46 protein-coding genes and 1 pseudogene (1 of these 47 cut by a window edge) are annotated in these 57,671 nt (G+C 70.6%); 31 read left to right on the top strand and 16 right to left on the bottom strand.

Annotation, left to right across the window (positions count from 1 at the left end):
- From J2Y70_RS02540 to pmbA, 4 genes are all read right to left on the bottom strand, one after another.
- On the bottom strand, positions 1 to 693 hold the 5' portion of the coding sequence (locus J2Y70_RS02540) for a DUF1501 domain-containing protein (protein ID WP_309912861.1). 447 nt of this gene lie to the left of the window's left edge; only the first 693 of its 1,140 coding nucleotides appear in the window; the start codon lies at positions 691 to 693; the stop codon falls past the left edge of the window.
- Between the two features lie 34 nt (positions 694 to 727).
- Positions 728 to 2,149 (bottom strand): DUF1800 domain-containing protein, encoded by a 1,422-nt coding sequence (locus J2Y70_RS02535; protein WP_309912859.1) that lies wholly within the window; start codon positions 2,147 to 2,149, stop codon positions 728 to 730.
- Positions 2,150 to 2,385: 236 nt separating this feature from the next.
- The gene (locus J2Y70_RS02530) at positions 2,386 to 2,763 is read right to left on the bottom strand and encodes a DUF4870 domain-containing protein (RefSeq protein ID WP_263397815.1); all 378 of its coding nucleotides are present in this window, start codon (positions 2,761 to 2,763) and stop codon (positions 2,386 to 2,388) included.
- A gap of 247 nt (positions 2,764 to 3,010) precedes the next feature.
- Positions 3,011 to 4,375, bottom strand: coding sequence for a metalloprotease PmbA (gene pmbA / locus J2Y70_RS02525; protein ID WP_309912855.1), 1,365 nt, complete (start codon positions 4,373 to 4,375; stop codon positions 3,011 to 3,013).
- A 65-nt stretch (positions 4,376 to 4,440) separates the two neighbouring features.
- Between pmbA and yjgA the strand changes: the two genes are divergently transcribed.
- Positions 4,441 to 5,046, top strand: coding sequence for a ribosome biogenesis factor YjgA (yjgA, locus tag J2Y70_RS02520; RefSeq protein ID WP_309912852.1), 606 nt, complete (start codon positions 4,441 to 4,443; stop codon positions 5,044 to 5,046).
- A 147-nt stretch (positions 5,047 to 5,193) separates the two neighbouring features.
- Here the strand turns inward: yjgA and tldD are convergent, their stop codons facing one another.
- The 4 genes from tldD to J2Y70_RS02500 all read right to left on the bottom strand — a co-directional run bounded on the left by tldD (position 5,194) and on the right by J2Y70_RS02500 (position 12,783).
- Positions 5,194 to 6,636: a metalloprotease TldD gene (gene tldD / locus J2Y70_RS02515; protein ID WP_309912850.1), complete on the bottom strand. Its 1,443-nt coding sequence runs from the start codon at positions 6,634 to 6,636 to the stop codon at positions 5,194 to 5,196.
- A 63-nt stretch (positions 6,637 to 6,699) separates the two neighbouring features.
- Positions 6,700 to 10,602 carry a YhdP family protein gene (locus J2Y70_RS02510; RefSeq protein ID WP_309912847.1) on the bottom strand — a complete coding sequence of 1,301 codons (3,903 nt, stop codon included), beginning with the start codon at positions 10,600 to 10,602 and terminating at the stop codon, positions 6,700 to 6,702.
- Positions 10,603 to 10,726: 124 nt separating this feature from the next.
- Positions 10,727 to 12,217 (bottom strand): ribonuclease G, encoded by a 1,491-nt coding sequence (gene rng / locus J2Y70_RS02505; protein ID WP_309912844.1) that lies wholly within the window; start codon positions 12,215 to 12,217, stop codon positions 10,727 to 10,729.
- Positions 12,217 to 12,783, bottom strand: a complete 567-nt coding sequence (locus tag J2Y70_RS02500; protein WP_309912840.1) for a Maf family nucleotide pyrophosphatase — start codon at positions 12,781 to 12,783, stop codon at positions 12,217 to 12,219. The genes rng and J2Y70_RS02500 overlap by 1 nt, the downstream gene beginning before the upstream one ends.
- Positions 12,784 to 12,914: 131 nt before the next feature.
- Here J2Y70_RS02500 and J2Y70_RS02495 point away from each other — a divergent pair, with 131 nt between their 5' ends.
- The 3 genes from J2Y70_RS02495 to J2Y70_RS02485 all read left to right on the top strand — a co-directional run bounded on the left by J2Y70_RS02495 (position 12,915) and on the right by J2Y70_RS02485 (position 17,541).
- On the top strand, positions 12,915 to 13,652 hold the full coding sequence (locus J2Y70_RS02495) for an SIMPL domain-containing protein (protein ID WP_309912837.1): 738 nt from the start codon (positions 12,915 to 12,917) through the stop codon (positions 13,650 to 13,652).
- 283 nt (positions 13,653 to 13,935) lie between these two features.
- Complete coding sequence (locus J2Y70_RS02490; protein ID WP_263397807.1) at positions 13,936 to 14,607, top strand: energy transducer TonB; 672 nt, start codon at positions 13,936 to 13,938, stop codon at positions 14,605 to 14,607.
- 216 nt (positions 14,608 to 14,823) lie between these two features.
- Positions 14,824 to 17,541, top strand: coding sequence for a TonB-dependent receptor (locus J2Y70_RS02485; RefSeq protein WP_309912834.1), 2,718 nt, complete (start codon positions 14,824 to 14,826; stop codon positions 17,539 to 17,541).
- A 246-nt stretch (positions 17,542 to 17,787) separates the two neighbouring features.
- Here the strand turns inward: J2Y70_RS02485 and rlmH are convergent, their stop codons facing one another.
- Entirely contained in the window at positions 17,788 to 18,258 is a 471-nt protein-coding gene (rlmH, locus tag J2Y70_RS02480) for a 23S rRNA (pseudouridine(1915)-N(3))-methyltransferase RlmH (RefSeq protein WP_263110001.1), read from the bottom strand.
- Between the two features lie 204 nt (positions 18,259 to 18,462).
- Between rlmH and J2Y70_RS02475 the strand changes: the two genes are divergently transcribed.
- Positions 18,463 to 20,004 carry an alkaline phosphatase PhoX gene (locus J2Y70_RS02475; RefSeq protein ID WP_309913257.1) on the top strand — a complete coding sequence of 514 codons (1,542 nt, stop codon included), beginning with the start codon at positions 18,463 to 18,465 and terminating at the stop codon, positions 20,002 to 20,004.
- Between the two features lie 352 nt (positions 20,005 to 20,356).
- On the opposite strand, the gene J2Y70_RS02470 is transcribed toward J2Y70_RS02475, so the two are convergent.
- The 7 genes from J2Y70_RS02470 to J2Y70_RS02440 form a co-directional block, all read right to left on the bottom strand.
- Positions 20,357 to 21,523, bottom strand: coding sequence for a J domain-containing protein (locus J2Y70_RS02470; RefSeq protein ID WP_309912832.1), 1,167 nt, complete (start codon positions 21,521 to 21,523; stop codon positions 20,357 to 20,359).
- Complete coding sequence (rsfS, locus tag J2Y70_RS02465; protein WP_263397804.1) at positions 21,516 to 21,932, bottom strand: ribosome silencing factor; 417 nt, start codon at positions 21,930 to 21,932, stop codon at positions 21,516 to 21,518. Before rsfS ends, J2Y70_RS02470 begins: the two co-directional genes overlap by 8 nt.
- A 56-nt stretch (positions 21,933 to 21,988) precedes the next feature.
- The gene (gene nadD, locus J2Y70_RS02460) at positions 21,989 to 22,726 is read right to left on the bottom strand and encodes a nicotinate-nucleotide adenylyltransferase (RefSeq protein ID WP_309912830.1); all 738 of its coding nucleotides are present in this window, start codon (positions 22,724 to 22,726) and stop codon (positions 21,989 to 21,991) included.
- Between the two features lie 50 nt (positions 22,727 to 22,776).
- The gene (gene holA, locus J2Y70_RS02455) at positions 22,777 to 23,811 is read right to left on the bottom strand and encodes a DNA polymerase III subunit delta (protein ID WP_309912828.1); all 1,035 of its coding nucleotides are present in this window, start codon (positions 23,809 to 23,811) and stop codon (positions 22,777 to 22,779) included.
- A 185-nt stretch (positions 23,812 to 23,996) separates the two neighbouring features.
- Positions 23,997 to 24,581 (bottom strand): LPS assembly lipoprotein LptE, encoded by a 585-nt coding sequence (gene lptE / locus J2Y70_RS02450; RefSeq protein WP_309912826.1) that lies wholly within the window; start codon positions 24,579 to 24,581, stop codon positions 23,997 to 23,999.
- Between the two features lie 151 nt (positions 24,582 to 24,732).
- Positions 24,733 to 27,375, bottom strand: coding sequence for a leucine--tRNA ligase (leuS, locus tag J2Y70_RS02445; protein WP_309912824.1), 2,643 nt, complete (start codon positions 27,373 to 27,375; stop codon positions 24,733 to 24,735).
- Positions 27,376 to 27,642: 267 nt separating this feature from the next.
- Positions 27,643 to 28,215, bottom strand: coding sequence for a DUF998 domain-containing protein (locus J2Y70_RS02440; protein ID WP_309913254.1), 573 nt, complete (start codon positions 28,213 to 28,215; stop codon positions 27,643 to 27,645).
- A gap of 289 nt (positions 28,216 to 28,504) precedes the next feature.
- On the opposite strand from J2Y70_RS02440, the gene trxA reads away from it, so the two are divergent.
- The 26 genes and pseudogenes from trxA (at position 28,505) to J2Y70_RS02310 (ending at position 57,617) form a co-directional block, all read left to right on the top strand.
- Complete coding sequence (trxA, locus tag J2Y70_RS02435; protein ID WP_309912823.1) at positions 28,505 to 29,368, top strand: thioredoxin; 864 nt, start codon at positions 28,505 to 28,507, stop codon at positions 29,366 to 29,368.
- Between the two features lie 160 nt (positions 29,369 to 29,528).
- Positions 29,529 to 31,208, top strand: coding sequence for a FecR domain-containing protein (locus tag J2Y70_RS02430; protein WP_309912821.1), 1,680 nt, complete (start codon positions 29,529 to 29,531; stop codon positions 31,206 to 31,208).
- Positions 31,205 to 32,857 (top strand): CHASE2 domain-containing protein, encoded by a 1,653-nt coding sequence (locus J2Y70_RS02425; RefSeq protein ID WP_309912818.1) that lies wholly within the window; start codon positions 31,205 to 31,207, stop codon positions 32,855 to 32,857. The genes J2Y70_RS02430 and J2Y70_RS02425 overlap by 4 nt, the downstream gene beginning before the upstream one ends.
- 198 nt (positions 32,858 to 33,055) lie before the next feature.
- Positions 33,056 to 33,505: a DUF4442 domain-containing protein gene (locus J2Y70_RS02420; RefSeq protein ID WP_309912816.1), complete on the top strand. Its 450-nt coding sequence runs from the start codon at positions 33,056 to 33,058 to the stop codon at positions 33,503 to 33,505.
- Between the two features lie 314 nt (positions 33,506 to 33,819).
- Positions 33,820 to 34,497: a DUF502 domain-containing protein gene (locus tag J2Y70_RS02415; RefSeq protein WP_309912814.1), complete on the top strand. Its 678-nt coding sequence runs from the start codon at positions 33,820 to 33,822 to the stop codon at positions 34,495 to 34,497.
- Between the two features lie 10 nt (positions 34,498 to 34,507).
- On the top strand, positions 34,508 to 35,281 hold the full coding sequence (locus J2Y70_RS02410; protein ID WP_309912812.1) for a queuosine precursor transporter: 774 nt from the start codon (positions 34,508 to 34,510) through the stop codon (positions 35,279 to 35,281).
- Between the two features lie 295 nt (positions 35,282 to 35,576).
- A complete protein-coding gene (locus J2Y70_RS02405; RefSeq protein WP_309912810.1) occupies positions 35,577 to 37,454 on the top strand; it encodes a DUF885 family protein in 1,878 nt (625 codons plus the stop codon).
- A 236-nt stretch (positions 37,455 to 37,690) separates the two neighbouring features.
- Positions 37,691 to 38,056, top strand: coding sequence for a VOC family protein (locus J2Y70_RS02400; RefSeq protein WP_309912808.1), 366 nt, complete (start codon positions 37,691 to 37,693; stop codon positions 38,054 to 38,056).
- Complete coding sequence (locus J2Y70_RS02395) at positions 38,053 to 38,448, top strand: VOC family protein (protein WP_309912806.1); 396 nt, start codon at positions 38,053 to 38,055, stop codon at positions 38,446 to 38,448. The genes J2Y70_RS02400 and J2Y70_RS02395 overlap by 4 nt, the downstream gene beginning before the upstream one ends.
- A gap of 152 nt (positions 38,449 to 38,600) precedes the next feature.
- Positions 38,601 to 39,494, top strand: a complete 894-nt coding sequence (locus tag J2Y70_RS02390; protein WP_263397791.1) for an ABC transporter ATP-binding protein — start codon at positions 38,601 to 38,603, stop codon at positions 39,492 to 39,494.
- Positions 39,495 to 39,507: 13 nt separating this feature from the next.
- Complete coding sequence (locus J2Y70_RS02385) at positions 39,508 to 43,113, top strand: ABC transporter permease subunit (RefSeq protein WP_309912804.1); 3,606 nt, start codon at positions 39,508 to 39,510, stop codon at positions 43,111 to 43,113.
- 198 nt (positions 43,114 to 43,311) lie between these two features.
- Positions 43,312 to 43,764 carry a DUF2147 domain-containing protein gene (locus J2Y70_RS02380; protein WP_263397789.1) on the top strand — a complete coding sequence of 151 codons (453 nt, stop codon included), beginning with the start codon at positions 43,312 to 43,314 and terminating at the stop codon, positions 43,762 to 43,764.
- A gap of 205 nt (positions 43,765 to 43,969) precedes the next feature.
- On the top strand, positions 43,970 to 46,039 hold the full coding sequence (gene metG, locus J2Y70_RS02375) for a methionine--tRNA ligase (protein WP_309912801.1): 2,070 nt from the start codon (positions 43,970 to 43,972) through the stop codon (positions 46,037 to 46,039).
- Between the two features lie 95 nt (positions 46,040 to 46,134).
- Positions 46,135 to 46,737, top strand: a complete 603-nt coding sequence (locus J2Y70_RS02370; RefSeq protein WP_309912800.1) for an HAD family hydrolase — start codon at positions 46,135 to 46,137, stop codon at positions 46,735 to 46,737.
- Between the two features lie 49 nt (positions 46,738 to 46,786).
- The gene (rnfB, locus tag J2Y70_RS02365; RefSeq protein ID WP_309912798.1) at positions 46,787 to 47,197 is read left to right on the top strand and encodes an Rnf electron transport complex subunit RnfB; all 411 of its coding nucleotides are present in this window, start codon (positions 46,787 to 46,789) and stop codon (positions 47,195 to 47,197) included.
- 92 nt (positions 47,198 to 47,289) lie between these two features.
- Positions 47,290 to 48,075 (top strand): hypothetical protein, encoded by a 786-nt coding sequence (locus J2Y70_RS02360; protein ID WP_309912797.1) that lies wholly within the window; start codon positions 47,290 to 47,292, stop codon positions 48,073 to 48,075.
- 72 nt (positions 48,076 to 48,147) lie between these two features.
- The gene (locus J2Y70_RS02355; RefSeq protein ID WP_309912795.1) at positions 48,148 to 48,519 is read left to right on the top strand and encodes a DUF4345 domain-containing protein; all 372 of its coding nucleotides are present in this window, start codon (positions 48,148 to 48,150) and stop codon (positions 48,517 to 48,519) included.
- Between the two features lie 58 nt (positions 48,520 to 48,577).
- On the top strand, positions 48,578 to 49,135 hold the full coding sequence (locus tag J2Y70_RS02350; RefSeq protein WP_309912793.1) for a sigma-70 family RNA polymerase sigma factor: 558 nt from the start codon (positions 48,578 to 48,580) through the stop codon (positions 49,133 to 49,135).
- Positions 49,132 to 49,914 carry an anti-sigma factor gene (locus J2Y70_RS02345; RefSeq protein WP_263397782.1) on the top strand — a complete coding sequence of 261 codons (783 nt, stop codon included), beginning with the start codon at positions 49,132 to 49,134 and terminating at the stop codon, positions 49,912 to 49,914. The genes J2Y70_RS02350 and J2Y70_RS02345 overlap by 4 nt, the downstream gene beginning before the upstream one ends.
- 914 nt (positions 49,915 to 50,828) lie before the next feature.
- Complete coding sequence (locus tag J2Y70_RS02340; protein WP_309912791.1) at positions 50,829 to 51,770, top strand: fatty acid desaturase; 942 nt, start codon at positions 50,829 to 50,831, stop codon at positions 51,768 to 51,770.
- A complete protein-coding gene (locus tag J2Y70_RS02335) occupies positions 51,767 to 53,017 on the top strand; it encodes an FAD-dependent oxidoreductase (protein ID WP_309912789.1) in 1,251 nt (416 codons plus the stop codon). Before J2Y70_RS02340 ends, J2Y70_RS02335 begins: the two co-directional genes overlap by 4 nt.
- A 92-nt stretch (positions 53,018 to 53,109) precedes the next feature.
- Positions 53,110 to 53,877, top strand: a pseudogene (locus J2Y70_RS02330) (DUF1365 domain-containing protein); the annotation flags it as partial.
- Positions 53,874 to 55,190: a cyclopropane-fatty-acyl-phospholipid synthase family protein gene (locus J2Y70_RS02325; protein ID WP_309912787.1), complete on the top strand. Its 1,317-nt coding sequence runs from the start codon at positions 53,874 to 53,876 to the stop codon at positions 55,188 to 55,190. The pseudogene J2Y70_RS02330 and the gene J2Y70_RS02325, both read left to right, overlap by 4 nt.
- The gene (locus J2Y70_RS02320; RefSeq protein WP_309912785.1) at positions 55,187 to 55,738 is read left to right on the top strand and encodes a DUF2878 domain-containing protein; all 552 of its coding nucleotides are present in this window, start codon (positions 55,187 to 55,189) and stop codon (positions 55,736 to 55,738) included. The genes J2Y70_RS02325 and J2Y70_RS02320 overlap by 4 nt, the downstream gene beginning before the upstream one ends.
- The gene (locus tag J2Y70_RS02315) at positions 55,735 to 56,517 is read left to right on the top strand and encodes a DUF1295 domain-containing protein (RefSeq protein ID WP_309912783.1); all 783 of its coding nucleotides are present in this window, start codon (positions 55,735 to 55,737) and stop codon (positions 56,515 to 56,517) included. The genes J2Y70_RS02320 and J2Y70_RS02315 overlap by 4 nt, the downstream gene beginning before the upstream one ends.
- Before the next feature lie 23 nt (positions 56,518 to 56,540).
- Positions 56,541 to 57,617, top strand: coding sequence for a cyclopropane-fatty-acyl-phospholipid synthase family protein (locus tag J2Y70_RS02310; RefSeq protein ID WP_309912781.1), 1,077 nt, complete (start codon positions 56,541 to 56,543; stop codon positions 57,615 to 57,617).
- Positions 57,618 to 57,671: the final 54 nt, after the last annotated feature.

Genomic DNA, 57,671 nt, shown 5'->3' with positions numbered 1-57,671 from the left:
GCGTGGGCCATCGGCCGTGGCCATGAAGCTGGCGGCGGCGCGCATCGCCTGCGGCAGCTGCCCGCCCTTGACGCTGTCCACCTGCATGCCCTGCCCGCGCACTGCGCGCGCGAAGCCGTCGGCCAACTGCGCGTCGGCGGCGTACAGCGGCTGCAACCGCTGCAGCAGGATCGGATTGACCGCGCTCGGCAGCGGCGGCGACCAGCTGCTGACCGCGCCAGGGCCGCGCATGATCAGCGGCGTCACCGCGCTCACCGACAGCGCCTCGGCCCCGTGCAGCGCCGCCGCACAGCGGTTGAGCCAGCCGCTGGAGGCGCCGCTGGGCCGCGCGGTGCCGTTCTCCAGGCAGTCCTGCGCTTCGAAATGCGAGCGTTCGCGATACGGCGGCGCCACCGCCACCACCGGCAGCCACTGCTTGCGCGCATACAGTTCATGGGCGAAGCCCAGTGCCGGATGCAACGCAAAGCTGCCGTCCAGGGCCAAGGTCTGCTGCGGCGCCAGCGCGCCGCGCAGCCGCGCGTAGTCGGCATCGCCCTGCGGCACCAGCGCATGCAGGCCGTCCAGCGCGCCGCGCAGCAACACCACCAGCAGCCGGGTGTCCGCGACCGGCGCGGCCGGGCCGGGACCGGACCACAGGCTCAACAACGTGGCCGCACCGCTGGCGGCGAGGAAACGGCGGCGTGTCAGCTGCATCGGACGTTCTCCGCGATCGGTTGCGACGCGCCGCTCAGGCGCGCCATTGGAAGGCCGGGCTGGCCAGCAGCAAGGCCACGCCGTCGCGCGGCGATTCGGCGCGGCGCAGGGCACCGGTGGTGTCCTGGTCAAGACTGGTGGCGAACACGCTGCCGGCCAGGGCCAGCGGATCGGTCGGCGGTGCGAGGCCGGCCAACGCCTCGGCCGCCTGCACCCGTTTCCACAATGCATCCGGCCCGCTCCACTCGGCAGCCGCGTCGGCATAGCCGGCCGGCGAGCGCGGCGTGAACGGCGGTTGCCCCATCCGCGCCAGCAATGCGAGCACCTGCTTCTGCTGCGCCGGCGCCTGCGGCCATTCGCCGCCGGCGCGCAGCGCCGACAGCACGAAATCCTGCGGCTGCTTGAACTTGCGCGCATCCGCGCTCCACGCCTGCGCGCTGTCGATCAGCGCGCGGTACACACTGGGCAAGTGGCCGTCGCTGCGCAGCCAGGCGTCGGCCATGCGCTGCACCAGCGCCGGCGGCGGATCGTCGCGGACGAAATGCCGCGCCAGTTTCAGCGACACGTGGCGTGCGGTGGCCGGGTGCCGGGCCAGTGCGCCCAGGATCGCCTCGCCCTGTTCCAGCCCGCCTTCGGCGTAGCGCCGGCCCAGCAGGTGGCGGCTGCCGGCGGCATGCGCCGCCGCGCGGAACACGAAGGCGTGCTCGGGTACGCCCTGCTCGAAATCGCGCGGCGCCGGCACACCCCAGCCGGTGATCGCGCGCGCCAGTTCGGTGACGTCGGCCTGCGTGTAGCCGCCGTCCACGCCCAGCGTGTGCAATTCCAGGATCTCGCGCGCCAGGTTCTCGTTGAGGCCGGGACGGCGCGGCGGCGCCTCCAGGCCCTGCCGCGCCGCACGGCGCTGCGCGCGTTGCGCCAGCACCGAGTCGGGACCGATCGAGTTGGCGTTATCCAGGTAGCGCAGCATCGCCGGATGCCGCTCCACCGCCAGCAACAGGTCGGCGAAGCGGCCCATGCAATGCAGGCGGATCGCCTCGCGTTCCATCGGCGCGGCGTACAGCGCGGCCGCGCGCTTGTCGACCGACACCGCGAAATGGTTGGACCAGAAATGCACAAGGCGCTCGGCGAAGCCATCCGCGCTGGCCACCGCGACGGCGTAACGCGCCGCCAGTTCCTGCGCCTGCGCCTGCCGGTACAGGCCGCGCGCGGCCTGCTGCGCGGGCTTGGCATCGGCTGGCGCCTGCCTCCGCGCCAGACGCCGCTCGCGCTGGTAGGCGGCTTCGCGACGCAGGTACTCCAGGCTGTCGGGCAGGTCCCGCATCGCCGGGACGGCGGCAGGCAGCGGGCGCAACTGCGCGATCAGCCACGCGCGCGGATCGTCGATGGTCGCCAGTTCGCCGGGGCGTGCGCCCAGGCCGAAGCGGTTCGCGGCGCTCAGGGTTTCACGACGGATCATGCGGCGCTCCCGGTCGGTGTCGTCAATGCAAACGCGCGACGCCAGGCCAGGTTGACCTGCCGCCGCACATCTGCGGCAACGCCATGCACGGCCTTTACCGGTGCGTGCGGTGATGGACTTCGTGGCCGCCGTCGTCGCAGCCACGCCTGGACTCGGCCTGGAACCCTCGGCGCAGTTGCAGACGCCATAAAAAAGCCCGGCGAACGCCGGGCTTTTTTTGCGAAGCGGTGCCGCGCTTACTTGATCAGGCGCAGCGCGAACGGGTAGCGGTAGGCCACGCCTTCGTTGGCCTTGATCCCGGCCAGGATGCAGAACACCAGGTTCACCACCCACACCACCGGCATCAGCAGCCCGCCGATCACGATGATGCTGAGCACCACGCAGATCACGTAGCCGATGGCGACGGTGATCTGGAAGTTCAGGGCTTCCTTGGCCTGGTCGTTGAGGAACGACTTGGCCGGGTTGTCCTTGTTGATGAGCCAGATGATCAGCGGCACGATGAAGCCGGCGATGATGCCCGACAGATGGGTGATCAGTGCGACCGTGCGGTCTTCCTGCGGGCCAGCGGCGGCCGGCGGCGGCGGCGGGGCGGTCACATTGTCGAATTCGCTCATCGGTATTTTCCCTTCCTATGGTGGTGAGTGGGCAAGGCGCCTGGCGCGCCACTCTCGGCGGCCTGCGCAAGCCTGTCAAGCCGTCGCGGCGCGGACCGGCGCTGGCGTGGCCGCGCCGCCATGGCCAGGGACGGTCCGCGCCAGCAGGAACCGACCGTTCTGCGCTGCGCCGCTCCCTGTCCCCTGCTCTGCCCGCCGCCGCGTCGCGGCTGCCGATCCGGACTGGATGGCGGCGCCGCGCGCGGGGTCAGGAGTTGCCGGCCACCGTCATCTTGCCGACCAGCACCGCGCCGATGTGCACGTGCGAGCGCACGTCGATGTCGCGGCCGACCGCCTCGATGCGCTGGAACATCTCGCGCAGGTTGCCGGCGATGGTCACCTCGTCCACCGGGTAGGCGATGGCGCCGTTCTCGATCCAGAAGCCGCCGGCGCCGCGCGAATAGTCGCCGGTGACCGGGTTGACGCCGTTGCCCATCAGCTCGGTGACCAGCAGGCCGCGCGGGATGCCCGCCGCGATCGTGGCCAGGTCGTCGGCGTTGGCGGCGACCTGCAGGTTGTGCACGCCGCCGGCGTTGGCGGTAGTCTGCAGGCCCAGCTTGCGCGCCGAATAGCTGCCCAGCACGTAGCGCTGCAACACCCCGTCGGCGACCAGCGGCGCGGCGCGGGTGGCCACGCCCTCGGCGTCGAAGGCGGCCGAGCGCAGCCCGCGGCGCAGGTGCGGCAGTTCGTCGATCGCGAACCAGTCCGGGAACAGGCGGGTGCCGACGCTGTCGAGCAGGAAGCTGGCGCGGCGGTACAGGGCACCGCCGGACACCGCGCCGAGCAGGTGCCCGACCAGCGAACGCGCCATCTCCGGCGCGAACAGCACCGGCAGTTCGCCGGTCGGCAGCGAGCGCGGCTGCAACCGCGCCACGGTGCGCTCGGCGGCGCGGCGGCCGATCGCCGCCGGCTGCTCGAGATCCTCGCGCGCCAGCGCGCTGCTGTACCAGCCGTCGCGCTGCATGCCGTCGCCGTGGCCGGCGATCAGCGCGCAGCCGATCGAATGGTGGGTGCTGCGCTCGCGGCCGACGAAGCCGTGCGAGTTGGCGTACACCGACAGGCTCTCGCTGCTGCCGGCCGAGGCGCCGTCGGAGTTGGCCACGCGCGGGTCGGCGTCGCGGCCGGCGGCCTCGCAGGCCAGAGCCAGCTCGATCGCCTCCTCGGCCTCCAGCGCCCACGGATGCCAGCGGTCCAGCTCGGGCAGCTCGCGCGCCATCAGCGCCGCGTCGGCCAGCCCGGCGGCGACGTCGTCCTCGGTGTAGCGGGCGATCGCGCAGGCCTGGGCGACGGTCGCCTCGAGGCTGGATTCGTGCAGGTCGGCAGTGCTGGCGCTGCCCTTGCGCTGGCCGAAGTAGACGGTGACGCCGATGCCGCGGTCGCGGGTGGCCTCGACCGTTTCCACCGCGCCCAGGCGCACGTTGACGTCCAGCCCGCGGTCTTCGCTGCAGCTGACCTCGGCCTGGCTGGCGCCCAGCTCGCGCGCCCGCGCCAGCAGCCGCCCGGCGATGTCGGACAGGCGCTCCAGGCGTTCCAGGCTGTCGTCGCGGCGCAGTTCGGAAGTGATCGCGTTCAATGCTTTATCCTGTAGAGGTAACGGCTCCGCGCAACGCGGAGCGGAAAATTCGAATTGGAAAGACCATGCGCGGACGCGACGAAGACACCGGTGAATTCCGCGGCGACAGCCGCAGCCAGCAGCGCCGCGCGGCGCTGGAAGTGCTGACCCTGGGCGAGAAGCTGGTGGCGCTGACCCCGGCGCAGCTGGCCAAGCTGCCGGTGCCCGAGTCGCTGATCCCGCATATCGAGGAAAGCAAGCGCATCACCTCGCACATCGCGCACAAGCGGCAGCTGGCGTTCCTGGCCAAGCAGATGCGCCGCGAGGACGACGCGACCCTGGACGCGATCCGCGAGGCGATGGATGCCAACAGCGACGGCGCGCGCCGCGAAGTGGCGGCGATCCACCGGGTCGAGGACTGGCGCACGCGGCTGCTGGCCGACGGCGACGCCGCGCTGTCCGAGCTGCTCGCCGAATACCCCGAGGCCGACCGCCAGCGCCTGCGCCAGCTGATCCGCAACGCCAAGGAAGAGCGGCTGAAGAACAAGCCGCCGCATGCCTATCGGGAGTTGTTCCGGGAGTTGCGCGAACTGGTGCTGGGGGACTCGGGACTCGGGACCGGGGACTCGGGACTCGGAGAAGCGGACGACGAAAGCGACGATATCGACACCGAGGACGACACGCGCGACTGAGCCACGGCGGCGCCGGCCCCGCACTGTCGTGCACCCGCGACCGCCTCGGCACGCTGGGCGGCGATGCCGACCAAGCGCATCGGCATCGCCACAGCGGCCGCGCGCGGCTTTACCGAATCCCGAATCCCGAATCCCCACTCCCGGCGCCTACGCCGTCCCGCCCACGGTCAGCCCGTCGATCAGCAGCGATGGCTGGCCGACGCCGACCGGCACGCTCTGCCCGTCCTTGCCGCACACGCCGACGCCTTCGTCCAGGGCCAGGTCGTGGCCGATCATGCGCACCTTCTGCATGGTCTCCGGGCCGTTGCCGATCAGCGTGGCGCCTTTCACCGGCGCGGTGACCTTGCCGTCCTCGATCAGATAGGCCTCGGTCGCCGAAAACACGTACTTGCCGCTGGTGATGTCGACCTGGCCGCCGCCGAAATTGACCGCGTACAGGCCCTTCTTCACCGAACGGATCATTTCCTGCGGATCGTGTTGGCCGGCCAGCATGTAGGTGTTGGTCATGCGCGGCATCGGCAGGTGCGCGAACGATTCGCGGCGGCCGTTGCCGGTCGGCGCCACGCCCATCAGCCGCGCGTTCAGCGAATCCTGCATGTAGCCCACCAGCACCCCGTCCTCGATCAGCGTGGTGCAGTTGCTCGGCGTGCCCTCGTCGTCGACGTTGAGCGAGCCGCGGCGGCCCGCGAGGGTGCCGTCGTCGACGATGGTCACGCCCGGCGAGGCCACGCGCTGGCCGATGCGGCCGGCATAGACGCTGGTGCCCTTGCGCGCGAAATCGCCTTCCAGACCATGCCCGACCGCCTCGTGCAGCAGCACGCCGGGCCAGCCGGAACCCAGCACCACCGGCATCACCCCGGCCGGCGCCGGCACCGCCTCCAGGTTCACCAGCGCCTGGCGCAGCGCTTCCTTGGCGAAGGCTTCGGGCCGGCCATCGGCGAACAGCACCTCGTAGCCGTAGCGGCCGCCGCCGCCGGAATAGCCGGACTCGCGGCGCCCGTTCTGCTCGACGATCACCTGCACGTTCAGCCGCACCAGCGGGCGCACGTCGGCGGCGAGCACGCCGTCGCTGCGCGCCACCAGCACCGTGTCCACGCCGCCGGACAGGCCGACCATCACCTGCTGCACGCGCGGGTCGGCGGCGCGCAGGAACTGGTCCAGGCGCCGCAGCATCTCGACCTTGAGGTCGTTGCCCATGCCGTCCACCGGGTCCAGCGCCGGGTACAGCGCGCGCCCGTTGCCGCGCAGCAGCGACTGCGCCGGCTGCGCGCCGCCGTCGCGGGAAATCGCCCGCGCCGACTGCGCCGCGGCCAGCAGCGCGTCGCGGTGGATGTCGTCGGAATAGGCGAAGCCGGTCTTCTCGCCGGAGATCGCGCGCACGCCCACGCCCTGCTCGATGGAATGGGCGCCGTCCTTGACGATGCCGTCCTCCACGCTCCAGCTCTCGCGCCGCGAATGCTGGAAATACAGGTCGCCGAAGTCGATGCCGGGGCCGAGCAGCGTGCCGAAGGCGCGCTCCAGGCTGGTGGCGTCGAGGCCGGCGGGAAGCAACAGGCGGGTTTCGGCGAGGCTGAGGGCGTTTTCGGTCATGGGCTCAACATGGGGGACGGGGGCGCTCAGCGCAAGCGCGGGCGGCGCGGGACACGCGCCGATTCAGGGACTGCCGGAGGCGGCCGGCGGCGCCGGCGGGCGCGAGGCATCGCGCTCGATCACTTCCACTTTCGGATCCTTCCACGGGCCGGTGACGCGGTAGGTGCGCGCGCCGATCGCGCCCAGCGGCTTGCCCAGCACCGCGTTGGCGGCGGCGCCGACCGCCGCGCCGACCGGGCCGCCGGCGACCGCGCCGACCACGGTCAGCAGGTTGCCGGCCTTGGGATTGACGTCGATGGTCTGGTCGAACTGCTGCGCGCGCAGGTCGGCCTGCCCGCGCACCTTGATTTCCGCGGCGGGGCCGTCGATCAGCATCGACTCGCTGCGCGCCACGCCGTCGCCGAACTGCACCTGGCCGTCGATGCGGTTGAAGGCGAAGCCCTTGGAGAAGAAGTCGCGGAAATCGAACATCAGCCGGCGCGGCAGCTGCGCCACGCTCAGCAGGCCGAGCACGCGCCCGGCGCCAGGATTCAGTTCCAGCAGCTGGCCGTTGCGCGCGGCCACGTCGAGCTGGCCCTGCAGGGTCGCCAGCTGGAACCCGGCCGGATCGCCCGGCCAGGCGGCGCGCAGGCCCAGTGTGCCTTCGCCGCCGCGCAGCTGGCCGCCGAAATCCAGGTTCTGCATCAGCGCGCCCAGGTCCTGGCTGTCCACGCTGGCGATGAGCTGGGTGCGCGCGGTGGCGCCCTTGCCGCGCCAGTCGCCGCTGATGTCGATCTTCTGCTTGTCCGAGCGCAGGTGCAGCTGGTCCACGCGCATGCCGTCGATCAGCTTGCGGGTGCGCAGCGAGGCCGCGCCGAGCTGCATCGCACCGAAGCGCAGGTCGTCCACGTCCAGCGCCAGCGCCGGGATCTTGGCCGGGTCGAGCGTGCTGGTCAGCGGCCGCACGGCGGCCGCGGCCGCTGCGGGTGTCGCCGGGTCTGGCGTGACGCTGGCCGCAGGAGTCGCGGCCGCAGCCGGAGCAGAGGCCGCCGCCGCGCTCGGCGCCGCGCGCCAATGCACCCGCGCCAGGCGGCCGCCGAGCACGCCGGCCGGCTTGCTCGGCACGCTGAGTTCGCCGGCCAGCGCCGGCCCGTCCAGTTGCACCGCCACCGTGTCGGCCTGCGGCTGCAGGCGCAGGCGGGTGTTGTCGAACACGCCGCCGAGCAGCAGCAGATGGTCGGCGAGCACGTCGATCTGGCGCAGCGGCATCGGGTCAGCGGCACCTGGCGTGGCCGACGCGTCCGGATCCGGGCCGCTGACCAGGCCGATCCAGTCGATCGCGTTCAGCGAGGCGGTGCGCCCGCTCACGGTCAGGCCGTCGCCGGGCGGGTCGCCGACCACGTGGTCGCTGCCCATCACCACCTTGACCCCGGTCTTGCCGTTCTGGCTGCGCGCGACCAGCGCCATCAGCTTGCCGAAGGCCACCTCGATGCGCCCGGTGCCGACCGGCAGCGGCACGTTGACCGAGGTCGCCAGCGGCGCCGCCACGCCCTTGTCCATCGGCGCCGGCAACAGCAGTTGGGTGCCGACCAGGTCCGAATGCAGCTGCAGGCGGGTCGGCGGCTGCACCCCGCCATCGGCGGTCTTGGGCAGGCCGACGCCGATGTTCCAGCGCGAGCGGCCTTGCACGTAGGGCTTGAGCCAGGCCATTTCCGGCGCCCGGTCGAGCAGTTCGTCCGCGTCCACCGAGGCGCTCAGCGCCGCCTCGAACGCCTGTTGCGGATCGAGCACGCCATCGCCGGCGCGCAGCGCCAGTTCGCCGGCGTGGCCCTCGTGCAGCACCGCCAGCTGCGGCGCCTCGAAGCCGGTGTCGCGGTAGTCGGCGCTGCCGCGCATGTCGTCGAAGGCCACGTCCCAGCGGCGATCGGCGATGTGCGCGCCGAGCAGTTCGACCTTGCCGCGCAGGTGATGGCCGCCCACGTCGCGGCGCAACGGCTGCAGCAGGTCGAAGCTGACGTCGGCCGGACCGGACGCGCTGAGCGCGTCCAGGGTCTCGCCGTAGCGACGGCGCAGCGGGCTCTGCCGCAGCATCGCCAGCAGCTTGCCGGTCTCGGCGCGGCTGCTGGCCAGTACGCTGAGTTGGCCTTGCTTGTAGTCCGGCAGCACCGCCGACAGCCGGTCCACCGGCACCCCGCCCATCTCGCCGCGGCCATGCACCTCGAAGCCGTTGCCGATGAAGGCGACCTCGGCGTCCACCTTCTCCACCGCCGGCCATTCGCGCTGGAAACGGATCCTGGCGTCGTCCAGCCGCGCGGTGGCCTCGAAGCGGCCGTTGTGGTCGACGAACGGCCACTGGTCCAGATCGCCGGAGACCAGCGCACGGCCGCCGCGCAGGCGCCCGCCCTGCAGCGCGGCGTCCAGCCAGTCGGTGGCCGCCTTGCTCATCTTCGAATGCACCCAGAACTTCTTCGCCGCCGTCACCGGCGCGTCCTGCAGGTCGGCAGCCAGGTCGATCCACGGCCGCGAGCCGTCGGCCTGGAACCGCACCCCGCCGCGAAAATCGGCGCCGTAGTCGCTGCCCTGCACACGCAGCGCCGGGGTCGCCACGCGCAGATCGGCGCCGTCGCGGAACGCCACGATGCGCCCGGCCAGGCGCACCTCGTGGACCACGCCGAAACCGCTGGGCCAGTCGAAGCGCACCGGGCTGGCGGCGTCCAGCACCAGCTCCACGCCCTGCGCATCGCCATCGAAGCGGCCGCGCAGGCCGCTCACCCCGGGCGACTGCCCGACCGGCGCGAACGCCAGCTCGGTCAGCCGGCCCTGCCCATACAGCGGCCCGCCGGCGCTGCCGGTCAGCGCCACCTGGGTCAGTTGCAGCCGCGGCCTGGCCGCATGCAGCCAGGCGCGCAGGTTCGGCGCCAGGCCGTCGCTGAGCGCGGCCACCGCCAGCAGCGGCGCCGCGTCCAGGTGCTCGCCGAGCAGCGCGAAGCGGCGCCCGCCAGCCACGGTCAGCCCATCCAGGCGCTGTGTCGGCAGCCCGGCCTGGCCGATCTGCAGCCGCGGCGCATCCAGCCGCCAGCCGCCGTCGATCTGCCGCCAGCGCGCGGTGGCGCGCAGCGTGGTGAACGCGGTCTGCGGCCGCGCACCGCCGGCGGCCAGCGCCGCGCCGCTCAGGCGCAGGTCGCGCAGCGTGGCCTCGACGCTGACCCCGACGATCCGGTGCCGCTGCAGCTGCGCCCAGCCCTGCACCGCACCGGCGCCGCCTTCGACGCGGACCCCGGCGGCGTGCAGCAAGCCCGACCAACCGCCCAGTTCGGCCGCGCGCGCGGCCACGTAGGCCTGGCCGGTGCCGCGCCGGCGGTCCATGTCCAGCACCGCGGTCAGCGGCGCCTGCTTCAGGTCGATCCAGCCCTGCGCGCCGACGCGCAGGCGGTCGCCGTCCACGCGCAGGCGCAGGTCGATCTTCGGCAACTGCGCATCCAGGCCCAGGTCAGGCGCATGCACCGCCAGGCGGCCGTCGATGACCTGCAATTCGCCCAGGCCCTGCAGCGCGTCCAGCGGATCGCCGGCCGGCGCGGTCGGCAGGCCCTGCACTGACCAGGTGCCGTCGGCGCCGCGCAGCAGGGTCAGCGCCAGCCCGCGCAGGCGCAGTTCGGTGAAGGAACGGCCCGGCAGCAGGCCGGCGTACATCGACACCAGCACCTCGGCCTGGCCGATGCGCACCCCGTCGCCGGCGCCGATGCGCAGGCCGTCCAGGCGCAGCAGCGGCCCGCGCCGGGTCCAGGCGGTCTCGACCCGGTCGAACTGGACTGGTCGCCCCGCGCGCTCGCTGAGCCAGGCCTGGATCCGCTGCGGGTGCCGCTCCACGAACGGCAACGCCTGGCTCAGCGCCCCCACCAGCAACGCCACGCACACCAACCCGATCGCCACCGCGTAGAACGCGAAACGGCGGGCCAGGCGCAGGCGGCGGCGCAGGGGGGTGGGCATCAGGGGCCGGGATTGGGCATTCGGGATCGGGGATTCGCAAACGCCAACGCGATGCGCGCGGACAGCAACCGGTTGCGATCAAGCCGCTCAACCAATCCCCAATCCCCAATCCCCAATCCCGGCTTCACAACAACACCACGTCGAACTGCTCCTGCAGGTATTGCTCGTCGGCCTGGAAACGGATGCTCTTGCCGAGGAATTCCTCCAGCTCGGCCACCGCCGAGGACTCCTCGTCGGTGATCCGCGCCACCACCTTGGTCGAGGCGATCACCAGCAGCCGCGCCGCGTCGAACTGGCGCACCGCGCGGGTGATCTCGCGGAAGATCTCGTAGGTGACGGTCTCGGCGGTCTTGATCGAGCCGCGTCCGCTGCATTCCGGGCACGGCTCGGACAGCTGCCGCTCCAGGCTCTCGACCGTGCGCTTGCGGGTCATCTCCACCAGCCCCAGCGGCGAGAACTCGTACACCGTGGTCTTGGCGTGGTCGCGCGACAGCGCCTTCTCCAGCGTGCGCAGCACCTGGCGGCGATGCTCGGCATCGTCCATGTCGATGAAGTCGATGATGATGATGCCGCCCAGGTTGCGCAGCCGCAGCTGCCGCGCCACCGCCTGCGCTGCTTCCAGGTTGGTGCGGAACACCGTTTCCTCGAGGTTGCGCTGGCCCAGGAACGAGCCGGTGTTGACGTCGATGGTGGTCATCGCCTCGGTCTGGTCGATGACCAGGTAGCCGCCGGACTTCAACGGCACCTGCTTGTCCAGCGCGCGCGCGATCTCGTCCTCCACGCCGTACAGGTCGAAGATCGGGCGGTCGCCGGTGTACAGCTCCAGGCGCTCGGCCAGCACCGGCATGTACTTGGCGACGAAGGCCTGCAGGCGCTCGAAGGTCTCGTGCGAATCGACCTTGACCTTCTCCACGTCCTTGCGGATCAGGTCGCGCACCGCGCGCAGCGGCAGGCTCAGGTCCTCGTAGATGATGCTGGCCGGCGCGCCTTCGCGGCCGCGCCGTTCAACCACGTTCCAGACCCGCGACAGGTAGGCGATGTCCTCGGCCAGCGCTTCGGCCGGCTGGCCCTCGGCGTTGGTGCGGATGATGTAGCCGAAGCCGCCATGGCTGGCGGCCAGGTCGGCGACCAGGGTCTTCAGGCGCAGCCGCTCGGCCTCGTCCTCGATCCGCGCCGACACCCCGATCACCCGCGACTGCGGCAGCAGCACCAGGTAGCGCGAAGGGATGCTGATCTGCGTGGTCAGCCGTGCGCCCTTGCTGCCGATCGGGTCCTTGACCACCTGCACCACGATGTCCTGGCCGTCGCGCAGCAGCTCCACGATCGGCGCGCCCGACGCCACCGGCAACGGCGGCGCCTCGTCGGTGTCGCCGTTGGCCACCGGCGCCGGCCGCACCACGTCGTTGGCGTGCAGGAACGCCGCGCGTTCCAGCCCGACCTCGACGAACGCGGCCTGCATGCCCGGCATCACCCGTTGCACCCGGCCCTTGTAGATGTTGCCCACCACCCCGCGGCGCCAACCGCGTTCGATGTGCAGTTCCTGCAGCATGCCGTTCTCGATGACGGCCACCCGGGTCTCGCGTGGTGTGACGTTGACCAGGATCTCTTGCGACATCAAAGCACTCCGAAGGCGTGCAGCAGGTGGGAAGTTTGGTGCAGAGGCAGGCCCATCACCCCGGAATAGCTGCCGTCCAGACGGCTGACGAAGCGCTCGGCGCCGCCCTGGATCGCGTAGGCGCCTGCGCGCCCCATCGGTTCGCCGCTGGCCACGTAGTCGGCGATGTCCTGCGCCGACAGGACCGCGAAACTGACCGCGGTCGGCACCAGCAGCACCTCCTCGCGCGCCGCGCCGACCAACGCCACCGCGGTCATCGCCTGATGCGTGCGCCCGGACAGCGCAGCGAGCATCGCCGCCGCGTCGTCGGCGTCGGCCGGCTTGCCGAACACGCGATCGTCCAGCACCACCTCGGTGTCGGCGCCGAGCACCAGCGCATCCGCCGTGGCGCCGAGCTGCGCCATGCCGGCGCGCGCCTTGTCCAGCGCCACCCGGCGCACGTAGGCCTGCGCCGGTTCGCCGGCCGCGCGCACTTCCGGCACCTCCAGATCGAGGATCCGGAACGGTACGCCCAGGCGCGTCAGCAGTTCGTTTCTGCGGGGGGAACGGGAAGCGAGATACAGCATGGCGGAAGGATAACCCGGCACGCCTGACTGAACGATCGCTAATTCCGGCACCATGGATGCGACCCCGGCACGCATCACGACGCGTTCATTGTCGCGGCAACACCCTCGCCCCATCTTCAAGGAGAACACCGATGCGTCCACTGTCCGTCCGTCCGCTGCTGCTGGCCCTGACCCTCGCCCTAGGAGGCACGATGACCGCCCATGCCCAACCCGCCGCGCCGGCCTATGCCGTGCCCGCCGACGGCACCATGCTCAACATCGCCGCCCAGGCCGAGGCCAGGCACGCGCCGGACGTGGCCACGCTGTCGGCCGGCGTGGTCACCCAGGCCACCGACAGCGCCGCGGCGATGCGCCAGAACGCCGAACAGATGACCAAGGTGCTGGCCGCGGTCCGCGCCGCCGGCATCGCCGACAAGGACGTGCAGACCAGCGGCATCAGCCTCAGCCCGCAATACAAGTACGCCGAGAACCAGGCGCCGCAGGTCATCGGCTACCAGGCCAGCAATTCGGTCAACCTCAAGGTGCGCGACATCGCCAAGCTCGGCAAGGTGCTCGACGCGCTGGCCGCGCAGGGCGCCAACCAGATCAACGGCCCCACCTTCGAGATCGACGATCCGGAGCCGTTGTACGACCAGGCCCGGGTCGATGCGCTGAAGAAGGCGCAGGCCCGCGCGCAGACCTACGCCAAGTCGCTGGGCCTGCGCGTGCGCCGCATCGTCAGCATCTCCGAAGGCGGCGGCGGCGGCGTGCGGCCGATGCCGATGATGCGCGCGATGGCGATGAAGGCGGAGATGGACAGCACCCCGGTGGCGACCGGCGAGAGCAGCGTGTCGGTCAACCTGGACGTGGTGTTCGAACTGGGCAAGTAACCCCTGCCGTCCATGTGTTCCGACGACGGCGCCTGCGGGCGCCGTCGTCGTTTCTGCACCACGAACGTCGGGCATCGGCCCCGCACGGTGCGGGCACTGAGCGGCCGCCACGGCAGGGCAGCACCTCCCGCACGGCGCTGCCTTGCGGTGACGCTTGCCAAATCGAGGGCAACAGGCTCAATGTCGGAGACGCGGACGGATGCCGCCTTGACCCCGTCCGCCGCGCTGACGCGTTTGGTCGTACCGCAAGTCCACAAGACGCACATCATCATGGAGGTGGATCATGGTTCGCACGCAACTCCCCGCTCCCTCGTTCGGCATCGACCTGTCCCGGATCCTGGCGCTCAGCGCCGCGATCGGCCTGCACCTGCTCGCCTTGCTGCTGCTGTTGATCCCGCTCTCGCACGTGACGCCGCCACAGGAACAGACCAAGGCGGAACCGCGCTGGCAGCAGCCGATGGTGGTGCCGATCACCCCGGCGCCGCCGAAGCCCACGCTGCAGCCCGAGAAGCGGCCCATGACCCAGCCGCGGGTACCGACGGCGGTGCCGACCCCGCTGCCGGTGCAGGCGCCGTTGGTCGATGCGAGCCCGGCGCCGGTGCTGGCGGCGACCGCCGATCCGGCGCCTGCGCTGGCCGAACCCAGCGTGCCGCCCGGACCGTCCAGCGCACCGCTGGCCGGCATGCAGTTGCAGTACCTGCGCGCGCCGGCCCCGCCCTACCCGCGCGACGCCTTGCGCGCCGGCCTGCAGGGCAGCGTGCTGCTGCGCGTGCTGGTCGGCGTCGACGGCCAACCGCTGGAGGTCAGCATCGCCAAGAGCAGCGGCCACCGGATCCTCGACCAGGCCGCGCGCGAGCAGGTGCTGAAGCGCTGGAAATTCCATGCTGCATTGCAGCAAGGAACCCCGGTTCAGGCTTACGGGCTGGTGCCGGTGGATTTTTCGCTGGGCCGTTGAACGCGGGCGCGGCCCCGGCGGCGGAAGCGCCCGCCGGGGTCTTTTAATTCAAAATTCACAATTCATTCACGATAAATACACCTAGATGGGAGCCAGCCGGCCTTCATAAGCCGGCGCTTTTAGCAAAATTAGAAATCAAAACTTGCGCTTCCAGTTAGGAGAGAGACTGTGAACACCCTGAACCAACGGCGTGCAACCCGCCGCCATATCCTTTGCGTGTCCGTCGCTGGCGTCCTCGCCACCGCTGCCGCCGTTCCCGCCGCATTCGCGCAGGAGGCGGCGACCAACCTCGACCGCATCACCGTCACCGGCTCCAACATTCCCCGCACCAACACCGAGACCCCGTCTCCGGTGCAGGTGGTCACCCGCCAGGAAATCGACCGCACCGGCAAGTCCACGGTCGCCGAGTACCTGCAGACCCTGACCTCCGACGGCGCCGGCTCGATTCCCAAGAGCTTCGGCAACGGCTTCGCCGGCGGCGGCGCCGGCATCTCGCTGCGCGGCCTGGGCGCCGGCTCCACCCTGGTGCTGTTGAACGGGCGCCGCATGGCGACCTACGGCCTGGCCGACGACGGCCAGAAGGTCTTCACCGACCTGAGCACCATCCCGCTGGACGCGGTCGAGCGGATCGACATCCTGAAGGACGGCGCCTCGGCCATCTACGGCTCCGACGCGATCGCCGGCGTGGTCAACATCATCCTGCGCAGCGACTTCGAAGGCGCGATCCTGCGCGGCTCCTACGGCATGTCCGGCGACAGCGACGGCAATGCCCGCAAGGCCACCCTGACCGCCGGTACCGGCAACCTCGCCAACGACGGCTGGAACGCCTTCTTCAGCCTGGACGTGGGCAAGTCCGACGCGATCAAGATCAGCGACCGCAAGGACCGCAAGTGGATCGGCACCGGCGACATCCGCCGCTACGGCTACGACGCCGCCGACGCCCAGTTCCTCGGCGGCGCCTACCTCAGCGGCGGCACTGCCGGCGGCGTGGGCCCGAACGGCTCGGTGTTCGACAGCACCGCCCACCTGGTCGCCCTGCCCGGCTGCGCCGGCCTGACCACCATTCCCGGCCAGACCGATGCCACCGCGCAGGCCCAGGGCTGCCTGTGGGATCCGGCGCAGCAGTACCGCGACCTGAGCCCGGAAGAGAAGTACGTCAACGTGTTCGCCCGCGCCAGCTTCGCCTTCGGCGAGGGCGGCGAGATCTACACCGAGATCGGCTACTCGAAGAAAGAGACCGTGTTCTCCAACACCCCGTCCGGCGTGTCCGGCGGCTGGGGCTACCCCGGCGGCCCGGTCAACGCCAACAGCGGCGCCGGCGCCACCATGCTCTACGCCGGCCACCCGGACAACCCGCTGCCCACCGCCGCGCGCGTGCGCTACAGCGCCTGGGACGTGGGCCCGCGCGTGACCGACAACACCAACGAGTTCAACCGCTTCCTGGTCGGGGTCAAGGGCAACTGGGGCGAGTGGAGCTACGACACCGCCTACCTGCACTCGGGGACGGACCTGATCAACAAGCGCACCGGCTTCCTGCGCTACAGCGCCGTGCGCTGCGTGCTGGGCAACCCGGCCTGCCCGGCCGGCACCTGGCGCATCGGCGACAACGCCAGCCTGAACTCGCAGGCACTGTACGACTTCATCTCGCCGACCATCAGCGCGACCGCCAAGTCCAGCCTGGACATGTTCGACTTCACCGTGTCGCGCAGCCTGGCCGACCTGCAGGGCGGCCCGCTGGGCCTGGCGCTGGGTACCGAATGGCGCAAGACCAGCAACAGCCTGACCCCGCAGACCTTCACCGACATCGGCGACATCATCGGCCTGGGCTACTCGGCCTATGACGGCACCCAGAACGTCTACGCCGCCTACGCCGAGCTGTCGGCGCCGGTGCTGGAGCAGCTGGAACTGTCGGCGGCAGTGCGTTACGACAAGTACGAGAGCGGCGACAGCAAGGCGACGCCGAAGCTGGGCGTGAAGTGGACCCCGACCGACTGGATCGCCCTGCGCGCCAGCTACGCCGAAGGTTTCCGCGCGCCGAACCCGGCCGAGAACGGCGACGGCGGCCTGGCCGCGTTCTCCAACGCGCGCGATCCGGTGCGTTGCGCCATCGATCCGGCCAACGAGTGCACCGCGCGTTCGGTGGCGATCATCACCCGTCCGAACTCGGCGCTGGAGCCGGAAGAGTCCAAGAGCTACTCGGTGGGCTTCGTGCTGCAGCCGACCGCCAGCACCTCGCTGACCGTGGATGCGTGGCAGATCAAGCGCACCAACGAGATCGCCCAGGGCAGCACCGCCGACGCGATCGCCTCCGGCAACGTGCTGCGCGACAGCAACAACATCGGCGGCGTGGCCAACAGCGGCACCATCCTGGCGGTCAACACCGCGTACGTGAACGCCAACTCCTCGCGTGTGCGCGGTGTCGATGCCGACGTCCGCCAGACCTTCGAGATCGGCCCGGGCCAGCTGGAAATGGACCTGCAGTGGAGCCACCTGCTCAAGTTCGAGCGGACCGAAGGCGACACCACGGTCGACTACGTCGGCACCCACGGCAACTGCGACGTGACCAACTGCATCGGCACCCCGCAGGACCGCATCAACTTCGGCACCACCTGGAAGCAGGGCAACTGGAGCGTCAGCGGCGTCGTCAACTACATCGACAGCATCGAGAACAAGGACCGTCGCGGCGGCGACTACCTGGCGTTCTACGCGGACGGCAGCCCGGTCGAGAAGATCGCCTCGTTCACCACCTTCGACATGTCGGGCCGCTGGAACGTGACCGACGCGTTCGAACTGAACGCCTCGGTGCAGAACGTGTTCGACCGGATCGCTCCGCTGGATCCGGCCACCTACGGCGGCGTCAACTACAACCCGCTGCACTTCAGCGGCGCGGTCGGCCGCTACTTCACGGTGGGCGCCAAGTACACGTTCAACTGATCGAACGCGTTACGCTGTACACGAGAAGCCCGGGCGCAAGCCCGGGCTTTTTTGTGCGCGTCGATGGCGTGACCTGCGATTGCGATGCCGGCGCTGCGGCTACAGCGTCGCGATTGGCGCCTGCGCGTTCGCAGCCGCGCCGATCGGCCAAGCAGCGATCGTGCTGCCGACGAGACGGCAGCAGCGGATCTTCATCATTGGAATCCTGCGCTCGATCGAGCGAGGTATTGCGCCAGCGATCCGCGATCAGGCGCGATGGTAGGGATGGTTGGCCAGCATCGCCGCGGCGCGGTACAGCTGCTCAGCCACCACCAGGCGCACCAGCATGTGCGGCAGGGTCAACGGCCCCAGCGACCAGGATTCGCTGGCCACGGCCAGCACCTCGGGCGAATGGCCTTCGGGGCCGCCGATCAGCAGCGCCAGGTCGCGCCCCTGTCCGCGCCAGTGTTCCATGCGCTGCGCCAGCTGTTCGGAACTGTGCGCCTTGCCGGGCACGTCCAGCGCCACCACCAGCGCGTTCTTCGGCAGCGCCGCCAGCACGCGGCGGCCTTCGTCCTCGATCGCGCGCTGCGCATCGCGGCCCTTGCCGCGCAGCCCGGGCTCGATCTCGACCAGTTCCAGCGGCAGCCAGTGCGATAGGCGCTTGCGGTATTCGGCGAAGCCCTGCGCGACCCAGGCGGGCGCGCGTTCGCCGGTGGCGATGAGTCGGCATTTCATCGGCACATGATAGCCGCCGTGCCGATGGCAGCGCGGCGCACGCATAGGCGACTGCCAGTGTTTGGCCTCGCTCAGCCGGAAAACAGCGATGACGGCACCGGCTTCCCGCACGAAGCCGCGCCGGGATTTGTCTACCGCGATGTCACGCAAGCGTTAGCCGGCCTGCCTAGGGTCGGGGCCACCTCAGCCAGCAGGAGCCGCATGATGCATGTCTTCGACCCCGCCCGCCGACACGTCCTCAAGAGCAGCGCCGCCGTGATGGCGATGGGCGCCATCGGCAGCCTGGGCGCGCTGCAGTCGCGCCAGGCGCACGCCGCCACCGCCGCGGCGCAGCTGTCGCCGGTACCGAGCCGCTACGGCCCGCTCGCCCCGGTCGCCGACGACAGCACCGGGCTGCCGCTACTGCAGTTGCCGCGCGGCTTCCGCTATCGCTCCTTCGCCTGGAGCGGCGACCGCATGGACGATGGCCAGCCCTGCCCCGATCGCCACGACGGCATGGCGGTGGTGGCGGTGCGCCGCGCGCGCGGCGGCGGTCGCGGCGACGAACGCGTCCATGGCCACGGTATGGAATACGTGCTGATCCGCAACCACGAACGCGGCGCCACCGCACCGATCCGGGCGCCGGCGATGTACGACACCGGCATCGTCGGCGACGGCCAGCCGGCCGGCGGCGGCACCACCACGCTGAGCTTCCGCAACGGCCGCTGGGACCGCCTGGAGCCGAGCCTGGGCGGCACCCTGGTCAACTGCGCGGGCGGTCCGACGCCGTGGGGCACCTGGCTGAGCTGCGAGGAGATCAAGAGCGATGCGGTGTCCAGCAGCGGCCGCAAACACGGCTACGTGTTCGAGGTGGACCCGGACAGCGCGCGCACCAGCGGCCGTCCGCTGCAGGGCCTGGGCCGCTTCAGCCACGAGGCAGTGGCGGTGGACCCGCGCACCGGCATCGTCTATCTGACCGAGGACGACCGCAACAAGGCCGGCCTGTATCGCTTCATCCCCAACGACCGCCGCGGCCGCTACGGTTCGCTGGAGAACGGCGGCCGGCTGCAGGCGGCGCGGGTCAAGGGTCGCCGCAACGCCGACCTCACCGTGGCCGCGGTAGGGCAGAGCTTCGACCTGGAGTGGGTGGACATCCCCGAGCCGGACCTGGACAGCATCGTCGCGCCGAGCGGCTTCGCCGACATCGGCGCCGGCGAGACCCTGAGCGGGCCGTTCGCGCAGGCCTGGAGCGAAGGCGCGCTGCGCATGAGCCGCGGCGAGGGCATCTGGTACAGCTACGGCAAGATGTTCATCGTCGACACCAGCACCGGCACCGACGCGCAGGGACGCAAGGGCCGCGGCAATGGCGCGGTGTGGGTACTGGACCTGCTGAGCCAGCGGCTCAAGGCGCTGTTCGTCAGCGGCGACCAGCTGGCCGCGCACAACCCCGACAACGTCACCGTCAGCGCGCGCGGCGGCGTGGTGCTGTGCGAGGACGGCGGCGAAAGCCCGGACGCATACGGCCCCGGCTCGCGGCTGATCGGCCTGACCCGCGCCGGCGAATCGTTCTACCTGGCCAAGAACAACATCGCACTGACCTCCACCCAGCTGGCCAATGCCGGCAAGACCGTCGCCGAGGGCGACTACCGCGACAGCGAGTTCTGCGGCGCATGCTGGGATCCGCTGGCGCGCACGCTGTTCGTCAACATCCAGACTCCGGGCATCACCCTGGCGATCACCGGGCCTTGGGAGCGCGGGCCGCTGTAGGCGGCGCGGCGCCACAGATGCGACGGCCGCGCGCGCGATCGCGGCCGCCGCAAAACGACGACGGCGCCCGCAAGGCGCCGCCGTCCCCGGCGTGCCGCCGGCGACGCTCGGCGCAGCGCCGATCCACCCGGCCAACGCATTTTTCGCGGATAGCGACGCGACTCGCGAGCGTCTTCGACTCGCGCATTCGCAGCCGCAGGCGTTTGCTGAAGCGATTGTGGTCCAAGGATGCCGTACGGCATTCGTGCGCGTCCCGGTGATGACCCTGACCTGCTGCGGCCAGACCGATGCCACATAGGCGCAGGCCAGCGCCGTCGCCACGATCACGACACGCGCGCCGTCCAGCGCGCGCCTAGTCGTCGCGTTGCGCGTCGTCCAGCATGGCCTGGAACAGCAGGGCTTCGCGCGTCACCTCGGGCGGCTGCGCATCCTGTCGCCTGAGCCAGTGCCGCAGGCTCGGCGCGTGCTGCAGCTCGCGCAGATCCTCGGCCAGCGCGTCGATCTCGTCCTGCAGCGCGCGCTTGATCTCGGCCATCGCCGCCTGCAGCCGTTCCGGCTTGAGCCGGCGCGTGCCGAACACGGCGTAGTCGGCCTTGAACGCGGCGTCGATGCGCCGCAGTTCGTCCTGCGTGGCCTGCAGCTGCTCGCCGAGCATGCGGTTGTAGCGCTCGATGCGGGTGTCGGCCATCGTCGCGAACGCGGCGGCGTCCAGCTGGCCGGCCTGCAGCTGCAATTCGAGCAGGCCGAGCAGGTCGGCGTCGGCATAGACGGCGTTGAGCCGTTGCATCAGCGCGGTCTTGCGTTCGCGCTGCTGCGGATCGGCCTCACGGTCCGGGTGCAGCGCCGCCGCCAGCCGGCGGTACAGCTCGCGCAGCGCGGTCTGCGGATCGAATGCAGGCACCGGTGCGGCCGACGCCGCGCGCCGCGCCTGCTTCGCCTTGCGCGCGGACGCCGCGGCCTGAGTCTGTCGGCGGCGCTGCTGCAGGCGCTCGAACAGCGCCTGTGGCGTCGCCAGGTACGGCAGCGCGTCGGCGTTCTCGCCGAAATGCGCGGCGATCATCGCCCGCAGCGCCGCATCGGAGGCGGCGATGCGCTGGTCGAACGGCGTGTCCGCGTGGCGGTCGTGGAGCGGTTTGAGCTCGAGCAGGCCGGCGTCCTCGATCAACGGCTCGGCCAACAGGCAGATCTGCGCCGACAGCGCGGCGCGGTCGGCCTTGCCCAGCTTCTGCGCCATGCACAGCGCGTCCAGCGCCAGCACGCGCTCGGCATGCAGCTGGTCGCGCCGCTGCAACAAGGGCTGCACCTGTTCGTGGAAGCGCTGCTGCCAGCGCGGCAAGGCCTCGCGCCAGGCGGCGAGTTCGCCGCGGCTGCGTTCCAGTTGCGCGACCAGCGTGTCGAAGCGCGCGCCCGCGGCGCTGCGCAGCGCGCTGCCGGCGCAGGCCAGCACGGCCGACAGCGCCAGGTCCGGGGTTGCATCCGCCACCGGCGCAGCGTCGCGCCGGTGCGTTGGATCAGGCATCGCGCGCGTCGTCGTCCGCGTCGCTCGGCGGCTGGTCGCCGACCGTCCACAACCGCTCCAGCGCATAGAACTCGCGCACCCGCGGCAGCATCACGTGCACCACCACGTCGCCGAGATCGACCAGCACCCACTCGGCCTCGCGCTCGCCTTCCACGCCCAGCGGCATCACGTCCAGCTTCTTGGCGTGCTTGATCACCTCGTCGGCGATCGACTTGACATGGCGGGTGGAGGTGCCGGAGACGACGATCATGTAGTCGGTGACGCTGGACTTGCCGCGCACGTCGATTTCCACCGCGTCCTTGGCCTTGAGTTCCTCCAGCGCGTTGCGGACATGGGCCAGCAGCACCGGCAACGGCGGCGGCGGGTTGGGAAGTTGGGTCTTGATGACGTGGGCTTGTTGACTGGACAAAGGTGCGAACTCGATGGAATGGGGCGAATTATAGGGAACTGCGCGAAGACGCGTATTCAGCTGGCCGCGGCCGGGGCCCGCGCATACAGTCCGGCGGCACGGATGTAGTCCGCCACCGCGGCCGGCACCAGCGGCGCCCAGTCGCCGCCGGCGGCGATGCGCGCGCGCACCTGGCTCGCCGATTCGGTGCGCAGCGGCTGCCGCAGGCACCATAGCCGGCCGCCCGGCGCCGCGGTCAGCGCCTGCGGCGAGGCCGCCCAGCGCCCCGCCACCGCCTGCGCCAGTTCGGCCGGCAGCGCGCGCTCCCAGCCGCTGCCGGCGCGGTCGGCGACGACCAGGTGCGCCGCATCGAGCAGGCTGCGCCAGTCGCGCCAGCCGTTGAAGCCGACGAAGCTGTCGGCACCGACCAGCAGCGCCAGCGGCGCGGCGCGGCCGAGTTCGGCGCGCAGCTCGCGCACCGTATCGATGCTGTACGAGGCCACGCCCGGCTGCGCCAGCGCGCGCTGCAGTTCGTGCCGGTCCAGCAGCAGCCCCGGCTCGCCGGCGATCGCCAGCGCCAGCATCTCGCAGCGTTGCCGCGCATCGGCCCCGGGCGCGTCGCGATGCGGCGGATCGGCGGCCGGCATCAACCGTACCGGCACCCCGAACGCCTCGCGCGCCGCCCGCGCGATCGCCAGGTGGCCGTTGTGGATGGGGTCGAAGGTGCCGCCGTAGATGAGGTGGAGCTTTGGGGACCGGGGACCCGGGACCGGGGACCCGGGAACAGCAAAATCTAGAGCGCGTGCCCTCGCCAAATTTCCGCTTTTCCGGGTCCCCGGTCCCCGGTCCCCGGTCCCGCCCCTACTCATACCACCAACAACCGCACCGCCCGCGCCTCGGCGATGGCCAGCAGCAGGCGCTCCAGCGCGATCCAGGCGTCGCCGTCAGCGCGGCCCTTGGCGATGCGGTCGATGCGTCCGGCCTCGGCGGCGAAGCGTTCCCAGCGGCGCGGTTCGGCATGCCGTTGCAGAGCGCGCTTGAACGGCGCCTGGCGCGACTCCCAGATACCCTGCCCCTTCATCTCAGCGGCCAGGTTACCGCCGGCGGCCTGGACCTTGGCCAGCGCCGCGGTGCGCAGCAGTTCCTTGATCAGGATCGGCAGCAACGCCGCCACCGCTTCGCCTTCGGCGCGCAGCCCGGCGAGCATGCGCCCGACCGCCGGCGCCTGCCCGGCCAGGGTGGCCTCGGCCAGGCGGAACACGTCGTAGCGCGCGGCATCGGCGACCAGCGACTCCATCGCCGCCACGTCCAGGCTCTGCCCGTCGGCGAGCAGCGCCAGCTTGTCGATCTCCTGCGCGGCCGCCAGCAGGTTGCCCTCGACCCGCTCGGCCAGGCGCTGCACCGCGCCGGCATCGGCGCGCAGGCCCTTGCTGCGCAGGCGGCGCTCGATCCAGTCGCCCAGCTCATGCGGCTTGATCGCCCAGGCCACCGCGACCACCCCGAGCCGGCCGACCGCGTCGGCCCACTTGCCCTGGTGCGCCTTGCTCCACTCGTTGCAGGTGATCAGCAGCACCACGTCCGGCGGCGGATCGGCGCAGAACGCACTGATCACCTCGCCGCCTTCCTTGCCGGGCTTGCCGCTGGGCAGGCGCAGTTCGATCAGCCGGCGCGGGCTGAACAGGCTCGGCGCGTTGAAGCTGGAATACAGCTGGCTCCAGTCGAAATCGCGGCCATCGGCGTCGAACACCTCGCGTTCGCCGATGCCTTCGGCGCGCGCGCGTGCGCGCACCGCGTCGGCGGCTTCGAGCACGCGCAGGGTTTCCGGGCCGGCGATCAGGTAGACCGGGTGCAGCGGCTGGGAGGCCGGCTGGGTGACAAGTTGTTCGGGGCGCAATTCCATGGCGGCAGCCTACGCCCTGTTGGCGCGGTTGGGAGCGGCCATGCCGCCGCATCCGCCGTTCGGGCGCGCCGCTGCGCCGCAGGCGCGCTGCCGCTGCGAAACGTGCAGCGCCCGGGCGCCGGGCCTTGTACGCGCGCAAGGCGCGCCGCCGGCCACGGACGATGGCGACGGCATGACCCAGGCGGTCAAGGCTGCGGCGTGGTCGCCGGCTTGCCTTCGACCGGGGTTCCGGTCGCCGCCGGCGGCGCTGCGTTGACGTCCTTGCCGGCGCGCACTTCGGCGCGCACCACGCTGTCGATCCGGCGCAGCATCGAGGCGGACATCTCACGGCGCAGTTCGTCGGCCAGGATCTCGCGCTCGGTGGTGGTGCCGGTGGCGTCGGTCGGCGGCGACACGTAGTCGCGCGACAGCTCGATCACCTGCTGCGGCACCAGCACGCTGCCGTCGGCGCGGCGGAACACGAAGATCGCCGCGTAGCGCAGGCTGTACTCCTGCGCGCGGCCCTCGGCGTCGAGCGCGATCGGCAGGTCGCCCCAGCGTTCGGACAGCACTTCCAGGCGCGCCACGCCGGTGTTGACGTCCTTCGGCGCGATCTCGGCGCCGGCGGCGCGCAGGCCGCGCTCGAGCAGCTTCACCAGCTCGCTGTACGGCGCCGAGGAGACCACCTTCACCGATGGCGTGCCGGCCGGCAGGGTCAGCTTGTCGCGCAGGTGGAAGCCGCAGGCGGTCAGGGACGTCGCGAGGACGAGGGCGAGCAGGAGTCGGGTCATGGACACAGTCTGGAGGAGCCGGCTGGGCGCGGCAACAGGCGGCTAGCCTGCCGGATGCCGCGTGAACGAGGGTTGAGACGTGCCGCGGCGCGCGCGGGCGCACACGGCGCCGGAGCGCGGCGTGCGCCGGCGACGCGCGCGGCGCGATGGTTCACGCCGCCACCAGGTTCACGATCTTGCCCGGCACGATGATGATCTTGCGGATGCTCAGGCCTTCCAGGAACTTGGCGGTGTTGGGTTCGGCCTGGGCCAGCGCCTCGATCTGCTCGCGCGGGGCGTCGGCGGCGACCTCGATGGTGCCGCGCAGCTTGCCGTTGACCTGCACCGCGAGGGTCAGCGCGTCGCGCACCAGCGCGGCCGGGTCCGGCTGCGGGAACGGCAGGTCTTCCAGCAGCGTCGGCGCATGCCCCAGCGCCTGCCACAACGCATGGCTGGCGTGCGGGGTGATCGGATTGAGCAGCAGCACCGCCGCTTCCAGCGCTTCCTGGCGCACCGCGCGGCCCTGCGCGCTGGCATCGTCGAACTTGGCCAGCGCGTTGATCAGCTCCATCACCGCGGCGATGGCGGTGTTGAAGCTGTGGCGGCGGCCGTAGTCGTCGGCGACCTTGCCGATGGTCTCGTGGGTCTTGCGCCGCAGCGCCTTGTGCTCGGCGGTGAGCGCGGCCGCATCCAGCGCCGGTGCGGCACCATCGGCGACATGCTTGTGCACCTGCGCCCACAGCCGGCGCAGGAACCGCGCCATGCCGTCCACGCCGGCCTCGTTCCACTCCAGCGACTGCTCCGGCGGCGCGGCGAACATCGAGAACAGGCGCACCGTGTCGGCGCCGTACTTGCCGACCATCGCCTGCGGGTCCACGCCGTTGTTCTTGGACTTGGACATCTTCTCGGTGCCGCCGATCTGCACCGGCTGGCCGTCGGCGATCAGGCTGGCGCCGACGATGCGGCCGCGCTCGTCGCGCTGCACGTCCACCTCGGCCGGGTTGATCCACTCCTTGGAACCGTCGCCGTTGTCGCGGTAGTAGGTCTCGGCGATCACCATGCCCTGGGTCAGCAGGTTGGTCGCCGGCTCGTCGCTGTCGACCAGGCGCGCATCGCGCAGCAGCTTGTGGAAGAAGCGGAAGTACATCAGGTGCAGGATCGCGTGCTCGATGCCGCCGATGTACTGGTCCACCGGCAGCCAGTAGTTGCCGCGCTTGTCGACCATGTCCTTGGCGCCGGGCGAGGTGTAGCGCGCGTAGTACCAGCTCGACTCCATGAAGGTGTCGAAGGTATCGGTCTCGCGCTCGGCCGCCGCGCCGCACTGCGGGCAGGTGGTCTTGCGCCATTCCGGATCGGTCTTCAGCGGCGAACCGGTGCCGCTCAGCGCCACGTTCTCCGGCAGCAGCACCGGCAGTTGGTCTTCCGGCACCGGCACCGCACCGCAGCTGGCGCAGTAGATCACCGGGATCGGGCAACCCCAGTAGCGCTGGCGGCTGACGCCCCAGTCGCGCAGGCGGTAGTTGATGCGGCGCTGGCCCTGGCCCTTGCGCTCGAAGCGCTCGGCCAGCGCCTCGAACGCGCCGTAGTAATCCAATCCATCGAACTCGGCCGAGTTGACCAGTTCGAACTCGCGGGTCTTGTCGGTGTACCAGTCGCGCCAGACGCTCGGTTCCCAGCTGCGCTCCTCGTCGTTCTTCGGCGCCTTCAGCGCGATCACCTGGCGGATCGGCAACGCATACTTGTTGGCGAACTCGAAGTCGCGCTGGTCGTGGCCGGGCACCGCCATCACCGCGCCGGTGCCGTAGCCCATCAGCACGAAGTTGGCGACCCACACCGGCACCTGCTCGCCGCTGACCGGATGCACCGCCACCAGGCCGGTGTCCATGCCGCGCTTTTCCTGGGTCTCCAGTTCCGCCTCGGACACCCCGCCCTGCTTCAGCTCGGCCAGCAATGCGGCCAGCTGCGGGTTGGACTTGGCCGCATGCAGCGCCAGCGGATGCTCGCTGGCGATGGAGACGAAGGTGACGCCCATCAGCGTGTCCGGGCGCGTGGTGAACACGCGCAGCGGATCCAGCGCGGCGCCGTCGGCGTCGCGCACTTCGAACTGGATTTCCAGCCCTTCGGAGCGGCCGATCCAGTTGCGCTGCATGGTCTTGACCGATTCGGGCCAGCCCGGCAGCTGGTCCAGGCCGTCCAGCAGCTCCTGCGCGTAGTCGGTGATGCGCAGGAACCACTGCGGGATCTCGCGCTTCTCCACCAGCGCGCCGGAGCGCCAGCCGCGGCCGTCGATGACCTGCTCGTTGGCCAGCACGGTCTGGTCGACCGGGTCCCAGTTCACCACCGCGTTGCGGCGGTAGGCCAGGCCCTTGCGCATCAGCCGGGTGAACATGCGCTGCTCGTGCACGTAGTACTCGGGCCGGCAGGTGGCGAATTCGCGCGACCAGTCGATCGCATAGCCCAGCGACTTGAGCTGGCTGCGCATGTGCTCGATGTTGGCGTAGGTCCACTTCGCCGGCGCGGTCTTGTTCTTGATCGCGGCGTTCTCGGCGGGCAGGCCGAACGCGTCCCAGCCCATCGGCTGCAGCACGTTCTTGCCGTTCATGCGCTGGTAGCGGCTGATCACGTCGCCGATCGTGTAGTTGCGCACGTGGCCCATGTGCAGCGCACCGGACGGATACGGCAGCATCGACAGGCAGTAGAACTTGGGCTTGTCGGAGGTCTCGTTGACCTCGAAGGCGCGGGTGGCGTCCCAGAACTGCTGGGCGGACGATTCGACCTGCTGCGGGTCGTAGGCGGTGGGCTCGACGGCGGACATGGAAACGGGCAAGGGCCAGGCGGCAACAAAGCGGACAAGGGTACCGCAGCGCAGGAAGCGGCTCCAATCCCGGCGACGAGCGGCGGCGGCGGCGCCTGCCCGGACGCAACGCGGCGGCGCGCACGCCGACGGCCGCCAGCGCGCCCGCTGCGGGGAAAACCACGCTCGCCGCGCCCCTCGCAGCGGCATGCCGACAGCGCGCGAGCCTGGTCCAGGGCCGCGTCGCAACCGCCCGCGACCGGCACCGATTGCGCAACGGCCAGGGTTTCAGCGGGCGCCCGGCAGCGCCTGCAGACCTGGCCAGCAGGCCAACAGCGCCAGCCAGGCCCACCACAGCGCGAACACCAGCCGCTGCGCCACCGCCGCCGACAGCAGCGCATCAAGGGCGAACGCCCCGAGCGCGGCCAGCGCCGCCACCGCCAGCGCGGTGCGCGCCCAGCCGCGCGCGCCGGGCTGGCGCCACGCGCCGGCGGCCAGCAGGCTCGCCGCCGCCACCAGCGCTACCACCCACAGCAGCCAGACGCTGGCATGCAACTGGGTGGCGCGCGATTCCAGGTCGGCCGGGTCCAGCGGCAGCAGGCCCATGCCGGCGAAGGCCAGCCCGGCCAGCAGCAGCGCCTGCCCGCCGACGCGCAGCGTCCACGGCGCGCCGCGGCCAGCGCGCTGCAACAGGCGCAGCGCCAGCAGCGCCGCCAGCGCCCCGGGCGACACGAACGCCAGCAGGTCGAACGCCCAGGCATGCGGTATCCCGCGGGCACCGAGCAGCGCGACCGGGTGCGACCACGGCAGGTAGCCCGGCAGCGCCAGCCCGAAGCCCACCACCGCAGCGACGGCGGCCATCGCCAGCAACGGCCCCGCGTAGCGCAGCGCCTGATCGTATCGGTTCGTCACCTTGTCTCCCGGCACTGCGCCGCCACGCCACCGCGGCGCGCCAAACGCCCATTGTCGCCGCTGCGGCCGCGGCTGGCACCCTCCCCGCCTGGCACGGCGGCAAGCGCCGCGGCGTCCGCCAACGCTGCCGGCACGGTGCGCCGCGGGGACCGCGCGCAGACCGCCGCCGCCGCTCCCCTTGCGCCGCCGCCGGTCTGTCACCATAGAAGCCATCTTCTTCGCCTGCCACGATGCCCCCATGTCCGACATGCCCCACGTTTTCGACGCCAAGACCGAGACCTTCGAAGCCGAGGTGCTGCAGAAATCGCTGCAGACCCCGGTACTGGTGGATTTCTGGGCGCCATGGTGCGGCCCGTGCAAGACCCTGAGCCCGATCCTGGAGAAGCTGGCCGCCGAGTACCACGGCGCGTTCGAACTGGCCAAGGTCGACGTGGACCAGGAGCAGCAGATCGCCGCCGCCTTCCAGATCCGTTCGGTGCCGACCGTGTTCCTGGTCAAGGACGGGCAACTGGTCGACGGCTTCCCCGGCGCCATGCCCGAAGGCCAGCTGCGCGAGTTCCTGACCCAGCACGGCATCGTGCCGCTGCCGGCGCCGGCCGAGGTCCAGGAGGACGCGCCCGCCGCGCCGCTGGACCCGCACGCCGAGGTGTTGCGCCTGCGCGAGGCGGTGGCGGCCGAGCCGGACAAGGACGAACTGAAGCTGGACCTGGCGCTGGCGCTGGTGAAGACCGGCGCCGCCGCCGAGGCGGAGGCGCTGATCGATGCGCTGCCGGCCAACCTGGCCACCGACGAGCGCGCGGTGCGGGCGCGGGCGCGGCTGGGCTTCGTCAGCGCGCTGCAGGCGGCGCCGCCGGCGGAGGCGCTGCAGGCGGCGATCGCGCAGGACCCGGCCGACCTGAAGGCGCGCTACCTGCTGGGCGTGCATCGGCTGATCGCCGGCGACGACGAGGCGGCGCTGGAACAGTTCCTGGACATGCTGCGCCAGGACCGCGCGTTCGAGGACGGCCTGGCCAAGAAATCGCTGATCGATGCGTTCCGGGTGATCGAGGACGAGGACCTGGTCGGGCGCTATCGGCGTAAGATGTCCGCGCTGTTGTTCTGAGATTCATGTCACGGACGGGATCGGTTGGCGATGATTCCGCGGTTCGGCCACCCAGTGGCCGGACGAGTCGTCCGGCTCCCTCCGCGACATCACGACCAGGGGAAATCCACAGGCCCGGCCCGTCCGGCGTCGCGCACCCGGTCCTTGCCAGGGCGAGACGTTGAGCAGCCAGAACCGCATCCCCTCCCGTCGCCGCCTGCCGATGCCCGTGTGGCGGCTGCTCGCCTTGCTGCTGCTGGCCTGCGCGGGCCTGGCGGCACCGCCGCCGGCCGCCGCCCAGGACTGGGTCTACCGGGTCCGCCCCGGCGACACGCTGTGGCAGCTGCGCGATCTCTACCTCAAGCCCGGCGTGGACTGGCAGCGCCTGGGCCGGCACAACGCCGTGGCCGATCCCTATGCGCTGCCGCCGGGGCAGCCGTTGCGCTTCCCGATCGCCTGGCTGCGGGTGCAGCCGGCGCCGGCGCGGGTGATCGCGCTGCGCGGCGGCGCCAACGTGCTCGGCATCGGCAGCGCGACGGCGCCGGTGCGTGAGGGCATGCTGCTGCCGATCGGCACCACCTTGCAGACCGAGGCCGAGGCCAGCGTGACCGTGCAGTTCGCCGACGGCTCGCAGATGCAGGTCCGCGAGAACAGCCGCGTGCGCTTCGACCAGCTCGCCCGCTACGGCGCCACCGGCATGGTCGATACCCGGGTGCGGCTGGAACAGGGCCGCGCCAGCAACGAGGTGGTCCCGGCCCAGGGCCCGGCCTCGCGCTACATCATCCAGACGCCGGCCGGCACCAGCAGCGTGCGCGGCACCCGCTTCCGCGCCGCCGCCGGCGGCGACGGCCAGCTGGCCGCCACCGAGGTGCTGCACGGCGTCGTGCAGGTCGGCAATCCGCACGGCCGGCAGGTGCTGCATCCCGGCGAGGCCTCGCGCATGGCCGCCGACGCCTCGCCGCTGCAAGAACGGCTGCTGCCCGCGCCGGTGCTGGACGAGCAGCGCAGCCGCCTCGACCACGCGCCCTACCTGCTGGCCTGGCAGCCGCTGCCAGGCGCGGCCGGGTACCGGGTCGAAGCGGTGGATGCCGAGCAGCGCCAGGTGCTGCGCTTCGCGCGCCAGACCGCGCAGGCGCAGATCGCGCTGGACGATCTGCCCGCCGGTCGCCTGCTGTTGCTGGTGCGCGGCATCGCCGCCACCGGCGTGGAAGGCGAGGACGCCGAACGGGCGCTGCAGGTCTGGGCCACGCCGCTGCCGCCGCTGACGCTGCAACCCTTGCAGCAGCAACAACTGCGCACGCCGCATCCGCGCTTCGAATGGACCCGCAGTGCCGATGCCACCGCCACCGTGCTGCAACTGGCGCGCGATGCCCAGTTCGGCGAACTGGTGTTCGAACGCACGACCGACGCCACCCGGCTGCGCGCACCGCTGCCGTTGCCTCCGGGCGACTACTTCTGGCGCGTGGCCTCGCGCGATGCGCAGGGCCGCCAGGGCCCGTTCGGACAGCCGCTGCAGCTGCAGATCAGCGACGCGCCGCTGGACCCGTCGCTGCAACCGCCGGAAGCGGCCAAGGGCCAGTTGACCCTGCGCTGGCAGGCCGGCGAGCCCGGGCAACGCTACCGCGTGCAGATCGCGCGCAAGCCGGACTTCGCCGCGCCGCTGCTGCTCGACCGCACCCTCGACACCCCGCAGATCTCGTTGCCGCGACCGCGCGGCGGCACCTGGTACGTGCGCGTGCAGCAGGTGGACGACGACGGCTACGCGGCACCGTTCTCGCCGACCCAGGTGATCTCGCTGCCGTGCCGGAGCTGTTACCTGGGCGGCGGCGCCGGCGCGCTGCTGTTGTGGTTGCTGCTGTGAAGGCGCCCACGCCGCTACGCTGGCTTGCGGCCGCGGCGGCGGCGGCGCTGGCCGCAGGGTTCGGCCTGTCCGACGGCCTGTGGCGGCTGGACAACACGCTCTACGACACGCTGGTGACGCACTGGCGCTACACGCCCGATTCCAGCGTGGTGCTGGTGATGGTCGACGACCGCAGCCTGCAGGCGCTCGGGCAATGGCCGTGGCCGCGCAGCACCCACGCGCGCCTGCTCGACCGGCTGAGCGAGGCCGGGGTCAAGCGCGTGGCGCTGGACCTGGTGCTGAGCGAACCCGACCAGGCCGACCCGGACAACGACGCGCGGCTGGCCGCGGCGCTGCGCCGCAACGGCAACACCGTCCTGCCGGTGACCACCAGCAGCACCGACGCCGGCGAGATGCCGCAGGAACTGCTGCCGGTGCCGGCCATCGCCCGCGCCGCGGCCGGGCTGGCGCATACCGACATCGAGATCGATGCCGACGGCGTGTCGCGCGGCATCTACCTGCGCGCCGGCCTGGGCAATGCGCACTGGCCGGCGCTGGGCGTGGCCCTGGCCGGCCTGGCCCCGCCGTGGCCCGGCCTGGCTTCCGACGCCGGCCCGGCCGCGGATGCGATGCCGTATCGCTGGCACCGTGACGACTACGTCGGGGTCCGCTATGCCGGGCCGCCCGGCAGCTTCCCGCAGCTGTCCTACGTCGACGTGTTGGAAGGCCGCGTGCCGGCGCAGGCGCTGCGCGGCCGGCGGGTGATCGTCGGCGTCGGCGCCACCGGCCTGGGCCAGCGCTTCCTGACCCCGATGTCGCACGAAAGCTGGATGAACGGCGCCGAGTACCAGGCCAACGTGGCCGCGATGCTGCTCGGCGGACATGCGATCACGCCGCTGTCGAAGAACCAGCAGATCGGCACCTCGGCGCTGCTGGCCCTGCTCGCCGTGCTCGGCATGACCTATTCGGTCCGCCACCGGCGCTGGCCGTGGTTGGCGCTGCCGGTCATGCTGGCGCTGATCGTGGCCGGCAGCCTGCTGTGCGCGCTGGCCAGCGGCCGCTGGTTCGCGCCGACCGCGTGCCTGGCGGCGGTGACGCTGGTGTCGGCCGGCTGGCTCGGCCTGCGCATCGCGCACTGGCAGCGCCAGGCCCACCGCGACGGGCTCACCGGGCTGGCCAACCGCCACAGCTTCGAACTGGCGTTCCGCCAGGAACTGGCGATGGCCCAGCGCAGCGGCAAGCCGCTGACCCTGATCGTCGTCGACATCGACCACTTCAAGCGCTACAACGACGCCCTCGGCCACCACAGCGGCGACCGCGCGCTGACCCTGGTCGCCGCGGCGGTGGCACGCCATGCGCGGCGCGCGCACGACGTGGCCGCGCGCTTCGGCGGCGACGAGTTCGCGATGATCCTGCCCGACACCGCGCTGGACGACGCGCGCCAGATCGCCGAAGCGCTGCTGGAGGACATCCGCCAGCTGACCGTGCCAGGGCCGCAAGGCCCGGTGCCGATCACCGTCACCCTCGGCGTGCACAGCACCACGGTCGACGCCGAGACCCGCAACCGCGACTTCTTCGCCCAGGCCGACGCGGCGCTGTACCGGGCCAAGACCGCCGGCCGCGACGGCTACGCGTGCAGCACGCCCGGCCAGAGCCTTGGGAAGCGATGAACTCGCCACGCCGTGGTTCGGCGCGCGCGCGGCAAGCAACAACGGGTGCAGGCCGGCGATAGGCGACCGCGACGCCGACGCGTCCGCACCCCGGCGTGGAAATTTTGCGCTGCCATCGCCCGCTGGCAGCGCAGGCCCGGCCCACCATACCCATGCGAATGGTAAGCTCGCCGCTTCGCGTCCTGCCTTCCATCCGCCATGAATGCTTCGTTGTTCCGTCTGGGCCTGAACCTGTGGCCGCCGTTCCTGTTCGCCGGCATCCACCTGGTGGAGCTGAGTGCGAACTACCGCTACGCGCGGGTCGAACTGCGCATGCGCCCGTGGAACCGCAACTACGTCGGCACCCATTTCGGCGGCAGCCTGTTCGCGATGACCGATCCGTTCTGGATGCTGCTGGCGATGCAGAACCTGGGCGGCGCCTACTACGTCTGGGACAAGGCCGGCAGCATCGAGTTCGTGCGCCCGGGGCGCGGCACGGTGACCGCGCAGTTCCGCCTCGACGACGCGCTGCTGGACGAGATCCGCACCGCCACCGCCGGCGGCGAAAAATACCTGCGCTGGTTCGACAACGAGATCCTCGACGCGCATGGCGAGGTGGTCGCGCGCACGCGCAAGCAGCTGTACGTCAAGCGCAAGCCGGCGCGGTAACGGCGGCGCGACAGCGACACCTGCCGCGATCGCGGCTCGGTCGATCGCGTAGCCTCCTAGCTGGAAGAGTTCCATGCGGCGTCGAGCCGAACAGCTCCGACGACTCCCGACGTCCGCAGGCCATCCTCTGCGCTCGTCGCGACTGAAGTCGCTCCCACAGGGACCGGCGCCAGCCCACGGGCGTACCACGGGAAGGGCTCGCCCGACGCCAGCGCGAAGCGCGCGTCGCTGTTTCCCCAATCGCACCTGCACGGCGTGCGCCATCCTGGTCGCCGGGCGCAGCGGTCGGCACAGCGCTCCACTACACTAGCCCGATGTCGCCCGAACCCCTCGCTCCGCACCCCCGCCCGTCCCTGCAACGGCTGTTCCTCACCGGCCTGCTGACCCTGCTGCCGATCTGGCTGACCTGGGTCGTGGTCAAGTTCGTGTTCGTGCTGCTGTCGGGCATCAGCAGTCCGTGGGTGGTGCCGCTGTCGGCGCGCATCGCCGCCTCGTTCCCGCGCGAGATGGGCTGGGCCACCGCGCTGTGGGTGCAGAACACCATCGCCCTGATCGCCACCCTGGCGGTGATCCTGCTGGTCGGCATCCTCAGCCGGCGCGTGATCGGGCAACGCCTGCTGCGCTGGTTCGAGGCGATCATGCGCCGCATCCCGCTGGCCAGCGTGGTCTACGACAGCGCGCGCAAACTGCTGGACATCCTGCAGACCCAGCCCGGCAGCACCCAGCGCGTGGTGCTGATCGACTTCCCGCACCGCGACATGAAGTCGGTGGGCCTGGTGACGCGGGTGATCAAGGAACAGGGCACCGGCCGCGAACTGGCCGCGGTGTACGTGCCGACCACGCCGAACCCGACCTCCGGTTATCTGGAGATCGTGCCGGTGGAACTGCTGACCCCCACCGACTGGAGCGTGGACCAGGCGATGAGCTTCATCATCTCCGGCGGCGCGGTGGCGCCGGACAGCGTGCCGTTCACCCGCACCATGGACCGCTGAGGGAAGGCAGATGCGCAACGGCACGCTCGACGATCGCGCCGTTCGCCTGTTCATCGGCCTGGCCGCGTTCTTCTGCGTCAATGCCGCGCTGGCCGAATTCATCGGGGTCAAGATCTTCGCGCTGGAAGACACCCTGGGCATCGCGCCGCTGAACTGGAACCTGTTCGGCCAGGCCGGCTCGATGAACTTCACCGCCGGCACCCTGCTGTGGCCGCTGGTGTTCATCCTCACCGATACCATCAACGAATTCTTCGGCCGGCGCGGGGTGCGCTTCATCTCGTGGCTGGCGGTGGCGCTGATCGGCTACGGCTTCCTGTTCGCGTTCGCCGCCATCGCGCTGGCGCCGGCCGGGTTCTGGGTCGGCGCGGCGCAGGCGCAGGGCGTGCCCGACTACCAGGCCGCGTTTGCCGCGGTGTTCGGCCAGGGCCTGTGGACCATCGCCGGTTCGCTGGTGGCGTTCCTGGCCGGGCAGCTGATCGACGTGGCGGTGTTCCACCGCATCCGCAACGCCACCGGCGAAAAGCACGTGTGGCTGCGCGCCACCGGCTCCACCGCGGTGTCGCAGCTGATCGACAGCTTCGTGGTCATCTACATCGCCTTCGTGCTCGGCCCGCAGCACTGGTCGATCCCGCTGTTCCTGGCGGTGAGCACGCTCAACTACCTGTGCAAGATGCTGCTGGCGGTGCTGCTGATCCCGCTGCTGTACCTGATGCGGCGGCTGATCACCGACTACCTCAGTCCTGCCCGCGCCGCGCAACTGCGCGAGGAAGCCGCGGCCGACTGAGCCGGCGCCCCGGCCGCGCAGGCGCGGCGCGGCGCCCGACATTTGCGCATCCCGGCGCGGGCCCGTTCGCACGCCGCCAGCGTCGCCGCTGCGCTGCGGCGACCACGCACGCACGGCCGGCGCAAACGTCGCAGACATCCGCCCTGCCTGCCCTGCGCACCGCTGAAGGCCGGCCGCACAGGCGCCGGCCGCGTGGCGCCGCACCGGCTTTTTGCTGACCGCGCAGGCGGCGATGGGTGGCCTCCACGGTGCGGATCGGGCAAGCTCCCGTGCTCGCTTGTCGTTGGAGCCCGCAATGCCGCCCAGCTTTCCCCGTCTGCTGTCGCTCGCCATCGCCGCCGTCCTGAGCCTGTCGCTGGCCGTACCGGCGGACGCGGCCAAGAAGAAGACCGCCAAACAGCAGACAGCGCAGACCCGCGCCAAGGCCAGCAAGGCCAGGAAGGCGCGCCCGGCCGCGGCGCCGGTGGTGCGCAGCAAGGCCGAGCAGCTCAATCGCCTGTACGACGATTACTGGGAAGCCTCGCTGAAGCTCAATCCGCTGCAGGCCACGTTCCAGGGCGACAGCCGCTACAACGACCAACTGCCGAACTTCCTGTCGCCCGCGTTCCGCCAGCAGTCGCACGACTTCACTGTGCAGTGGCTGGGCAAGGCCGAGGCGATCGGCAAGGACGGGCTCAGCGGGCAGGACCTGCTCAGCTACGAGATCTTCGTCGGCGACGCGCGCAACGCACTGGAGTCGGAGAAGTACCCGAGCTGGATGCAGCCGGTGAACCAGTTCTACAACGTCGGCAGCATCATGGTGATGCTCGGCTCGGGCACCGGCGCGCAGCCGTTCCGCACCGCCAAGGACTACGACAACTGGTCGCGACGCGCGCTCGGCATCCCGGCCCTGTTCGACCAGGCCATCGCCAACATGCGCGAGGGCATGAAGGCCGGCGTGGTGCAGCCGCGCGCACTGATGGAGAAGGTGCTGCCGCAGCTGGACGCGATCATCAAGCCCACCGCCGAGGAAAGCCTGTTCTGGGGCCCGGTGCGCAACCTGCCGGCGGACATGCCCGAGGCCGAGAAGCAGCGCATCACCGCCGAATACAAGCGCATGATCGAATACCGGATCATGCCGGCGTACCGCTCGCTGCGCGGCTTCATCGCCACCGAATACATGCCGGCCACGCGCAGCACCGCCGGCGTCGGCGCGCTGCCCGGCGGCGCGGACTGGTACGCGTACAACGTGCGCCAGAGCACCACCACCGAACTGAGCCCGGCGCAGATCCACCAGATCGGCCTGGACGAGGTCGCGCGCATCCAGGGGCAGATCCAGGCGGTGATGAAGCAGGTGAAGTTCCGCGGCTCGATGCCGAAGTTCTTCAAGTTCATGCAGACCGACAAGCGCTTCACCTTCAAGAGCGAGGACGAGCTGCTGACCTACTACCGCGGCCTGGAGACGCGGGTGGACGCGGCGGTGCCGCGCATGTTCTCGCTCAAGCCCAAAGCGGCGTTCGAGATCCGCCCGGTGGAGCCGTATCGCGCGCAGTCGGCGGCCGGCGGCTCGTACATGCGTCCCAGCGAGGACGGCTCGCGCCCGGGCATCTTCTACGTCAACACCTACGACCTGCCCAGCCGCAAGACCTGGGATGCGGAAGACCTGTACCTGCACGAGGCCATTCCCGGCCACCACTTCCAGCTCGGCCTGCAGCAGGAACTGACCAACCTGCCCAAGTTCCGCCGCTTCGGCGGCGAGACCGCCTACATCGAAGGCTGGGGCCTGTACACCGAATCGCTGGGCAAGGACCTGGGCCTGTACCAGGACCCGTACAACTACTTCGGCTACCTGCAGAACGAGTTGTGGCGCGCGATCCGCCTGGTGGTGGACACCGGCCTGCACAGCAAGGGCTGGACCCGCGAGCAGGTGATCGACTACATGCTCGAGAACTCGGCCACCAGCCGCACCGATGCCGAAGCCGAGGCCGAGCGCTACATGGCCATTCCCGGGCAAGCGCTGTCCTACAAGATCGGCGAGATGAAGATCATGCAGCTGCGCGACTACGCGCGCGCGCAGCTCGGCGCCAAGTTCGACATCCGCGAGTTCCACGCCGAGATCCTGAAGGACGGCTCGGTGCCGCTGGACGTGCTGCAGGAAAAGATCGAACGCTGGGTGGCGAACAAGAAGGGCTGAGCGCAGCGGCGATCCACGTCGCTTCCGTAGGAGGGGCTTGGGCCGCGACCAGGCGTTACCGGCACAAGCCCCTCCTGCAATGCATCGGCGACGTGCTGCAGCGGCCAACGCACGCTGCAGATGCGCGCGCCGCGCACGCCAACGCCGCCATGCCCGCACGATTCAGGGCCGGATATCCGACGCCGCGCTATGCTCCTTGCATGGCTCATCTCCTTCCCTCCGCAACGCAGCAGCGCATGGCCTTGACCGCGTTGACCCCGATGCTGCGCAGCGCCGACCTGGGCGCGGCGCTGGCGTTCTACACCGGCATGCTGGAGTTCCGCATCGAAAGTGGCGGCGCGGACGCCGGCTGGGCGTCGCTGCGGCATGGCCCGCTGGCGCTGATGCTGGCCGCGCGCCAGGCGCAGGGCGATGCCGCAGTCTCCGGCTTCCCCGGCTCGCTGTACTTCCGCACCGACGGTGTGGACGCGTGGTGGCAGCGGCTGCAACCGCATGCGCGCATCGCCTATCCGCTGGAGGAGTTCGCCTACGGCATGCGCGAGTTCGCGATCCACGATCCGGATGGCCACCTGCTGCAGTTCGGCCAGGCGCTGTGCCGATGAGCCTGACCCTGCGCGGCCTGCACCATGTGGCGATCATCGCCTCCGACTACGCGCGCTCGAAGGATTTCTACTGCCGCATCCTCGGGCTGCGCGTGGTCGCCGAGGTCTACCGCGACGCGCGCGACTCCTGGAAGCTGGACCTGGCCCTGCCCGACGGCACCCAGATCGAACTGTTCTCGTTCCCCGCGCCGCCGCCGCGGCCGAGCCGCCCGGAAGCCTGCGGCCTGCGCCACCTGGCGCTGCGCGTGAGCGACCTGGACGCGGCCGTCGCCCACCTGCAGGCGCACGGCGTGGTCACCGAGCCGATCCGCATCGACGAATACACCGGGCGCCGCTTCACCTTCTTCGCCGACCCGGACGACCTGCCGCTGGAGCTGTACGAGGGCGGCTGAGCGGCGCCATGCCTGGGCCGTCCGACCCCGTTGCACATCCACCCGCAGCCGCACTAGCCAGCTCGCAGCGTCGCCGCTGGCAATGACTTCCGGCGCATGCGGCAACGCGCGATCGCACCAATACTCGGGTATCGACCAGGGGAAGGTGCGCCATGCTGCAGATCCGCGAGTTGTCCAAGACCTACGCCAATGGCGTCCATGCGCTCAAGGGCGTCACCCTGGACATCCCGCACGGCATGTTCGGCCTGCTCGGCCCCAACGGCGCCGGCAAGTCCTCCTTGATGCGCACCCTGGCCACGCTGCAGGAAGCCGATTCCGGCAGCGCCACGCTCACCACCGCCGATGGCCAGACGATCGATGTGCTGCGCGACAAGGACGCGCTGCGGCGCAAACTCGGCTACCTGCCGCAGGATTTCGGCGTCTATCCCAAGGTCAGCGCGCTGGACCTGCTCGATCATTTCGCGGTGCTGAAAGGGCTCACCGAGCGGCGCCAGCGCAAGGAGCTGGTCGAGGGGCTGCTGCAGCAGGTCAACCTGTGGGATGCGCGCAAGCGCAAGCTGGGCACCTATTCCGGCGGCATGCGCCAGCGCTTCGGCATCGCCCAGGCGCTGCTCGGCAATCCGCAACTGGTCATCGTCGACGAACCCACCGCCGGCCTGGATCCGGAGGAACGCAACCGCTTCCTCAACCTGCTGGCCGAGATCGGCGAGAACGTGGTGGTGATCCTGTCCACCCACATCGTCGAGGACGTCACCGACCTGTGCCCGGCGATGGCGATCATGAACAAGGGCCAGGTCCTGCTGACCGGCCGGCCCGCCGACGCCATCGCCACGCTCAGCCAGCAGGTCTGGCGCAAGCAGGTGGCCAAGAGCGCGCTGGCGGAGTACGAAGCGCGCTTCACTGTGCTGTCCACCCGGCTGGTGGCCGGCAGCCCGGTGATCCATGTGTTCAGCGCCGAGTGCCCGGAAGCGGGCTTCGAACCGGTCTCGCCCGACCTCGAGGACGTGTATTTCCAGCGCCTGCGCCAGCAGGCGCGGGCCGCCTGACGGAGCGCCGACCATGATCCTGGCTTTCCTGCGCTTCGAGCTGCGCGAGCAGTTGCGTTCCCCCCTGCTGTGGCTGCTGGCCGCGCTGCTCGCCCTGCTCGCCTTCGGCGCCAGCTCCAGCGACGCGGTGCAGATCGGCGGCGGCATCGGCAACGTCCACCGCAATGCGCCCTCGGTCGTCGCCACGATGATGACCGCCTTCACCCTGATCGGCTTGCTGGTGGCCACGCTGTTCGTCAGCAATGCGCTGCTGCGCGACTTCGAGCTGGGCACCGCCGAACTGGTGTTCTCCAGCCCGGTACGGCGCCGCGACTATCTGGTCGGACGCATCGGCGCAGCCTTGCTGGCCTGCATGGTGATGTACCTGATCGTCGCGTTCGGCATCTTCATCGCCCAGTTCATGCCGTGGATCGATCCGGTCCGGCTGGGGCCGGTGGCCGTCTCGTCCTACCTGTGGACGCTGGCGGTGATGGTGCTGCCGAACGTGCTGTTCGCCACCGCGCTGCTGTCGCTGCTGGCGGTGACCGCGCGCAACATCCTGTGGGTGTATGTCGGCGTCATCGTGTTCCTGGTGCTGTACGGGGTCAGCCGCGCGGTGCTGGCCGACCTGGACAACGTCTGGGCGGCCACCCTGTCCGACCCGCTCGGCATCCGCGCGCTGGCGCAGACGCTGCGCTACTGGTCGGCGGAAGAGCGCAACCACAACCTGCCCGAACTCAGCGGCTACCTGCTGGCCAACCGTGCGCTGTGGCTGGGCGTGTCGGTGCTGCTGTTCGCGGCGACCTTCGCCCTGTTCCGCACCGAACGCAGCGGTACCCGCCGCCGTTTCGGCCGCAAGCAGCCGGCGCCGGCCGTCGCGGCGCCCGTGGCCGCAGCCGCGATCGCTGCGCGCGCCGTGCGACTGCCGGCAGCCGTCCCGTTCGCGCAGAACGGCGCCGGCTGGCGGCAATTGCTGCGGCAGGTGCGCTTCGACACCCTGGGCGTGTTCCGCAGCGCGCCGTTCGTGGTCCTGCTGCTGCTCGGCATCGCCAACTTCGTGCCGCAGGCCTTGTTCGGCGGCAACTACTACGGCACCGACATCTGGCCGGTGACCTCGATCATGCTGCAGGGGCTGCAGAACAGCTACAGCTTCCTGCTGGTGATCATCGTGCTGTTCTATGCCGGCGAACTGGTGTGGAAGGAACGCGGCGTGCGCATCGACGGCATCACCGATGCGATGCCGGTCCCGAACTGGGTGCCGCTGCTGGGCAAGCTGTTGACGCTGATCGCGGTGATCGCGGCGTTCCAGGCGGTCGGCGCGCTGGCTTCGGTCGCGGTGCAGCTGGGCAAGGGCTATACCCAGATCGAGCCGCTGCTGTATCTGAAGACGCTGGCGCTGGGTTCGGTGTTCTACGTGTTGATGGGCGGCATGGCGCTGGTGCTGCAGGTGCTGAGCAACAACAAGTTCTTCGGCTATGCGCTGCTGATCCTGCTGCTGATCGGGCAGGTGGCGCTGTCGATGCTCGACTACACGCAGAGCCTGTACAACTTCGGCAGTTGGCCGAATGCGCCGTATTCGGACATGAACGGCTTCGGCCACTTCCTGCCGGGGCAGCTGTGGCTGCAAGGCTATTGGGGCCTGTTCCTGCTGACCTTGCTGTTGCTGGCGGCCGCGTTCTGGCCGCGCGGCGTCGGCAACGGACCGCGCCAGCGGCTGCGGCTGGCACGGCAGCGCCTGCGCGGCGGCGCCGGGGTCGCGACCGCGCTGTCGCTGCTGGCGTTCGCCGCGGTCGGCGGCTGGATCTACTGGAACACCAATATCTACAACACGTTCCGCTCGCCCGACCAGGAACTGGACCTGCAGGCCCGCTACGAGCGCGAGTACCGCAAGTACAAGGACCTGCCGCAACCGCGCATCGTCGCGGTCATCAACCAGGTCGACCTGCGCCCGGAAACGCAGTCGGTCGTCGTGGACGCCACCTGGACCGTGCGCAATACCCACGCCACGCCGATCGGCGACGTGCACCTGGGCATGAGCGGCGAGGATGGCGACGACACCCTGGTCGCGGTGGACCTGGGCGGGCAGACCCTGGTCAAGCACGACAAGGCGCTGGGCTACCGCATCTACCGGCTGAGCACCCCGCTGCAGCCCGGCGAGCAGCGCACCTTCCGCTTCCGTGTCGATCGCCATCCGCACGGGCTCACCGTGCGCCAGGCGCAGACCGAGATCGTGGGCAACGGCAGCTTCTTCAACAGCAGCATGCTGCCGTGGTTCGGCTACAACGAGCAGCAGCAGATCGAGGACCGCAACGAGCGCCGCAAGCGCGGGCTCGGCGAACCCACGCGCATGCCCAAGCTCGAAGACCAGGCCGCGCGCGCCAACACCTATATCAGCGACGATGCCGACTGGATCGATTTCGCCACCACCATCTGCACCGCGCCGGACCAGATCGCGCTGGCGCCCGGCTATCTGCAGAAGGAATTCGTTCGCCAGGGCCGGCGTTGCTTCAGTTACGCGATGGACCGGCCGATGCTGAACTTCTACGCCTACCTCTCGGCACGCTGGCAGGTGAAGAAGGCGCGCTACAAGGACATCCCGATCGAGGTCTACTACGACGCCAAGCATCCGTACAACGTGCAGCGGATGATCGAGGGCGTGCAGAAGTCGCTGGCCTACTACGAGCAGCACTTCACCCCGTACCAGCATCATCAGGTACGCATCATCGAGTTTCCCGGCTACCAGAGCTTCGCCCAGTCCTTCGCCAACACCATCCCGTACTCGGAGTCGATCGGCTTCATCGCCGACCTGCGCGACCCGGACGATATCGACTACGTGTTCTACGTCACCGCGCACGAAGTGGCGCATCAGTGGTGGGCGCACCAGGTGATCGGCGCCAACGTGCAGGGCGCGACGATGCTGTCCGAATCGCTGGCGCAGTACTCGGCGCTGATGGTGATGGAGCAGGAGTACGGACGCGCGCACATGCGCCGCTTCCTGAAGTACGAACTGGACCGCTATCTGAGCGGACGCGGTGGCGAAAGCCTGGAGGAGCTGCCGCTGTACCGCGTGGAGAACCAGCAGTACATCCACTACCGCAAGGGCTCGCTGGTGTTCTACCGGTTGCGCGAGGAGATCGGCGAGCAGGCGCTGAACCGCGCGCTGCACAAGTTCCTGCTGGCCAAGGCCTTCCAGCAGCCGCCTTACACCACGTCGGCCGAGCTGCTGCAGTTCATCCGCGCCGAGGCGCGCCCCGAGCAGCAAGCGCTGATCACCGACCTGTTCGAGAAGATCACCTTCTACGACAACCGGGTCGAAGCGGCGACCGCGCGCAAGCGTGCCGATGGCCGCTACGACGTGACCCTACACTTGCACGCCGCCAAGCACTATGTGGACGGCAAGGGCAAGGAGCGCGACGGCGCGCTGGACGACTGGATCGAGGTCGGCGTCTTCGCCAAGGGACCATCGGGCAAGGAACGCGACGAGCAGGTGCTGTACCTGCAGCGCCTGCACGTAACCACCGCCGCGCCGACGATCACCGTGACCGTGGAGCGCTTGCCCAGCGAAGCCGGCTTCGATCCGTACAACAAGCTGATCGACCGGGTCTCGAACGACAACCGCAAGCAGGTGACGCTGCAGTAACCGGCGCCGCCGCTTCGGCGGCGGGGTGCCGCGCGCCGCAGTCTGGCCGCGCGGCGGCCCCGGCCGCCAGCCCGGCAGCGCAGGCGACTCGCTGAACCGCCCGCGCCCGGCGATTCCCAGCACCATACGCTTGGGTATACAGTCCGCTCCAGGTCGGCATCGCGCCGACCGCTTCGCACACACCCTGGGAGGGGACACATGCGCACCACCTTCAAGACCCTGATGCTGGCCCTGCCGTTGAGCCTGGCCGCGTTCGTCGCGCAGGCCGCCGACACCTCGCCGGTCGGCCGCTGGCAGACCATCGACGACGAAACCGGCAAGCCCAAGTCCATCGTGCAGATCGAGCAGGCCGGCAACGGCACGCTCAGCGGCAAGGTGATCGAGATCCTGCAGTCCGACAAGGGCCCCAACCCGCTGTGCGACAAGTGCGACGGCGCGCAGAAGGGCAAGCCGATCAAGGGCATGACCATCCTGTGGGGGCTCAAGCCGGACGGCACGGCGACCTGGAGCGGCGGTTCGGTGCTGGACCCGGCCAAGGGCAAGACCTACAAGGCCAAGGTCACCCTCAGCGACGGCGGCAAGAAGCTGCAGATGCGCGGCTACATCGGCATCGAGGCGCTGGGGCGGACGCAGACGTGGGTCAGGGAGTGAAGCCGGGACTCGGGACTGGGGACTTGGGACTCGGAACGGCGGGCTAAAGCAGGCGTCAACGACATCACCTGGTTCCCACCCAGCTCCAAAGTCAAAAAGGCGCCGCAAGGCGCCTTTTTTGACTTCCGAGTCCCGAGTCCCCAGTCCCGAGTCCCGGCTCCACGACTAATGCGATAATCGCGATCCCCCTGGATCGCCGTTCGCCATGACCCGCACCGCTCTCGTCACCACCGCCCTGCCCTACGCCAATGGCCCGCTGCACCTGGGCCACCTGGTCGGCTACATCCAGGCCGACATCTGGGTACGCGCGCGGCGGCTGCGCGGCGACCGCACCTGGTTCGTCTGCGCCGACGATACGCATGGCACGCCGATCATGCTCGCCGCGGAGAAGGCCGGGGTCACCCCGGAAAACTTCATCGCCAACATTCAGGCCAGCCACGAGCGCGACTTCGCCGCGTTCGGTGTGGCCTTCGACCACTACGACTCGACCAACTCGGCCGCCAACCGCGCGCTGACCGAGGCGTTCTACGCCCGGCTCGACGCCGGCGGCCACATCGCGCGGCGCTCGGTGGCGCAGTTCTACGATCCGGCCAAGGGCATGTTCCTGCCCGACCGCTACATCAAGGGCATCTGCCCGAACTGCGGCAGCGCCGACCAGTACGGCGACAACTGCGAGGTCTGCGGCGCCACCTATGCGCCGACCGAGCTGAAGGAGCCCAAGTCGGTGATCTCCGGCGCCACGCCGGAACTGCGCGACTCCGAGCACTTCTTCTTCGAGGTCGGCCGCTTCGACGGTTTCCTGCGCGAATGGCTGGCCGGCGACGTGGCCCTGCCCGGGGTCAAGGCCAAGCTGATGGAGTGGCTGGACAGCGAGGGCGGGCTGCGCGCCTGGGACATCTCGCGCGACGCGCCGTACTTCGGCTTCGAGATCCCGGGCCAGCCGGGCAAGTACTTCTACGTGTGGCTGGACGCGCCGATCGGCTACCTGAGCAGCTTCCAGACCCTGTGCGCGAGCCTGGGCGAGCCGTTCGAGCCGCACCTGACCGCCGGCACCGCCACCGAACTGCACCATTTCATCGGCAAGGACATCGTCAACTTCCACGGCCTGTTCTGGCCGGCGGTGCTGCACGGCACCGGCCACCGCGCGCCGACCCGGCTGCACGTCAACGGCTACCTGATGGTCGACGGCGCCAAGATGTCCAAGTCGCGCGGCACCTTCGTGATGGCGCGCACCTACCTGGACGTGGGCCTGGAGCCGGAAGCGCTGCGCTACTACTTCGCCGCCAAGTCCTCCGGCGGCGTCGACGATCTGGACCTGAACCTGGGCGACTTCGTGGCGCGGGTCAACGCCGACCTGGTCGGCAAGTTCGTCAACCTGGCCAGCCGCTGCGCCGGCTTCATCGACAAGCGCTTCGGCGGCACCCTGGCCGACGCGCTGCCGGACCCTGCGCAGTACGCGCGCTTCGCCGCGGCGCTGGCGCCGATCCGCGAGGCCTACGAGCGCAACGACCCGGCCAGCGCGATCCGCCAGACCATGGCCCTGGCCGACGAGGCCAACAAGTACATCGACGAGCACAAGCCGTGGGTGATCGCCAAGCAGGACGGTGCCGAGGCGCAGCTGCAGGCGGTCTGCACCCAGGGTCTGAACCTGTTCCGGGTGCTGGCCGGCGCGCTGAAGCCGGTGCTGCCGCGCACCAGCGCCGAGGCCGAGGCGTTCCTGTCCGCGCCGCTCACCGCCTGGGAAGACCTCGACGCGCCGCTGCTGGCGCACGTCATCCAGCCCTACGCCCCGCTGTTCACCCGAATCGACCCCAAGCTGATCGACGCCATGACCGACGCCTCCAAGGACACCCTCGCCCCCGCGCCCGCCGCCGCCAAGCCGGCGCCGGCCAAGCCCGAAACGAAGGCTGCCGCGAATCCCGAATCCCCACTCCCGAATCCCGGCCTCATCGGCATCGACGATTTCGCCAAGCTCGACCTGCGCATCGGCAAGGTGCTGGCCTGCGAATTCGTCGAAGGTTCGGACAAGCTGTTGCGCTTCGAACTGGATGCCGGCGAACTGGGCAAGCGCCAGATCTTCTCCGGCATCCGCGGCAGCTACGCCGAGCCGGAAACGCTGGTCGGCCGCAACGTGGTGTTCATCGCCAACCTGGCGCCGCGCAAGATGCGCTTCGGCCTGAGCGAAGGCATGATCCTGTCGGCCGGCTTCGACGGCGGCGCGCTGGCGCTGCTCGATGCCGACAGCGGCGCGCAACCGGGCATGCCGGTGCGTTGAAGGCCGGGATTGGGGAGTCGGGATTGGGGATTCGTTGAAGCGGGTCCCTTGCTCGATCCGCTGCATGAGCTGCCTTTGCAAATCCCGAATCCCCAATGCCCAATCCCGGCTCCCTGGCCCTGTTCGATTTCGACCACACGGTCACCATCGCCGACAGCTATGCGCGGTTCCTGCGCCGCGTCGCCACGCCGCAGCAGCTGGCGCGGGCGAAGTGGTCGGTGGGACCGTGGCTGGCCGGCTATCGGCTGGGCCTGGTGTCGGCGCAGGCGATCCGCAGGCGGGTCACCCGGTTCGTGTTCGCCGGCCGTGCGGCCGACGAGATCGCCGCGCAGGCCGACGCGTATGCGCGCCAGGTGCTGCCGACGCTGTTGCGGCCGGAGATGATGCAGCGCATCGCCTGGCATCGCACGCAGGGCCACCGGATCGCACTGGTGTCCGGGTCGCTGGACCTGTACCTGCAGCCGTGGTGCGCCGAACACGGGCTGGAGCTGATCTGCAACCGCCTGGAGGCGCGCGACGGCCGCCTGACCGGCCGCTATGCCGATGGCGATTGCGGGCCGCACAAGGCGCGGCTGATCCGCGCGCGCTACGATGTGGCCGCCTGTTCGCGCGTCTACGCCTACGGCGACAGCCGTGAGGACCGGCCGATGCTGGCGCTGGCCCACGAGCGCTGGTACGGCGGCCACCGCGTCGCCTGACCCTGACCCTCGTCCTGCAGCGCGCCGCATCCGACGCGCCGAATCCGCCATGAAGCCCGCCCAAGACATCCTGCTCGAACGCCTCGATCGCCTGCTGCCGCAGACCCAGTGCGGCCAGTGCGGCTTCGACGGCTGCCGTCCGTACGCCGAGGCGATGGCGCACGGGCAGGCGCAGGTGGACCGCTGCCCGCCCGGCGGCGATGCCGGCGCCCGCGCGCTGGCGCGCGTGCTCGGCACCGCGGCGCTGCCCTACGACCGCAGCCGCGGCACGCACAAGCCGGCGCAGGTGGCGTTCGTGATCGAGGCCGACTGCATCGGCTGCACCAAGTGCATCCAGGCCTGCCCGGTCGATGCCATCGTCGGCGGCGCCAAGCACATGCACACGGTGCTGGCGCCGCTATGCACCGGCTGCGAACTGTGCGTGCCGGCCTGCCCGGTGGACTGCATCGAGCTGCGCTGAGCGCGGCATGCGTCGCCGACGCGACCGCCGGCGCATCCGGATCGGCGCCCGCCGCGTATCGCTAGCTGTCATCCACCTCGGAAGCGCCGCGCATGCCCATGCCGACCGCCCGTTCCCCGTTCGTCCCGCCGCCGCGCGCGCTGGCCCTGCTGGGCATCGCCGCGCTCGGCGCCGCCGCCCCGGCGCAGGCGATGCTGCAGTACGACGGGCTGGCCTACGCCGCCGACGGCGGCCAGCTGCTGTACCGCGAACGCCATTGGGTGCGCGACGATGGCGCGCGCTTGGTGCTGTATCGCTGCGCCGACGGCACGGCCTTCGCGCGCAAGCGCATCGCCGACGGCGGCATCGCTCCGGACTTCGAACTGGTCGATGCGCGCAGCGGCTATCGCGAAGGCGTGCGCCGCGCCGGCGCCGGCCGCGAAATGTTCACCCAGGCCAGGGGCCAGGCGGAACGGCGTGCGCCGTTGCCGGCGACGGGCGCCCCGCAGGTAATCGACGCCGGGTTCGACGCCTATCTGCGCATGCACTGGGACGCCCTGGGCAGCGGCGCGCCGCAACGCATCGCCTTCGTGCTGCCCAGCGCCTTGCGCACGCTCGATTTCCAGATCAAGCCCGGCGCCGCCGATGCGGGCGTGCAGCGCTATACCCTGGCGCTGTCCGCATGGTACGGCGGCCTGTTGCCCGACATCGCGGTGGCCTATGCGCGCAGCGACCGGCGCCTGCTCGAGTTCCGCGGCGTCGGCAACCTCCGCGATGCGCAAGGCCGCTATCCGCGGGTGCGCATCGAATTTCCCGAGCGCCTGCGCGCGCAGGCCGGCGACGACGCCTGGGACCAGGCCCTGCAACGTCCCATGGTCGCGCAATGCGGCGCGCGTTGAGCGCGACGTCAGCGCGTCCGCGGCGACCGACCTATCCATGCACGCATGTCCATCCCACGACGAGGAATATCCATGGCCAAGGCCTACCTGTGGTTCAACGCCGCGCTCTATGCGGTCCTGGCGCTGTGGTGCACGCTGCTGCCGGCGCAGACCGCCGCCGCGGTCGGCTACGTCGGCCTGGACCGCTCCGGCCAGTCCGAGTACCTGGTCATCTACGGCGGCCTGCAATTGGGCATGGCGTTCCTGTTCGGCTACTTCGCCCGCACCGCGCAGCTGCGCACCGGGCTGCTGCTGGCGCTGGCGTTCTACGTGCCGATCGTGCTCTACCGCAGCGTCGGCCTGCTGCGGCTGTGGCCGGTGGGCCCGACCACGACCGGACTGGCCGTCTTCGAGATCTTGCTGCTGCTCGCCGCACTGGCGCTGTGGCGCGGACAGCGCCGTTGAGCGACGTCCACGCCGAAAGCCTGTAGCATCGCCGCGACCTACGCCACCGCTGCCCGGCATGACCGAGACGCCAGACCACGACGAAGCGGGACAACTGCTGGTCGCCACCGCGGCCGGCGACAGCGTTGCGTTCGAGCGCCTGTACCGGACCACCTCGCCGCGCCTGTTCGGCGTGTGCCTGCGCATCGTGCCGCAGCGCGGCGACGCCGAAGACGTGCTGCAGGACGTGTTCGCCTCGGTCTGGCGCAAGGCCGCGCAGTTCGATCCGCTGCGTGCGCGCGGCCTGACCTGGCTGACCATGATCGCCCGCAACAAGGCCATCGACCATCTGCGCGCACGCGCGCCGGCACGGCAGTCGGTGGCGCTGGACGATGTCGGCGAACTGCACGACGAAGGCCGCGATCCGTTGGCCGAGACCGAATGGCGCGTCGCCGGACGGCGCCTGGACGTGTGCATGGGCGAACTGGAACCGCCGCGCGGGGACCTCATCCGCACTGCGTTCTTCGAAGGCATCACCTATGAGGAATTGGCCGCGCGCAGCGGCACCCCGCTGGGCACGGTCAAGAGCTGGATCCGCCGCGGCCTGGCCAAGCTGAAGGCGTGCCTGGAACGATGAACGCCTCCGTGCCCGATCCGCAGGAAACCCCGCCGTCGCGCGACGTACTGGCCGGCGAATACGTGCTCGGCGTGCTCGACGCGCACGAGCGCCGTGCCGCCGAGCAGCGCATCGACAGCGATGGCGACTTCGCCGCGTCGGTGACGCAATGGCAGCAGCACCTGATGCCGCTGGCCGACGAGATCGCGCCGGTGCCGGTGCCCGATCGCGTGTGGGTGCGCATTCGTGCGTCGTTGGGACTGGATGCACCAGCGCCACGTGCGCCGACGGCAGCGCCTGGCTTCTGGGAAAACGTGCGCGCCTGGCGTTGGCTGAGCGCTGGCGGCTTCGCCACCGCAGCGGCGTGCATGCTCACGCTGATGGTCGCGCGTCAGCCGCTACCGCCGCAAACGCCCACGCCGCCAGCCGCGACAGTGCCAACCGACACCGGCATCGCGATGACCTCGACGCTGATGCAGGACGACGGCAAGCCTGGCTACGTGGTACTGATGGACGCCGACAAGAAGCGCATCACCCTGACCCCGCTGGCCGGCCGACGCGATGCCGAGCGCGTGCCCGAGCTATGGCTGATCCCGGCCGACGGCAAGGCACGCTCGATGGGCGTGTTCGACGACGCGCAGGCGCGTGCGGCGCGCATTCCCGATGCGTTGATGCCGTTGCTCAGCGATGGCGCGGTGCTGGCGGTGACGATGGAACCGCCTGGCGGCGCACCCGGTGGCGTGGCCACCGGCCCGGTCGTCGCCAAGGGCGGCATCAGCACGCTGCGCCTGGCGCCGTAGGCAGGCCGCCGCGGTGCCAGCTGTTCCTTCTCCCATCGGGAGAAGGTGCCCCGAAGGGGCGGATGAGGGTACGGGCGAAGCCTCACAGATCCAGGTGCGCCAGGCTGTGCGTGCCGACGCACCCTCACCCCAACCCCTCTCCCGAGGAGAGAGGGGCTAACGGCAGCACTCGCTGCACTGCCTCGCAGTTCCCCTTCTCCCCACGGGAGAAGGTGCCCCGCAGGGGCGGATGAGGGTACGGGCGAAAGCCTCGGAAATTTCGGTGCGCCAGGCTGTCCGTGCCGACGCACCCTCACCCCAACCCCTCTCCCGAGGGGAGAGGGGCTAACCGCGGCGCTCTCTGCACAGCCTCGCAGCTCCCTTCTCCCCGCGGGAGAAGGTGCCCCGCAGGGGCGGATGAGGGTACGGGCGAAGCCTCGTAAATTTCGGTGCGCCAGGCTGTACGTGCCGACGTACCCTCACCCCAACCCCTCTCCCGAGGGGAGAGGGGCTAACCACGGCGCTCTCTGCACAGCCTCGCAGCTCCCTTCTCCCCGCGGGAGAAGGTGCCCCGCAGGGGCGGATGAGGGTACGGGCGAAGCCTCGGAAATTTCGGTGCGCCAGGCTGTCCGTGCCGACGTACCCTCACCCCAACCGCTCTCCCGAGGGGAGAGGGACTAACCGCGCGCGCTGACAGCCCGACAACAGCTCCCTTCTCCCCATGGGGAAGGTGCCCGCAGGGACGGATGAGGGACGGGCGAAGCTCGGAAATGCGCGTGCGCCAGGCCGCCCAGCAGCGCCATGCGCGAAAGACACCACACACGTGCATCCGATCTCTAGCTTTGCCCGTATCGGTATCCGAATCCCCACGAGATGCACCTGTGACGAACGCCGTTCCGGACCCTCCCCGTGCACCCGTCGCTGCGTCTGCCGCGGTGCCCGCGCCGCATCGCGGCAACGTGGCGCGTACGCTGCGCCGCTGGTTCGATACCGGTGCGGAGATCGAACTGGACGAGGCCCGCGCCGATCGCATCGACTGGCTGCGCGCCGCACCCTACCTCGGCCTGCACCTGGCCTGCCTGGGCGTGTTCTGGGTCGGCGTGTCCTGGTTCGCGGTGGGCATGGCGCTGGCGATGTACGCCGTGCGCATGTTCGCGCTCACCGGCTTCTACCACCGCTATTTCGCCCACCGCGCGTTCAAGACCTCGCGGCCGGTGCAGTTCCTGTTCGCCGCGCTCGGCGCCACCAGTGTGCAGCGCGGCCCGCTGTGGTGGGCCGCGCACCACCGCAACCACCACCGCCACACCGACACGCCGACCGATCCGCACTCCCCACGCCAGCACGGCTTCTGGTGGAGCCATAGCGGCTGGTTCCTGACCCCGCGCGGCTTCCGCACCGACTGGGAGGCGATCCCGGACCTGCGCCGCTTCCCGGAACTGCGCTTCCTCGACCGCTTCGACCTGCTGCTACCCGTGCTGCTGGCGCTGGCGCTGTTCCTGCTCGGCGGCTGGCTGCAGCGTCACCATCCGCAGCTGGGCACCGATGGGCCGCAGCTGCTGGTGTGGGGTTTCTTTATCTCCACCGTGGCCCTGTTCCATGCCACGTTCACCATCAACTCGCTGGCGCACCGCTTCGGCAGCCGCCGTTTCGACACCCGCGACGACAGCCGCAACAACGCCTGGCTGGCGCTGCTGACCTTCGGCGAGGGCTGGCACAACAACCACCACTTCTTCCCCGGCGCGGCGCGCCAGGGCTTCCGCTGGTGGGAGTGCGACCTGACCTGGTACGGCCTGAAGGTGCTGTCGTGGACCGGACTGGTGCGCGAGCTGAAGCCGGTGCCGCCCGGGCTGCTGCGTGCACAGGCGCGCGCGCGATGAGCCGCATCGCCGTGATCGGCTCGGGGATCGCCGGGCTGGGTTCGGCATGGCTGCTGTCGCAACAGCACCATGTGACCCTGTACGAGGCCGCCAACTACCTGGGCGGGCACACCCACACCCATACGATCGAGCTGGACGGCGTGCAGTACGCGGTGGACAGCGGCTTCATCGTGTTCAACCCGCAGCACTATCCGCTGCTGAGCCGGCTGTTCGCGCAACTGGAGGTGGCGGCGCAGCCGACCACGATGAGTTTTTCGGTGCACGAGGCGCGCACCGGGCTGGAATACAACGCCGGCAGCCTGGGCGGGCTGTTCTGCCAGCGCGGCAATCTGGCCAACCCGCGCTTCTGGCGCATGCTGCGCGACCTGCGCCGCTTCTACCGGCAGGCGCCGCAGGTGCTGAGCGACGCCGCGCAGGCGCAGCTGACCCTGGGCGAGTTCCTGCAGCGCCACCGCTACTCGGACGTGTTCCGCGACGCGCACCTGGTACCGATGGCCTCGGCGCTGTGGTCCTCGCCCTCGCAGCGGATCCTGCAATTCCCGATGCGCCAGCTGGTCGGCTTCATGGCCAACCACCACATGCTGCAGCTCAGCGGGCGGCCGCAATGGCAGGTGGTGCGCGGCGGCTCCAGCAGCTACGTGCATGCCCTGCGCAGCCGCTGGCGGGTCGAGGAGCGCGTGAGCACGCCGGTACGCTCGGTGCAGCGACTGTCGCAAGGCGTCTCGGTGCTGACCGATGCCGACACCGAGCACTACGACCATGTCGTGCTGGCCTGCCACGCCGACGACGCGCTGCGCCTGCTCAACGACGCCAGCGCCGCCGAACGCGAGATCCTCGGCGCGATCACCTATCAGGACAACGACACCCTGCTGCACACCGATGCGCGCGTGCTGCCGCGCAACCGCCGCGCCTGGGCGGCGTGGAACGCGCACGTGCCGGCCGATGCGGAGGCGCCGTGCACGGTCAGCTACTGGATGAACGCGCTGCAGTCGATCGCTTCGCCGCAGCCATTCATCGTCAGCCTCAACCGCAGCGGCGACATCGACCCGGCCAAGGTGCTGCGGCGCATGCGCTACCGGCATCCGCTGCAGACTCAGGCCGCGGTAGCCGCGCAGGCGCGCAAGCACGAGATCCAGGGCCAGCGCGGCACCTGGTTCGCCGGCGCCGGCTGGGGCTTCGGCTTCCACGAGGACGGCCTGCGCAGCGCGGTCGACGTCGCCGCCGGGCTGGGGATACCCTGGCCATGAATCTACTGCGCAGCGCTACCGTGTCCGCCCCGCCGGCTGGCGCCGTCCCGATAACGCCGGCGGCGGCGGGCACGACCACGCACGGCCTGCACAGCGCGCTGTACAGCGGCTGGGTCCGGCATCGCCGCTACGCGCCGAAAGCGCTGGCGTTCCGCTATCCGCTGTTCCTGATGTACCTGGATCTGGCCGAACTCGACCAGGTGTTCGCGCGGCGCTGGCTGTGGTCGGTGGGCCGCCGCAACCTGGTCGAATTCCGCCGCAGCGACTACCTGGGCGATCCGGCGCAGCCGCTGGACGAGGCGGTGCGCGACCGCGTGCAGCAGCACACCGGCGAGCGCCCGCTCGGCGCGGTGCGCATGCTGACCCACCTGCGCTACTTCGGCCATTGCTTCAACCCGGTCACGTTCTACTACTGCCACGACATGCAGCAGCGCCTGCACAGCATCGTCGCCGAGATCACCAACACGCCGTGGCGGCAGCGCCACGCCTACGTGCTGCCGGTGGCGGCGGCGCGCAGTCACGGCAGCGTGCATGCGTGGCGCTTCGACAAGCGCTTCCACGTCTCGCCGTTCATGGCGATGGCGCACGACTACGCGTGGCGCTGCAGCGCGCCCGGCGCGCAGCTGCGCGTGCACATGGAGGTGCTGGACGCCGCGCCGGCGGCCAGGCGCTTCGACGCCACGCTGGTGCTGCAGCGGCGCGAACTCAGCGGCGCCAGCCTGGCGCGCGCGCTGCTGCGCTATCCGGCGATGACCCTGCAGGTCGTGGCCAAGATCCACTGGCAGGCGCTGCGCCTGTGGCTGCGCGGCAATCCGGTGCACGACCATCCCGACCTTCCCCTTCCGCGAGAACGCCGATGAACGCTCCGCACGCGCCCTCTTCCGACGCCGTCGCGCTGGCCCCGGCGGCACCACCGCTGCGCGGCCTGGACCGCCTGCTGCGACGCCGCCTGTTCGCCACGCTGGACGGCCTGCGCGATGGCCAGTTGCGCATCGAGGAACCTGGCGCGATCACCACGCTGGGCAGCGCCGCGGCCGAGGGCGAGGCACTGCAGGCGCACCTGCGCATCCACGACCCGCGCTTCTACCGCCAGGCCGCGCTCAACGGCAGCGTCGGCGTCGGCGAGGCGTACATGGACGGGCTGTGGGACTGCGACGACCTGGTCGCGCTGGTGCGCCTGCTGGTGCGCAACCGCGACCGCCTGGATGCGATGGAGTCCGGCCTGGCGCGGCTCGGCGGGATGACGATGCGCAGCCTGCACGCGCTCACCCGCAACACCCGCGCCGGCAGCCGCCGCAACATCGCCGCGCACTACGACCTGGGCAACCCGCTGTTCGAGCTGTTCCTGGATCGCAACCTGATGTACTCCTCGGCGATCTTCCGCGACGCAGACGCCGCGCTCGGCGACGCCGCGCTGGAACGCGCGGCCGAACGCAAGCTGCAGCGCATCTGCGCCAAGCTCGACCTGCAACCGCACCATCACCTGGTGGAGATCGGCACCGGCTGGGGTGGCTTCGCGCTGTACGCGGCCACCCACCACGGCTGCCGCGTCACCACCACCACCATCTCGCGCGAGCAGTACGAGCTGGCACGCCAGCGCGTGGCCGCGGCCGGCCTGGGTGAGCGCGTCGAGGTGCTACTGCGCGACTACCGCGACCTGGACGGCCGCTACGACCGGCTGGTGTCGATCGAGATGATCGAAGCGATCGGCCACCAGTATCTGGACACCTACTTCGGCAAGGTGGGCGCGCTGCTGAAGGACGATGGCCAGGCATTGATCCAGGCGATCACCATCGAGGACCACCGCTACGCGCAGGCGCTGAAATCGGTGGATTTCATCAAGCGGCACATCTTCCCGGGCAGCTTCATTCCGTCGGTGGCGGCGATGACCGGGGCGATCGCGCGCGCCAGCGACCTGCGCCTGTTCAACCTGGAAGACATCGGCCCCAGCTACGCGCTGACCCTGCGCGCCTGGCGCCAGCGCTTCATGGCCAAACTGCCGCAGGTGCGCGCGCTGGGCTACGACGCACGCTTCATCCGCATGTGGGAGTTCTACCTGGCCTATTGCGAAGGCGGCTTCCTGGAGCGCTCGATCGGCGACGTGCACCTGTGGCTGAGCAAGCCGGGCGCGCGCCCGGCGCAGTTCGCGCCGGCGTTGGCGCACGACGCATGAGCAACCTGGCCAACTACGTCGCGCTGCAACTGCTGTGGCTGGCGGCGGTGATGGGCGCCGGACATGGGCTGGCCTGGTGCGGACCGGCGGCACTGGCGCTGTTCGCGCTGTACCAGTTGCAGCCGCGCCGCCGCGCGCGCGGCGATGCCACGCTGATGGCGCTGGCGCTGCTGCTCGGCGCCGGCGTCGACACCGCGCTGGCCGCCGGCGGCTGGGTGCGCTATGCGGCGGCGCTGCCGCCGGCGCCGTGGGCGCCGCTGTGGATCCTGGCGCTGTGGGCTGGCTTCGCGCTGACCTTCAACCATTCGCTGGCCTGGGTCATGCACCGCCCGTGGCGCGCGGCGCTGTTCGGCGCGGTGTGCGGCCCGCTCGGCTATGTACTGGCCGCGCGTGGCTGGCAGGCGGTGACGCTGGGCGCGCCGATGCTGCACGCCGTACTCGCGCTGGCGCTGGCCTGGGCGGCCGCGCTGGCCGTGCTGAGCCTGGCGACGCGGCGTCTGTCGGCGACGGCGCAGCCCGCGCCGCGCATCGCCGGAGCCGCGCCATGAACGCCTGGCCGCTGTTGCACGTCGGCCTGTTCACCGTGGTGGCGATGCTCGTCGGCTGGGCCTGGCAGCGGCGTACGCGCAACGCCGGCGTGGTCGACGTGCTGTGGGCCGCGTGCATGGCACTGGCCGCGGCGTACTGCGCCTGGCGCGCCGACGGCGCCGCGCTGCCGCGCGTGCTGACGGCCGCGATGGGCGCACTGTGGGGCGCGCGCCTGGCCTGGCACCTGGGCGTGCGCGTGTTCGGCGATGCGCACGAGGACGGCCGCTATCGCGCGCTGCGCGAACACTGGCACGGCGACCAGCGCCGCTTCCTGGCGTTCTTCCTCGGCCAGGCGCTGGTGGTGGTGGCGTTCGCGGTGCCGCTGTCGGTCGCCGCGCACAATCCGCTTCCGCAGTGGACGGTGTGGACCACGTTGGCGCTGCTCACCTGGCTGCTGGCGGTGGGCGGGGAAAGCCTGGCCGACCGCCAGCTGGCCGCGTTCCGCGCCGATCCGGGCAACAAGGGCAAGACCTGCCGCCGCGGCCTGTGGCGCTACTCGCGGCACCCGAACTACTTCTTCGAGTTCGTGCACTGGTTCGCCTACGTGTTCCTGGCGGTGGGCGGCGGCGCGCTGTGGGTCGGCGTCGCCGCGCTGGGGCCGCTGCTGATGTTCGCATTCCTGTACCGCGTCACCGGCATTCCCTACACCGAACAACAGGCGCTGCGTTCGCGCGGCCAGGACTACGCCGATTACCAGCGCCGCACCAGCGCCTTCTTTCCGTTGCCGCCGCGGCAATGATTCCGCTTCCAGGAGAACCGCCGATGTCCAGCACCTTCGCCACCTCGCCCCCGCCGTCGCTGCCGGCCGAACCGCTGGCCACGCGCATCGCCGAGTCCGGCCTGCTGCCCGATGCGCTGCTGCGCAGCGCGATGCGCAAGCTGTGCACGCAGCGCCTGCGCGAGGAGCGCAGTGGCGGCGCGGATGCGGCGTGGGAGCGCCAGCGCGGTTTCGTCGAAGCGCTGCGCGCCAGCGCCATCGCGATCGAGACCGACGCCGCCAACCGCCAGCACTACGAACTGCCGCCGCGCTTCTTCGAGCTGTGCCTGGGCAAGCGCCTGAAGTACAGCAGCTGCTACTGGGACGCCGGCACCGCCGACCTGGATGCGGCAGAAGAACGCATGCTGCAGCTGTACGCCGAGCGTGCGCAGCTGCGCGACCGCCAGCGCATCCTGGAACTGGGCTGCGGCTGGGGCTCGCTGACCCTGTGGATGGCCGAACGTTTCCCCGGCGCGCGCATCACCGCGGTGTCCAACTCGCGGCCGCAGCGCGAGCACATCGAGGCGCAGTGCCGCGCGCGAAGCCTGGACAACGTCAAGGTCGTCACCCACGACGCCAACACGCTCGCCTTGCCGACCGCCAGCTACGATCGCGTGGTCTCGATCGAGATGTTCGAGCACATGCGCAACTACCGCGAGCTGCTGGCGCGGATCGGCCACTGGCTGGTGCCCGGCGGCAAGCTGTTCGTGCACATCTTCTGCCACCGCGACCTGGCCTACCCGTTCGAGGTGCAGGGCGAGGACAACTGGATGGGCCGGCATTTCTTCACCGGCGGGCTGATGCCGGCGGCCGACACCCTGCTGCAGTTCCAGGACGACCTGTCGATCGAACGGCGCTGGCTGCTGTCCGGCGAACACTACGAGAAGACCGCCAACGCCTGGCTGCGCAACCAGGACCGGCACCGCACCGAACTGATGCCGGTGCTGGAAGCCACCTACGGCGCCGACGCCAGGATCTGGTGGCAGCGCTGGCGCATGTTCTGGATGGCCTGCGCGGAACTGTTCGGCTACGACCAGGGCCAGCAATGGGGCGTGGCGCATTATCGGTTCGTCAGGCGCTGAAGCGCCGGGATTCGGGAGTGGGGATTCGGGATTGGCAAAAGCAGGGCGCGTGCA

It is taken from the genome of Xanthomonas sp. 1678 (assembly GCF_031455575.1).
Taxonomy (GTDB): domain Bacteria; phylum Pseudomonadota; class Gammaproteobacteria; order Xanthomonadales; family Xanthomonadaceae; genus Xanthomonas_A.
The sequence above is the reverse complement of the archived record's forward strand: the minus strand, read 5'-3'. Positions and strand labels throughout refer to the sequence as shown.

Bases quoted from the DNA above. Each gene is read 5' to 3' on its own strand.
- J2Y70_RS02535 (WP_309912859.1), bottom strand. From the start codon at position 2,149: ATGATCCGTCGTGAAACCCTGAGCGCCGCGAACCGCTTCGGCCTGGGC.
- J2Y70_RS02530 (WP_263397815.1), bottom strand. From the start codon at position 2,763: ATGAGCGAATTCGACAATGTGACCGCCCCGCCGCCGCCGCCGGCCGCC.
- yjgA (WP_309912852.1), top strand. From the start codon at position 4,441: ATGCGCGGACGCGACGAAGACACCGGTGAATTCCGCGGCGACAGCCGC.
- tldD (WP_309912850.1), bottom strand. From the start codon at position 6,636: ATGACCGAAAACGCCCTCAGCCTCGCCGAAACCCGCCTGTTGCTTCCC.
- J2Y70_RS02510 (WP_309912847.1), bottom strand. From the start codon at position 10,602: ATGCCCACCCCCCTGCGCCGCCGCCTGCGCCTGGCCCGCCGTTTCGCG.
- rng (WP_309912844.1), bottom strand. From the start codon at position 12,217: ATGTCGCAAGAGATCCTGGTCAACGTCACACCACGCGAGACCCGGGTG.
- J2Y70_RS02500 (WP_309912840.1), bottom strand. From the start codon at position 12,783: ATGCTGTATCTCGCTTCCCGTTCCCCCCGCAGAAACGAACTGCTGACG.
- J2Y70_RS02495 (WP_309912837.1), top strand. From the start codon at position 12,915: ATGCGTCCACTGTCCGTCCGTCCGCTGCTGCTGGCCCTGACCCTCGCC.
- J2Y70_RS02490 (WP_263397807.1), top strand. From the start codon at position 13,936: ATGGTTCGCACGCAACTCCCCGCTCCCTCGTTCGGCATCGACCTGTCC.
- rlmH (WP_263110001.1), bottom strand. From the start codon at position 18,258: ATGAAATGCCGACTCATCGCCACCGGCGAACGCGCGCCCGCCTGGGTC.
- J2Y70_RS02475 (WP_309913257.1), top strand. From the start codon at position 18,463: ATGCATGTCTTCGACCCCGCCCGCCGACACGTCCTCAAGAGCAGCGCC.
- J2Y70_RS02470 (WP_309912832.1), bottom strand. From the start codon at position 21,523: ATGCCTGATCCAACGCACCGGCGCGACGCTGCGCCGGTGGCGGATGCA.
- holA (WP_309912828.1), bottom strand. From the start codon at position 23,811: ATGGAATTGCGCCCCGAACAACTTGTCACCCAGCCGGCCTCCCAGCCG.
- lptE (WP_309912826.1), bottom strand. From the start codon at position 24,581: ATGACCCGACTCCTGCTCGCCCTCGTCCTCGCGACGTCCCTGACCGCC.
- leuS (WP_309912824.1), bottom strand. From the start codon at position 27,375: ATGTCCGCCGTCGAGCCCACCGCCTACGACCCGCAGCAGGTCGAATCG.
- J2Y70_RS02440 (WP_309913254.1), bottom strand. From the start codon at position 28,215: ATGGCCGCCGTCGCTGCGGTGGTGGGCTTCGGGCTGGCGCTGCCGGGC.
- trxA (WP_309912823.1), top strand. From the start codon at position 28,505: ATGTCCGACATGCCCCACGTTTTCGACGCCAAGACCGAGACCTTCGAA.
- J2Y70_RS02420 (WP_309912816.1), top strand. From the start codon at position 33,056: ATGAATGCTTCGTTGTTCCGTCTGGGCCTGAACCTGTGGCCGCCGTTC.
- J2Y70_RS02415 (WP_309912814.1), top strand. From the start codon at position 33,820: ATGTCGCCCGAACCCCTCGCTCCGCACCCCCGCCCGTCCCTGCAACGG.
- J2Y70_RS02410 (WP_309912812.1), top strand. From the start codon at position 34,508: ATGCGCAACGGCACGCTCGACGATCGCGCCGTTCGCCTGTTCATCGGC.
- J2Y70_RS02405 (WP_309912810.1), top strand. From the start codon at position 35,577: ATGCCGCCCAGCTTTCCCCGTCTGCTGTCGCTCGCCATCGCCGCCGTC.
- J2Y70_RS02400 (WP_309912808.1), top strand. From the start codon at position 37,691: ATGGCCTTGACCGCGTTGACCCCGATGCTGCGCAGCGCCGACCTGGGC.
- J2Y70_RS02395 (WP_309912806.1), top strand. From the start codon at position 38,053: ATGAGCCTGACCCTGCGCGGCCTGCACCATGTGGCGATCATCGCCTCC.
- J2Y70_RS02390 (WP_263397791.1), top strand. From the start codon at position 38,601: ATGCTGCAGATCCGCGAGTTGTCCAAGACCTACGCCAATGGCGTCCAT.
- J2Y70_RS02385 (WP_309912804.1), top strand. From the start codon at position 39,508: ATGATCCTGGCTTTCCTGCGCTTCGAGCTGCGCGAGCAGTTGCGTTCC.
- J2Y70_RS02380 (WP_263397789.1), top strand. From the start codon at position 43,312: ATGCGCACCACCTTCAAGACCCTGATGCTGGCCCTGCCGTTGAGCCTG.
- metG (WP_309912801.1), top strand. From the start codon at position 43,970: ATGACCCGCACCGCTCTCGTCACCACCGCCCTGCCCTACGCCAATGGC.
- J2Y70_RS02370 (WP_309912800.1), top strand. From the start codon at position 46,135: ATGCCCAATCCCGGCTCCCTGGCCCTGTTCGATTTCGACCACACGGTC.
- rnfB (WP_309912798.1), top strand. From the start codon at position 46,787: ATGAAGCCCGCCCAAGACATCCTGCTCGAACGCCTCGATCGCCTGCTG.
- J2Y70_RS02360 (WP_309912797.1), top strand. From the start codon at position 47,290: ATGCCCATGCCGACCGCCCGTTCCCCGTTCGTCCCGCCGCCGCGCGCG.
- J2Y70_RS02355 (WP_309912795.1), top strand. From the start codon at position 48,148: ATGGCCAAGGCCTACCTGTGGTTCAACGCCGCGCTCTATGCGGTCCTG.
- J2Y70_RS02350 (WP_309912793.1), top strand. From the start codon at position 48,578: ATGACCGAGACGCCAGACCACGACGAAGCGGGACAACTGCTGGTCGCC.
- J2Y70_RS02345 (WP_263397782.1), top strand. From the start codon at position 49,132: ATGAACGCCTCCGTGCCCGATCCGCAGGAAACCCCGCCGTCGCGCGAC.
- J2Y70_RS02335 (WP_309912789.1), top strand. From the start codon at position 51,767: ATGAGCCGCATCGCCGTGATCGGCTCGGGGATCGCCGGGCTGGGTTCG.
- J2Y70_RS02325 (WP_309912787.1), top strand. From the start codon at position 53,874: ATGAACGCTCCGCACGCGCCCTCTTCCGACGCCGTCGCGCTGGCCCCG.
- J2Y70_RS02320 (WP_309912785.1), top strand. From the start codon at position 55,187: ATGAGCAACCTGGCCAACTACGTCGCGCTGCAACTGCTGTGGCTGGCG.
- J2Y70_RS02315 (WP_309912783.1), top strand. From the start codon at position 55,735: ATGAACGCCTGGCCGCTGTTGCACGTCGGCCTGTTCACCGTGGTGGCG.
- J2Y70_RS02310 (WP_309912781.1), top strand. From the start codon at position 56,541: ATGTCCAGCACCTTCGCCACCTCGCCCCCGCCGTCGCTGCCGGCCGAA.